Source organism: Pseudomonas sp. WS 5503 (assembly GCF_012985385.1).
Taxonomy (GTDB): domain Bacteria; phylum Pseudomonadota; class Gammaproteobacteria; order Pseudomonadales; family Pseudomonadaceae; genus Aquipseudomonas; species Aquipseudomonas paracarnis.
Genome location: NZ_JAAQWI010000012.1, coordinates 169165 through 222927 on the forward strand (window position 1 = coordinate 169165; position 53763 = coordinate 222927).

At 61.6% G+C, this 53763-nt stretch carries 43 protein-coding genes (1 of these 43 only partly in view); 19 read left to right on the top strand and 24 right to left on the bottom strand.

Going from position 1 to position 53763, the window contains the following annotated elements:
* From HBO10_RS26910 to HBO10_RS26950, 9 genes are all read right to left on the bottom strand, one after another.
* Positions 1 to 2159 carry the 5' portion of a molybdopterin cofactor-binding domain-containing protein gene (locus HBO10_RS26910; RefSeq protein WP_034127113.1) on the bottom strand. It extends 79 nt beyond the left edge of the window, so 2159 of the gene's 2238 nt are visible here — the first part of the coding sequence; the start codon lies at positions 2157 to 2159; the stop codon falls past the left edge of the window.
* A complete protein-coding gene (locus HBO10_RS26915) occupies positions 2159 to 2617 on the bottom strand; it encodes a (2Fe-2S)-binding protein (protein ID WP_014718046.1) in 459 nt (152 codons plus the stop codon). Before HBO10_RS26915 ends, HBO10_RS26910 begins: the two co-directional genes overlap by 1 nt.
* An 822-nt stretch (positions 2618 to 3439) precedes the next feature.
* Entirely contained in the window at positions 3440 to 4195 is a 756-nt protein-coding gene (locus HBO10_RS26920; protein ID WP_034127114.1) for an ABC transporter ATP-binding protein, read from the bottom strand.
* Entirely contained in the window at positions 4189 to 5223 is a 1035-nt protein-coding gene (locus HBO10_RS26925) for an iron ABC transporter permease (protein WP_034127115.1), read from the bottom strand. Before HBO10_RS26925 ends, HBO10_RS26920 begins: the two co-directional genes overlap by 7 nt.
* Positions 5220 to 6359 carry an ABC transporter substrate-binding protein gene (locus HBO10_RS26930; protein ID WP_034127116.1) on the bottom strand — a complete coding sequence of 380 codons (1140 nt, stop codon included), beginning with the start codon at positions 6357 to 6359 and terminating at the stop codon, positions 5220 to 5222. The genes HBO10_RS26925 and HBO10_RS26930 overlap by 4 nt, the downstream gene beginning before the upstream one ends.
* A gap of 20 nt (positions 6360 to 6379) precedes the next feature.
* Positions 6380 to 8743 carry a TonB-dependent receptor gene (locus HBO10_RS26935; protein WP_034127117.1) on the bottom strand — a complete coding sequence of 788 codons (2364 nt, stop codon included), beginning with the start codon at positions 8741 to 8743 and terminating at the stop codon, positions 6380 to 6382.
* A 100-nt stretch (positions 8744 to 8843) separates the two neighbouring features.
* The gene (locus HBO10_RS26940) at positions 8844 to 9812 is read right to left on the bottom strand and encodes a FecR domain-containing protein (protein WP_034127118.1); all 969 of its coding nucleotides are present in this window, start codon (positions 9810 to 9812) and stop codon (positions 8844 to 8846) included.
* Between the two features lies 1 nt (position 9813).
* Positions 9814 to 10329: a sigma-70 family RNA polymerase sigma factor gene (locus tag HBO10_RS26945; RefSeq protein WP_034127119.1), complete on the bottom strand. Its 516-nt coding sequence runs from the start codon at positions 10327 to 10329 to the stop codon at positions 9814 to 9816.
* A gap of 36 nt (positions 10330 to 10365) precedes the next feature.
* Positions 10366 to 11538 carry an MFS transporter gene (locus tag HBO10_RS26950; protein ID WP_034127120.1) on the bottom strand — a complete coding sequence of 391 codons (1173 nt, stop codon included), beginning with the start codon at positions 11536 to 11538 and terminating at the stop codon, positions 10366 to 10368.
* Between the two features lie 109 nt (positions 11539 to 11647).
* Here HBO10_RS26950 and HBO10_RS26955 point away from each other — a divergent pair, with 109 nt between their 5' ends.
* Positions 11648 to 13813, top strand: a complete 2166-nt coding sequence (locus tag HBO10_RS26955) for a TonB-dependent siderophore receptor (RefSeq protein ID WP_169922166.1) — start codon at positions 11648 to 11650, stop codon at positions 13811 to 13813.
* 9 nt (positions 13814 to 13822) lie between these two features.
* Here HBO10_RS26955 and HBO10_RS26960 read toward each other — a convergent pair whose 3' ends face one another.
* Entirely contained in the window at positions 13823 to 14743 is a 921-nt protein-coding gene (locus HBO10_RS26960; RefSeq protein WP_034127122.1) for a LysR family transcriptional regulator, read from the bottom strand.
* Positions 14744 to 14851: 108 nt separating this feature from the next.
* Here HBO10_RS26960 and HBO10_RS26965 point away from each other — a divergent pair, with 108 nt between their 5' ends.
* Positions 14852 to 16351, top strand: coding sequence for a CoA-acylating methylmalonate-semialdehyde dehydrogenase (locus HBO10_RS26965; RefSeq protein ID WP_034127123.1), 1500 nt, complete (start codon positions 14852 to 14854; stop codon positions 16349 to 16351).
* Positions 16352 to 16525: 174 nt separating this feature from the next.
* Entirely contained in the window at positions 16526 to 17302 is a 777-nt protein-coding gene (locus tag HBO10_RS26970) for an ABC transporter substrate-binding protein (protein WP_034127124.1), read from the top strand.
* Between the two features lie 124 nt (positions 17303 to 17426).
* On the opposite strand, the gene HBO10_RS26975 is transcribed toward HBO10_RS26970, so the two are convergent.
* The 7 genes from HBO10_RS26975 to xylA all read right to left on the bottom strand — a co-directional run bounded on the left by HBO10_RS26975 (position 17427) and on the right by xylA (position 25557).
* On the bottom strand, positions 17427 to 18053 hold the full coding sequence (locus tag HBO10_RS26975; protein WP_034127125.1) for a PAS domain-containing protein: 627 nt from the start codon (positions 18051 to 18053) through the stop codon (positions 17427 to 17429).
* Entirely contained in the window at positions 18053 to 19186 is a 1134-nt protein-coding gene (locus HBO10_RS26980) for an FAD-binding oxidoreductase (protein WP_034127126.1), read from the bottom strand. Before HBO10_RS26980 ends, HBO10_RS26975 begins: the two co-directional genes overlap by 1 nt.
* Before the next feature lie 117 nt (positions 19187 to 19303).
* A complete protein-coding gene (locus tag HBO10_RS26985) occupies positions 19304 to 20245 on the bottom strand; it encodes an ornithine cyclodeaminase family protein (protein ID WP_034127127.1) in 942 nt (313 codons plus the stop codon).
* 162 nt (positions 20246 to 20407) lie between these two features.
* On the bottom strand, positions 20408 to 21544 hold the full coding sequence (locus tag HBO10_RS26990) for a sugar ABC transporter permease (RefSeq protein ID WP_034127128.1): 1137 nt from the start codon (positions 21542 to 21544) through the stop codon (positions 20408 to 20410).
* Positions 21545 to 23098, bottom strand: coding sequence for a D-xylose ABC transporter ATP-binding protein (xylG, locus tag HBO10_RS26995; RefSeq protein WP_034127129.1), 1554 nt, complete (start codon positions 23096 to 23098; stop codon positions 21545 to 21547).
* Positions 23095 to 24096, bottom strand: coding sequence for a D-xylose ABC transporter substrate-binding protein (xylF, locus tag HBO10_RS27000; protein WP_034127130.1), 1002 nt, complete (start codon positions 24094 to 24096; stop codon positions 23095 to 23097). The genes xylG and xylF overlap by 4 nt, the downstream gene beginning before the upstream one ends.
* Positions 24097 to 24240: 144 nt before the next feature.
* Positions 24241 to 25557 (bottom strand): xylose isomerase, encoded by a 1317-nt coding sequence (gene xylA, locus HBO10_RS27005; protein WP_034127131.1) that lies wholly within the window; start codon positions 25555 to 25557, stop codon positions 24241 to 24243.
* 249 nt (positions 25558 to 25806) lie between these two features.
* Here xylA and HBO10_RS27010 point away from each other — a divergent pair, with 249 nt between their 5' ends.
* The 5 genes from HBO10_RS27010 to HBO10_RS27030 all read left to right on the top strand — a co-directional run bounded on the left by HBO10_RS27010 (position 25807) and on the right by HBO10_RS27030 (position 30112).
* Positions 25807 to 26277: a hypothetical protein gene (locus tag HBO10_RS27010; protein ID WP_169922167.1), complete on the top strand. Its 471-nt coding sequence runs from the start codon at positions 25807 to 25809 to the stop codon at positions 26275 to 26277.
* A gap of 86 nt (positions 26278 to 26363) precedes the next feature.
* Complete coding sequence (locus HBO10_RS27015) at positions 26364 to 27779, top strand: PAAR domain-containing protein (RefSeq protein WP_034127133.1); 1416 nt, start codon at positions 26364 to 26366, stop codon at positions 27777 to 27779.
* Positions 27776 to 28168 carry a hypothetical protein gene (locus HBO10_RS27020; protein ID WP_034127134.1) on the top strand — a complete coding sequence of 131 codons (393 nt, stop codon included), beginning with the start codon at positions 27776 to 27778 and terminating at the stop codon, positions 28166 to 28168. The genes HBO10_RS27015 and HBO10_RS27020 overlap by 4 nt, the downstream gene beginning before the upstream one ends.
* A 288-nt stretch (positions 28169 to 28456) precedes the next feature.
* A complete protein-coding gene (locus HBO10_RS27025) occupies positions 28457 to 28846 on the top strand; it encodes a hypothetical protein (protein WP_034127135.1) in 390 nt (129 codons plus the stop codon).
* Positions 28847 to 28936: 90 nt separating this feature from the next.
* The gene (locus HBO10_RS27030) at positions 28937 to 30112 is read left to right on the top strand and encodes a XylR family transcriptional regulator (protein ID WP_034127136.1); all 1176 of its coding nucleotides are present in this window, start codon (positions 28937 to 28939) and stop codon (positions 30110 to 30112) included.
* Here HBO10_RS27030 and HBO10_RS27035 read toward each other — a convergent pair.
* The 4 genes from HBO10_RS27035 to HBO10_RS27050 form a co-directional block, all read right to left on the bottom strand.
* Positions 30109 to 31371, bottom strand: a complete 1263-nt coding sequence (locus HBO10_RS27035; protein WP_034127137.1) for a carbohydrate porin — start codon at positions 31369 to 31371, stop codon at positions 30109 to 30111. The genes HBO10_RS27030 and HBO10_RS27035 overlap by 4 nt on opposite strands.
* A gap of 57 nt (positions 31372 to 31428) precedes the next feature.
* A complete protein-coding gene (locus HBO10_RS27040; RefSeq protein ID WP_060763643.1) occupies positions 31429 to 33837 on the bottom strand; it encodes a glucose/quinate/shikimate family membrane-bound PQQ-dependent dehydrogenase in 2409 nt (802 codons plus the stop codon).
* Between the two features lie 290 nt (positions 33838 to 34127).
* The gene (locus HBO10_RS27045; protein ID WP_034127139.1) at positions 34128 to 36071 is read right to left on the bottom strand and encodes a methyl-accepting chemotaxis protein; all 1944 of its coding nucleotides are present in this window, start codon (positions 36069 to 36071) and stop codon (positions 34128 to 34130) included.
* A gap of 138 nt (positions 36072 to 36209) precedes the next feature.
* A complete protein-coding gene (locus HBO10_RS27050) occupies positions 36210 to 37100 on the bottom strand; it encodes a bestrophin family ion channel (protein WP_003190542.1) in 891 nt (296 codons plus the stop codon).
* A 329-nt stretch (positions 37101 to 37429) separates the two neighbouring features.
* Here HBO10_RS27050 and HBO10_RS27055 point away from each other — a divergent pair, with 329 nt between their 5' ends.
* On the top strand, positions 37430 to 38281 hold the full coding sequence (locus HBO10_RS27055; protein WP_169922168.1) for a hypothetical protein: 852 nt from the start codon (positions 37430 to 37432) through the stop codon (positions 38279 to 38281).
* Positions 38282 to 38283: 2 nt separating this feature from the next.
* Positions 38284 to 39312 (top strand): GGDEF domain-containing protein, encoded by a 1029-nt coding sequence (locus HBO10_RS27060; protein WP_034127141.1) that lies wholly within the window; start codon positions 38284 to 38286, stop codon positions 39310 to 39312.
* 456 nt (positions 39313 to 39768) lie between these two features.
* On the opposite strand, the gene HBO10_RS27065 is transcribed toward HBO10_RS27060, so the two are convergent.
* The gene (locus HBO10_RS27065) at positions 39769 to 40068 is read right to left on the bottom strand and encodes a helix-turn-helix domain-containing protein (RefSeq protein ID WP_003190545.1); all 300 of its coding nucleotides are present in this window, start codon (positions 40066 to 40068) and stop codon (positions 39769 to 39771) included.
* Between the two features lie 90 nt (positions 40069 to 40158).
* Between HBO10_RS27065 and HBO10_RS27070 the strand changes: the two genes are divergently transcribed.
* The 3 genes from HBO10_RS27070 to HBO10_RS27080 all read left to right on the top strand — a co-directional run bounded on the left by HBO10_RS27070 (position 40159) and on the right by HBO10_RS27080 (position 44546).
* Positions 40159 to 41250 carry an NADH:flavin oxidoreductase/NADH oxidase gene (locus tag HBO10_RS27070; protein ID WP_014718067.1) on the top strand — a complete coding sequence of 364 codons (1092 nt, stop codon included), beginning with the start codon at positions 40159 to 40161 and terminating at the stop codon, positions 41248 to 41250.
* Between the two features lie 205 nt (positions 41251 to 41455).
* Positions 41456 to 43585 carry a TonB-dependent siderophore receptor gene (locus HBO10_RS27075; protein WP_169922169.1) on the top strand — a complete coding sequence of 710 codons (2130 nt, stop codon included), beginning with the start codon at positions 41456 to 41458 and terminating at the stop codon, positions 43583 to 43585.
* Positions 43586 to 43946: 361 nt separating this feature from the next.
* Positions 43947 to 44546: a hypothetical protein gene (locus HBO10_RS27080; protein WP_034126738.1), complete on the top strand. Its 600-nt coding sequence runs from the start codon at positions 43947 to 43949 to the stop codon at positions 44544 to 44546.
* 7 nt (positions 44547 to 44553) lie between these two features.
* Here HBO10_RS27080 and HBO10_RS27085 read toward each other — a convergent pair whose 3' ends face one another.
* Together HBO10_RS27085 and HBO10_RS27090 are read right to left on the bottom strand one after the other, a co-directional pair.
* The gene (locus HBO10_RS27085) at positions 44554 to 45276 is read right to left on the bottom strand and encodes a FadR/GntR family transcriptional regulator (RefSeq protein ID WP_034126739.1); all 723 of its coding nucleotides are present in this window, start codon (positions 45274 to 45276) and stop codon (positions 44554 to 44556) included.
* 48 nt (positions 45277 to 45324) lie between these two features.
* Positions 45325 to 47061 (bottom strand): IlvD/Edd family dehydratase, encoded by a 1737-nt coding sequence (locus tag HBO10_RS27090; RefSeq protein ID WP_019817288.1) that lies wholly within the window; start codon positions 47059 to 47061, stop codon positions 45325 to 45327.
* Between the two features lie 191 nt (positions 47062 to 47252).
* Here HBO10_RS27090 and HBO10_RS27095 point away from each other — a divergent pair, with 191 nt between their 5' ends.
* The 6 genes from HBO10_RS27095 to HBO10_RS27120 form a co-directional block, all read left to right on the top strand.
* Positions 47253 to 48575, top strand: coding sequence for an MFS transporter (locus HBO10_RS27095; protein ID WP_003190554.1), 1323 nt, complete (start codon positions 47253 to 47255; stop codon positions 48573 to 48575).
* 16 nt (positions 48576 to 48591) lie between these two features.
* Positions 48592 to 49584, top strand: coding sequence for an AraD1 family protein (gene araD1, locus HBO10_RS27100; RefSeq protein WP_034126740.1), 993 nt, complete (start codon positions 48592 to 48594; stop codon positions 49582 to 49584).
* A 10-nt stretch (positions 49585 to 49594) separates the two neighbouring features.
* Positions 49595 to 51175 (top strand): aldehyde dehydrogenase (NADP(+)), encoded by a 1581-nt coding sequence (locus tag HBO10_RS27105; RefSeq protein ID WP_034126741.1) that lies wholly within the window; start codon positions 49595 to 49597, stop codon positions 51173 to 51175.
* A 16-nt stretch (positions 51176 to 51191) separates the two neighbouring features.
* Complete coding sequence (locus tag HBO10_RS27110; RefSeq protein WP_034126742.1) at positions 51192 to 52055, top strand: SMP-30/gluconolactonase/LRE family protein; 864 nt, start codon at positions 51192 to 51194, stop codon at positions 52053 to 52055.
* A 169-nt stretch (positions 52056 to 52224) separates the two neighbouring features.
* Entirely contained in the window at positions 52225 to 53229 is a 1005-nt protein-coding gene (locus HBO10_RS27115) for a substrate-binding domain-containing protein (RefSeq protein ID WP_169922170.1), read from the top strand.
* Positions 53226 to 53763: ATP-binding cassette domain-containing protein (locus tag HBO10_RS27120; RefSeq protein WP_169922171.1), on the top strand; the 538-nt coding region annotated here is incomplete at its 3' end. The genes HBO10_RS27115 and HBO10_RS27120, both read left to right, overlap by 4 nt.

The following is a 53763-nucleotide window of genomic DNA, read 5'->3' on the forward strand; positions in this document are numbered from 1 at the left end:
GGGGCCACAGCCGGCAACGGCGGTTCGCCGATACCGCCCATTTTTTCTCCGCTTTCGACGATCTTCACGTGTACCTGCGCCATACGCGAAGGCGGCAGCACCGGATAAAGGTCGTAGTTGCGCGCCCTTGGCTTGCCATCCACGTATACCGCCTCCTCCAACAAGGTTTGCGACAGGCCCAAGGCCACGGCACCGTTGACCTGCGCTTGCACAATCGCCGGGTTGACGATGCTGCCCGGGTCAATCGCTTCCCAGATGTGATGAACCTTGACCTGGCCGTTCTCGATCGACACCTCGGCCACCACCGCTGCATGGGAGCCAAACGGCGAGGCCATGGCTACGCCGCGTGCACGGCGGGTGCCGTCTTCGGCGGTGTAGGGCCCACGCTTCCAACCGCCAGACAGCTCGGCGGCCGCTTGCAGCAGGGTGGTCAGGCGCGGGTTGTCGCGCAGCAGGTGCAGGCGCAGTTCATAGGGATCATGGCCGCCTTTATCGGCCAGTTCGTCCAGGAAGGCTTCGTAGAAAAAGTCATTGAGCGAGTTACCCACCGAGCGCCAATAACCGAGCATGGCCGGGCCTTTGACGTAAATCTGTGCGATGCGTTTGTTGGGTATTGCGTAGCTCTTGCCCGACAACCCTTCCAGGGCAGTAGGGTCGATGGCGTCGCCCTGTTTGCCGGCGATGGCTTCGGTGGGGCCTTCGGTGGCGCTGACCGCTTCGATGGCGACGGGCAGGCCTTTGTCATCCAGCGCGGCGCGGAACTTGACCACGGCGACCGGGCGCAATACATCGCGCACGAATTCTTCTTCACGGCTCCAGATCAGCTTGATCGGCCGGCCCACCGCCTTTGCCAACGCGATGGCTTGCGGGTAAGGATTTGCCGAGTCATACAGGAAATGCCGGCCGAAAAAGCCGCCCAGCAGCGGCGAGTGCAGGGTGACTTGCTCAATGCTCAGACCGGTGCGCTTGGCAATGTCGGCACGGAACATATCCGGCGCCTGGTTAGGCAGCCACACCTCCAGCGTGCCGTCGGGGTTAAAGCGTGCCAGGGCTGAAGGCGGTTCCAACTGGGCATGGTTGAGGTACTGGTTGTGGTAGGTGGCTTCGACGCGGGTCTTGGCGCTGGCCAGTGCGCCGGCCACATCGCCTTCGTTTTCGTCATCGCGGGCCGGGCCCTGCTGGGCGGCGAGGAAGTCGCGGTACTTGTCGCTGGAGAAATCCGCTGGCATGGCCCGCACGGTGGAGTCGGCGGCGGCTTCAAGCCACTCCACCTGGACGGCTTCGACGGCCCGCTTGGCATGCCACCAACGTTCAGCTACCACAGCTACGGCGCCGGGCAGGGTGTGAACCGAATGCACGCCTTTCATGGCTTGCACCTGCGCCTGGTTGCGCAGGCTGCCCACGGTCATGCCCAGGCGTGGCGCATGCTGGACGGCGGCATGGAGCATGCCGTCGATTTTCAGGTCGATGGTGTACTGCGCCTTGCCGGTGGATTTGTCATAGGCATCCAGGCGCTTGACCGGCTTGCCGATCCAGCGGAACTGGCTCGGGTCGCGCAGGGTGATGCTGGCCGGGTCGGGCACCGGCATATCCAGGGCGGCACCTGCCAATTCGCCGTAGCCCAGGGAGCGACCGGAAGCGGCGTGCACCACGCGACCGGGCTGTGTGGTCAGCTCGCTGAGCGGTACGCGCAGTTGCTCGGCGCCGGCCTGCATCAGCATCGCGCGGGCGAGGGCGCCGAGGCGCCGCATGGTCGGGTAGCTCATGCGCACCGACATGCTGCCGCCGGTGATGCGCATGCCATTTTCCATCACCACGTAGGCTTCGCCGGGCGGGGCCGCTTCGACGATGAACGTGGCCGGGTCGGCATCCAATTCTTCACCGACGATCTGCGCCATGGCGGTGTGGGTACCTTGGCCGCCTTCCATGAAGGGGCTTAGCAGGCGCACGCTGCCGTCTGGGCGAATCTCCAGGAAGGCGGGTACCTGGGTTCCACGCTCAGCGGCCGCGCCGGTCGCGGCTTGCACGCGGGAGGTGCCCAGCGGCAAGCCGAAGCCGATCACCAGCGCGCCCACCGCGGTGCTGGCCAGGAAGCGGCGACGGGACAGGTTGATCGGTTCGCCCAGGGTAACGCCGGGAATGATCTCGGTGGTGTTCATCAGGCGGTCTCCTTCCCGGCGGCCAAGGCATCCATGGCGGCATGGATCGCGTTGTAGGTGCCGCAACGGCAGAGGTTGACCATCGCCGCGTCGATCTGCGCCTTGGTCGGCGCGGGGGTATGTTTGAGCAGCGCGGTGGCCGCCATCACCTGCCCGGACTGGCAGTAACCGCATTGCGCTACTTGATGTTCGACCCAGGCCGCCACCACACGCTTGCCCACGTCATCGGCCTCCACGGCCTCGATGGTGGTGATCTCGCGACCGACCACGCCCGCCACAGGCGTCACGCAGGCGCGCACCACATTGCCGTCCACCAGCACCGAACAGGCGCCGCACTGGGCCAGGCCGCAGCCGTATTTGGTGCCGGTCATGCCCAGGTTGTCACGGATCACCCACAATAACGGGGTGTCGGCTTCGGCATCGACCTGATAGGCCTTTTGGTTGATACGTAATTCCATGCGGGCTCACCTGCTGATCATCGGTTGGTGGTGCTTTTTCTTATCAGGGGCGTGCGCGGTGGCATGCCCTGGTGTCGCTCATGGGCGACGGGTTATGGCGGCGGGGTTGAGAACCGGTTTCATCTTGGCCACGCGCGCATGGTTGGACTCTAGACCACGGCGCAAGGGGTATCTATCCCGGTAGGCGATAAGTCGGAGGATCAGGCAAGTATTCGCGAGGATTGAGCGATAGAAGCAGTGGCTGATCCGAGATTTTGGCTGATAGACGGCGATCCTCTGTGGGAGCTGGCTTGCCTGCGATGACGCCCTGACAGCCGACGCCTATCTACCTGACACCCCAACGATCCAACTGTGGGAGCTGGCTTGCCTGCGATGACGGCCTGACAGCCGACGCTTATCTACCTGACACCCCAACAATCCAGCTGTGGGAGCTGGCTTGCCTGCGATGGCGGCCTGACAGTCGACGCTGTTATACCGAGTACATATCCATTGCTGCGGTAACGGCCACTTAGGGTTCCGCCCTGACGGCGGCTCACTTTTGAAAAGCGCAAAAGTAAGCAAAACGCTCTTGCCCCACCACTCGGCACCTCGCTTGGGCTCGGTGTGCCCGAACGCAGGCTTGAATCCGTGGGCCGCCGCCACGCGCCATCCATGGCGCGGGGCGGCTAACCCGGCGTCCTGCCGGGTTACCCACGAATTCAAGCCTGCGTTCGGCCAGCGTGGTTTAACGGGGCGCTTGAGATCAAGATCAAGAGCAGATCAAGAGCAAGATCAACAGCGGCTCGCTTCGCATCGTGGATACCCAGGCTTCGCATGGCCTATTCACACAACTCCATCAATCAAAATATGCGCCTGCCCCCGGCTGCAGCGCTCGATGCGTGCCTGTACCTGGTAAACCTCACGCAGCATCGCTTCGTTGATCACCGCATGGCTCGGCCCGCTGCCCTGGGCTGTGCCGTCGGCGATGACCAGCACCTGGTCGGCAAAGCGCAGTGCCTGGTTCAGGTCATGCAGTGCGATAAACACAATCACTTCGCGTTTGCGCGCCAGGGTGCGCATGAAGTCCAGTACTTGTACTTGGCGATGCATATCGAGGGCGCTGGTGGGTTCGTCCATCAGCAGCACGTCGGGTTCGCGTACCAGCGTCTGGGCGATGGACACCAGCTGTTGTTGGCCGCCGCTGAGTTCACCGAGGTTGCGAAAGGCCAGGCCGGTGATGCCCAGGGCACTGAGCATTTCGTCGACCAAGTTCAACTCGTCGTCTTGTACCACCCACCCCGGCGTCAGTTGTTTGCGCGCCAGCAGCACCGATTCGTACACCGTCAACCGGGCGCTGGCGTTCAGTCCTTGGGGCATGTAGCTGATGGCTTGTGCACCTTTTTGCGAGCCTTGCAGCAGCACCTCGCCTGGCCCGTCAAGCAGCCCGGCCATGCGCTTGAACAGGGTGGATTTACCGGCAGCGTTGGGCCCGACCACCGCCACCACCTGGCCGCCGACAAAAGCTGCGGTGCTCACGCCGCGGATGATGGTGCGCTGGCCGTAGCGGGCGCCGAGGTCTTTCAACTGGAGACTTACCATGAGTTTTTCTTCCCGCCCAGGATCAGGGATATAAAGAACGGCACGCCGATCAGTGACGTAACCACACCTATTGGGAAAATCGCCCCCGGAATCAGGGTTTTGCTGACCACTGAGCTGGCCGACAGAATCAACGCACCGGTCAACAGCGAGGCGGGCAGGAAGAAGCGCTGGTCCTCGCCGATCAACATGCGCGCGATGTGCGGGCCCACCAGGCCGATAAAGCCGATGCTGCCGACAAAGGCGACCGGGAATGAGGCGAGCAGGCTGACCATGATCAGCGTTTGAAAGCGCAGGCTGCGCACGTTGATGCCGAAGCTGGCGGCCTTGTCGTCACCCAGGCGCAGGGCGGTGAGGGCCCAGGCGCGCTTGGCGAAAATCGGCAGGGTGATCAGGATGATCAGGCAGATCACCCCAAGCTTGGGCCAGGTGGCTTTGGTCAGGCTGCCCATGGTCCAGAACACCACGGCTGCCACGGCTTGTTCGGTGGCAAAAAACTGCACCAGCGCCAGCAGCGCGTTGAAGGTAAAGACCAGGGCAATGCCCAGCAGCACAATGGTTTCGGCCGTCACCCCACGGCGCAGGCTCAGGAAGTGGATCAGCAGCGCCGAGAGCATCGCCATGATGAACGCGTTGACCGGCACCATGTACTGCGCCGCCAGCGGAAACAACGCCACCCCGAACGCCAGGCCCATGGCCGCACCGAAACTGGCGGCGGCAGAAATGCCCAGGGTGAAGGGGCTGGCCAGCGGGTTATTGAGGATGGTCTGCATCTGCGCCCCGGCCAGAGAGAGCGCCGCGCCGACAGCGACCGCCATCAGTGCGACGGGCAGGCGAATATCCCACATCACCACACGCACTTGCGGCGCGGCGCTGTCCGGCGAGAGCAGCGCGCCGAGCACTTCGCCCAGGCTGTAGCGCGCCGGGCCCAGCGCCAGGTCGAGCAGCACGCTGCACAGCAACAGCAACGCCAGGGCAACCAGAATCAGGCGTTTGCGCACGACAAGGCTGCGGTAGGTCGGGGCGCTCATGGCTTGAGGCTCACGAAGTAACCCGGCTCGTAAGGCACCGGCAGGAAGCGTTCGTGCAATTCACGAAACGCGGCGTCCGGGTCCAGGTCGGCAAACAGGTCGGGGTGAAACCACTTGGCCAGTTGCTGGATCGCCACGAACTGATACGGGCTGTTGTAGAACTGATGCCAGATGGCGTGGAAGGCTTGCGGGCCCTGGGCCTTGATGCCGGCATAGGCAGGGCGCTGGGTGTACCACGCCAGCTTGGCTCGGGCCTGGGCCATGTCGGCACCCGGCCCCACGCCAACCCAATGCCCGCCGGGGGCAAACGCCTCCCAGTTGGCGCTGGTGACAACGACCTGGTCGGGGTTGGCCACGATCACCTGTTCGGGGTTCAACTGGCCAAAGGTGGTGGGAATAATGCCTTTGGCGATGTTGTCGCCGCCGGCTATCTGCACGAACAGGCCGAAATTTTCATTGCCAAAACTCAGGCAGCAGTCATCGGTGTAGCCACCGATCCGCTCGATAAACACGGACGGTCGCGCCGGTTGCTGCGCCGCAATCACGTCGGTCACGCGGCGGATCTGCTGGTTGCGAAACGCAATGAAATCCTCGGCCCGCTGTTCTTTGCCGAACAACCGGCCGAACAGGCGCATGGTCGGCTCGGTGTTGGTCATCGGCTGGTTGCGAAAGTCCACGTACACCACCGGGATGCCCAAGGCATCGAGCTTCTCGATATAGCGCGCATCCTCGGTGGCATGTTGCGCCTCGATATTGAGGATGATCACGTCGGGGCGTTGCGAGATGGCCTGCTCGATATCGAAGGTGCCGTCTTCAAAGCCGCCGAAGGTGGGGATCTTGGCGATGGCGGGAAACTTGCGCAGGTAAGCGTTATAGGTGTCTGGGTCGGACTGGATCAGGTCCTTGCGCCAGCCAACGATCCGTTCAATCGGGTTTTGCGTGTCCAGCGCCGCCACCAGGTACAGCTGGCGGCCCTCGCCAAGAATCACCCGCTGCACCGGCAGGTTGACCTTGACCTGGCGCCCAAGCAGATCGGTGACGGTGGTCAGCGCCGCCATGCTCGGCAGGCTAGCCCCCAACAACCCGGTGAACAGCAGCGCCGCTAGAAGGTGGCAACGTCGAACAATGCAGATCATGAATCAAGCCCTTGCAGGTGTCAGAAATCGACCGTGGCCGAGAGGAGGAGGGTGCGTGGCGAGCCTTGGGAAAACGCGCCGTAGGAGGCGACGCCCGACCAGTACTCACGGTCGAACAGGTTCTGTACCGTGGCGCGCAGGGTGGTCGGGTGCTCGGCGATACGCGTGCTGTAGCGTGCGCCGATGTCGAAGCGGGTCCACGCATCGAGCTGTTGGGTGTTGGCCTGGTTGACGTACTGGCTGCCGGTATAGATCGCGCCTGTGGTGAGTGTCAGGCCCTCGACCCATGAGGTGTCCCATTCGGCCCACAGATTGGCTTGCACGTCGGGCACGCCCACCGGTGTGTTGCCGCTGTTGGTGGCAATCGCGGTTTTGGTCAGTTGGGCATCCAGCAGGGTCACGCCACCGAGCAGGCGCGTGCCGTGGGCGACTTCGCCCAACACATTGAACTCCAGGCCACGGTTGCGCTGTTCGCCCTGTACCGAGAAGCGCCCGGCGGCCAGTTCGCCGCTGGGCTTGTGGATCTGGAACAGCGCCAGGGTCGCCATGAAGGTGCCGTAGTCGAGCTTTACCCCGAGTTCATGCTGTTTGGACACGTAAGGCGCAAACACCTCACCGGCGTTGGTGGCGTTGGAAGGCGCCACGTCACCCTTGCTCAGGCCTTCGAGGTAGTTGTAGTAGAACGCCACATGTTCCCAGGGCTTGAGCACTGCGCCGAACAGCGGCGTGACCTTGGCATCGTCGTAGGTGCTGGTGGCCACGCCGGCGCTGTTGTAGTTGCTGGACTGGATACGCTGTTGGCGCAGGCCTAAGGTGACTTGCACGCGCTGGTCGAGCACCGACAACGTATCGGCGATGGCCGCGCCGGACAGTTCGCTGGCCGATATTGTCGGCGTGGCGGGTTTGGCGATCGCAGGCTTGGGCCGGTCCACCGGATGGTAGAGATTGGACAGCACCGGCGCCCCGGAAATAATCCCCCGCGACAGCTCATCGCGATAACGGCTGACCTGCACGGTGCTGCTGTGGCTGATGGGGCCGGTCTCAAAGCGCAACCGCGCACCGGCGTCGACCGTGTAGCGCTGCACGTTGAAACGGTAATAACCGGGGATTGACGAGGTGTCACCGCCAGCGTTGATGAGGGTCGGCGTCTGGTCGGACATGCGCGCCACTGCCGACCTGCCGCCCCCCGCATGGGCGAACAGTGTGACGGCCTCGGTGAGGTCGTATTCGCCGCTCAGCAGCGCGGATTTATCTCGCGTGCGCGACCAGCCCCAGTCCTGGCTGACGTTGGTGCGGCCGTTGGCGGCGGAGGGGACGTCGACGCCGGCAGCAATCAGGAAGGGGCGCGAGGCGGCGTCGAGTTTCTCCTGTTGGGAGATCAGGTCGAGGCTGGTGCGCAGGCGTTCGCCCTGGTAGTCCAGGGACAGCGCGCCAATGCCGACATCGCGCGACTGCTGGTCGATCACCGTGTCACCGTTCTGCAGGCTAGCGTTGAGGCGTACGCCGAAGCGGCGCTCTTCGCCAAACCGTCGGCTGATATCGAGGTGGCTGCCGACCTGCGCGTCCTGGGTGTAGCTGGCGGTGTAGCGGGTTAGGTCTTCATCCAGCGAGCGCTTGGGCACCACGTTGATCACGCCGCCTACCGCGCTGTTGGGTGACATGCCGTACAGCAGCGCACCGGGGCCTTTGACCACTTCGATACGCTCGGCGTAGTCGGTAAACACCCGGTAGTTGGAGGCCACGCCGTACACGCCGTCGAACGCCAGTTCTCCCAGGTTGCCTTCACCCACCGGAAAGCCGCGGATGAAGAACGAGTCGACAATCCCGCCCGTCTGCCCGGTGGAGCGCACCGAGGAATCACGCTCCAGCACATTGCCCACGGTGCTTGCCTGCTGGTCCTGGATCAGCGCGGCGGTGTAGGCGCTGACACTGAACGGGGCATCCATCACGTCAGTATTGCCGAGCATGCCCAGGCGCGCGCCGGTGGCTGCCTGGCCGCCGGCATACAGCGGGGGCAGGTCGCTGGTGCGTGGCTCGGGGGCGCTGACGGTGATGTCCGAAAGCGTGACTTGGCCCGGCACCAGGGTGTAACTGCCGTCGCTGCGTTGCACCATGTCCAGGCCGCTGCCGGCCAACAGCCGCGTGACCGCTTCCTGGGGCGAGTAACGGCCGGATAAGCCTGGGCTGGTCAGGCCCTCGGTGAGTGCCGGGAGAAATGACAGCGCAATACCGGCGTCCACGGCAAAGCTCGACAACGTGGCGCCGAGCGGGCCGGGGTCGATGTGGTAGGCGCGCACCGTCACCCTGTCCCATTGCGCCGGCACGTCCGCCAGGGCGGCACCGGCCAGGGCCAGGCTGAGCAGCGCGCTGCGAATCACAAGCATGGAGGGCAGCCCTATGGACGAAAGGGAAAAGGGGTTTGAGTGTTTGCCAGCCGAGCGCGAAAAAAGTATCAGCCGCACCGCGTTTTATTTTTGCGCCGCCTCAAGCTGGCGACAGGCTGACCCAATAGCCATTCAAATGGCCGTTGGCGCGCACCGGGTAGGTTTGCACCAACATGTTCAAGGTGCGCTGGGTATCGGCGATGGGAAAAGCCCCGGAAATACGCAGGTTGGCAATGGCCGGGTCGTAGCGCACGAAGCCACGCCGATAGCGGGTCAGTTCCGCGACAAAATCTGCCAGGCGCATGTTGTCGGCCATCAGCATGCCTTGGGTCCAGGCACTCACATTGTGGTCGGCGGGGGTGAGCGCGCCGAACTGTTGCGCGGAAAAGTCCGTGCGTTGCCCGGCGTTGACGATTAGTGGCGCGCTCTGGCTATTGTCGGCCAGCATCACTTTGACCGCGCCCTCAAGCACCGCCAGATGCGTGCGCGGGCCCAGTTCGCGCACGGTGAAACGCGTGCCCAGCGCCTGCAGATGGCCCTGGCGGGTGCTCACCAGAAACGGGCGGGAGGCGTCTTGTGCGGTCTGCACCAGGAGTTCGCCTTCGCGCAGGCTCACCAGGCGCTGCTGGCTGTCGAACTGCACGTCAATGGCGGTCTCGGTGTTGAGGGTCAGGCGCGAGCCGTCGGCCAGGGTCAGTTCGCGACGCTCGCCGATGCGGGTGCTGTAGTCGGCGCTCCATTGCTGGGACTGCGCCAGCTTCCAACTGCCCCAGCCCACCGGCATTACCGCCAGCAACAAGGCCAGTTTGCCCAGGGCTTCGCGGCGTTGCGGGTTGCTGGGGCGGTCCAGCGCCGACATCGCCAGGGACGGCGGCAGGCCACCGAGCTTGCTTTGCAGCAATTGCGCGCGTGCCCAGGCCCGGCCACGCTCGGGGCTGCTGACCTTCCAGCGCTCCCACTCGGCGCGTTCGCTGGCGCTCAGTTCGTTCTCGCTCAGGCGCATCAGCCACTCGGCGGCTTCTTCAAGGGCGTCGGTGGGCAGCGGCGGTTCCTTGCCCAGGCTGAGCACTTTATTCCACCCGCATCAGGCACTGGACGAGTGCCTGTTTCATGTAGCGCTTGACGGTAATCAGTGACACGCCCAACTGCTCGGCGATGTCCTGGTATTTGAGGCCATTGAGCTGCGACAGCAGGAACGCACGCTTGACCAGCGGCGGCAGCGCGTCGAGCATCGCGTCGATTTCGTGCAGGGTCTCCAGCACCAGAAAGTGCGCTTCCGGCGACGGCACTTCGTGGGCCGGCACGCTGGCCAGCGCTTCCAGGTAGGCACGTTCCAGGGCCTTGCGCTGGTACCAATTGACCAGGATGCCCTTGGCCACGCAGCTCAAGTAGGCGCGTGGCTGCTCGATCACGGTGACCTGTGAGGCCAGGATACGGGTGAAGGTGTCCTGGGCCAGGTCTGCCGCATCCATGGCATTGCCGAGTTTGCGTTTGAGCGTCGCGTACAGCCAGCCGTGATGGCCGCTGTACAGCGCCTCGATTGCGCGCAGGTGAGGGGTGTTATCGGCGGGAAGGCTTTCGCTCATGGCGCGCAACCGTGCAATTGAGAAGTATTCCCAATGCTAAGTGCAAACCCGTCGGTTGCGCAACGCGAGAATCGCAATCAGCGCCACGGCATAAGCCACACACACAAACAGGTAGGTGTACGCCAAGCCATAGACCTGGCTGAGCAGGCCGCCGGCGCAGATGCCCACAATCGAGGCAAATTGCGCCGTGCCTTGGGCGATCCCCAGCACATGGCCTTGCTGCGCGCTGTCGGCGGTTTTTGAAACCAGCGCCATCAGTACCGGTGTGGTCGCGCCCAGCAATACGCCCCAGACAAAGTAGGCGATCACAAACACCAGCGGGTTGCGGGTGAGGCCAGCGAGGGCGGTGAGCGCGATGCAGCCGGCCACCACCCAGGTGAGGCGGCGCAAGCTGTCTGCCTGGCTGCGACCTTCGAAGTGGCGCGCCCAGGCGGTGGCCGACAGGATAAAACCCAGGGCCAGCAAGCCGTAGCACAGGCCGACCAGGGCGTTGCTGACGGTGAACGTTGTACTCACATACAGCGCGAACGAGGTCTGCGGCAGCATCCGCGCCAGCAGCAGAATGCCCATCACCGTCAGCAGCGGCAGCAAGGCCGAGGCCTGCCAGGTGCCGCCCGTTGACGGGGCTGTGGTTTTCTTCACCGGTGGCACGTTCGGCAACGTCAGCGCTGCAATCACTGTGCATACCGCACAGAGCGCGGCGGCGCTGAGGTTGATCCAGAAGAACGTCGTATGGTCGAGGATCAAGCCGCCAACCACGGCGCCGAGCAACGAGCCGACGTTGGTGGAAATCTGCAGCAGTGCGAACAGCCGTGCACGCCGTGACGGCACCTCGATACTCACGCCATACGCCTGGGCCGGGGCGATGTAGCCGGCACAGGCGCCTTGCAGAAAACGCAGCACCAGGATCGCCCAGAGGTCGCTGAACAGGGCCAGCCCCAGTTGCGTCAGGGTCAGGCCTGCCAGTGCGCGAATCATCATCAGCTTGTGGCCGTAGCGATCGCCGATACGGCCCCAGAACGCGCTGGTCAACAGGATGCCGAGCATCGGCCCCACGTACACGGCGATGCTGGCGAAGCTGAACAGCGTGTCGGAGTCGGTCAGTTGGCGCAAATGCACCGGCCAGTACGGCCCGCTCATTTCCATGGCGCCCATGGACACAAGCTGGATCGTGAACAGCAGGGCAATCAGGACGCGGGTGGGTGGCATGGAGCAGTCTCGCTATACAAAAAAAGTCGCGGCAGGGGTGATACTTTTTCACGCGTCGACTGGCATCAAGCGTAATTCCCACTTCACTTGATCAAAGGGCCCTGACGTCATGCCTGTTGCCAGCCGGTTAACCCTCGCTATTCGTACCGCCCTGTTGCTGGCTGCTGCCAGTGGCAACGCCTGGGCCGCCACCGCCGAGTCAACCGGCGACAGCGCGCAGAGCCTGACCCTTGACGCGACGAACGTCAACGCCCGCTATCTGGGCCCCACCGACCTGCCCGAGGTGCTCGCTGGCGGCCAGGTGGCCCGTGGCGCGCGCTTGGGCATGCTGGGCAACAAGGACGTGATGGACACGCCGTTCAGCGTGACCAGCTACACCGCCAAGACCCTAGCCGACCTGCAGACGGTGACGGTGGCCGATGCGCTGGAGCGCGACCCTTCAGTGCGTTCTACCGGGCAGACCGGCGGTATTGTCGACTCGTTTTTCGTGCGGGGCTTTGCGATTGGCGAGGGCAACCTGGGCGAGTTGGCCTATGACGGCGTGTATGGCGTGGCGCCCAATTACCGCGCCTTCACCGAGTACGCCGAGCGCGTCGAAGTGCTCAAGGGGCCGGGGGCGTTGATGTACGGCATCTCGCCCAACAGCGGCGTGGGCGGGATGATCAACATCGTGCCCAAGCGCCCGCTGGACCAGGACCTGACGCGCTTTACCGGCAGTTACGCCTCCGATACTCAAGTTGGCGGCCACCTGGATATCAGCCGCCGTTTCGGCGAGGAAAACCAGTTTGGCGTGCGCTTCAACGGCAGCCTGCAAGGGGGCGACACCGCCGTGGACGATCAGCAGCGCGACGTGGGGGTGGGTGCCATTGCCCTGGATTATCGCGGCGAGCGCCTGCGCCTGAATCTGGACTACATCAGCCAGAAAGAAAGTTTTGAAGGCGCCTCGCGGCCGTTCACCTTGGCGCCGGGCGTGCAGGTGCCTTCGGCCCCCAATGGGCGTACCAGCCTGCCGCAGAAGTGGGGCTGGTCCGACACCAAGGAGCAATCGGCCTTGCTCGGCGGTGAATATGACCTGAACGATTCGCTCACCGTGTTCGCCCATGCCGGGGGCGGGCGGTCGGATGTCAAGCGCCTGTCAGACCAGGTGCCGCGCATCCTCAATGATGCTGGCGACACCAGTAATATTCCGGGCTACTACAAGTTCAACGTCGACCGTTCCACCGCCGATGTGGGCCTGCGTGCGCAGTTCGCCACCGGCCCGATCACCCACACCACCACGCTGATGGCGACCCGTTACCAGGACGAGCTGTCTCGCGGCATCAACAACGGCACCGAAATCCGCTCCAACATTTACCACCCGGTAGACACGCCCAAGCAAACCCTGCGTGCGCCGAAAGTGCTGCGCATCTCCGAGTCGGAGCTGTCGGGCGTGGCGCTCACCGACACCCTGGGCTTTCTGGATGAGCGCATCCAACTGACCCTCGGTGTGCGTCGCCAAGACATCGAGTCGCGTAACTACAGCGCCGCGGGTGTGGTGAGTTCCCGCTACAAAGACGCTGCGACCACACCGTTGGTGGGCGTAGTGGTCAAGCCTTGGGACGACGTGTCGCTCTACTACAACTATGTCGAGGGGCTGAGCAAAGGCGATATCGCGCCGGGCACGGCCAGCAATGCCGGTGAAACCTTCGCGCCTTATGAATCCAAACAGCACGAACTGGGCGTGAAGTATGAACACGGCACCTTCATGACCACCCTGGCGTTGTTCCAGATCGAAAAGCCCAGCGGCGAACTGGGTGCCGACGGTGTGTATTCAGTGCAGGCGGAGCAGCGCAACCGTGGCGTCGAGCTGAGCGTATACGGCGAAGTGGCGCCTGGCACGCGCTTGATGGGCGGCGTGACCTTCCTCGATGGCGAGCTGACCCAGTCGGCCACCGCCGCCAACCGAGGCAACAAGCCGGTCGGCGTGCCCGACATCCAGGCCAACCTGTGGGCCGAGTACGACACCCCGTGGCTGGAAGGTTTTACCCTCACCGGCGGGGCGATCTATACCGACAGCCAATACATCAACCAGGCCAACACTCAGGAGCTGGATGCCTGGACGCGCATTGATGCCGGCGTACGCTACGCGACGAAGATTGAAGGGCGGCCCACCACGTTGCGCGCCACCGTGCAGAACCTGTTTGACCGCGAGTACTGGTCGGGCGTGGCGTCTTACGGCGCCTTCTCGCCGGGCTATCCGCGTACCTTGCAGCTGTCGGCGACGGTGGACTTTTAACCCTGGCGCCTAGCGGAACCCACCCGAGAGCTTGTCTTTAAGGTAGTTGACCAACGCACTCACCGACTTGGGCACATGGGGCGAGTAGGGCCGTATCAGATAGATCTCATCGGCAAACGCGCCTTTGAGTGTCCAGTCCTTCAATACCTGCACCACTTTGCCCGCGTCCAGCGCCGCCTGGGCGCTGAAGTCCGGGAGGAGGGCGATGCCCAGGTGGTTGAGTGCGGCGTCGCGCAAGGCTTCGCTGTTATTGGTGGCGAAGCTGCCGGCGATGGGCACGGTGAGGCGCTGGCTGCCGCGTTCGAAGGTCCAGGCGGGTTGGTCGGTGCCGCGTGGGTAAAACAGGCAGTTGTGGGCCGACAGGTCGCCCGGCTCGCGGGGTTCACCGTGGTGTTGCAGGTAATCATGGGTGGCGACCAGTACCGAGTTGGTGTCGCACAGCTTCCATGCCACGTGGGTTTCGGGCACCTGGAAGCCGTGGCGCACCGCCAGGTCGTAACCCTCGGCGGCCAATGAGCTCAAGGCATCGGAGACATCCAGTTGAATACGCACCTGGGGGTACTGCTGCAAAAAGCCGGACAGGTGCGGCACCAGTTGTTGCCGGGCGAAGGCCACGGGGGCGGTCAGGCGCACCAGCCCGCGTATTTCCCCGACCGAGTCGCGCACCGAGGAAAAACTGCGGGCGATCTGCGCGTAGGCGCTGCGTACTTCGCGGGCCAATGACAGCCCTGCATCGGTCAGCCGCACGCTGCGGGTGGTGCGCGTCACCAGCCGGGTACCCGTGGCCTTTTCCAAGTCGGAAATGCGCTGGCTCACCGCTGACTTGCTCACCCCCAGGCGCGCGGCGGCGGCGGTGTAGGTGCCTTGTTCCTCCAGCACTGATAGCCAGTGAATGTGGGTCCACAGCCCTTCGATCTCAGCCTTTTCCATGGGAGTATTGTTCGCATATAAGGACAATAAGTTCTGGATTCTGCTCTGGTTCGGAACAAAGTGAAAGCCTATCGTGTGGACCAACGCTACCCACCTGGATCGACTGCCATGACTGCAACCATCGAGCACTACATCAACGACCAGCGCGTCAGCCGCGATGACCGTTATCAGGACGTCTACAACCCGGCCACCGGTGAAGTCACCGCCCGTGTGGCCCTGGCCAGCCGCCAGACCGTGGCCGAAGCCGTCGCCGCCGCCCAGGCCGCGTTTGCCGGCTGGGCCGACACCCCGCCGATCCGTCGCGCCCGCGTGTTGTTCGAGTACCTGCATCTGCTGCGCGAACGCAAGGACGACCTGGCGCGCATCATCGTCGCCGAGCACGGCAAGGTGTTCACCGATGCCCAGGGCGAAGTCGACCGTGGCATCGACATTCTCGAATTTGCCTGCGGCATTCCCAACCTGCTCAAGGGCGAACACTCCGACCAGGTCTCCCGTGGCATGGACAACTGGACGATGCGCCAGCCGTTGGGCGTGGTCGCCGGCGTGACGCCGTTCAACTTCCCGGTGATGGTACCGATGTGGATGTACCCCATCGCCATTGCGGCGGGTAACACCTTTATCCTCAAGCCCAGCCCGACTGACCCAAGCGCGTCGCTGTTCATGGCCGAGCTGCTGCATGAAGCCGGCCTGCCCAAAGGCGTGTTCAACGTGGTGCAGGGGGATAAAGAGTCAGTGGACGCGCTGATCGAACACCCGGACGTCAAGGCCGTGAGCTTCGTTGGTTCCACGCCGATTGCCCAATACATCTACGAGAGCGGCGCCCGCAACGGCAAGCGCGTGCAAGGCCTGGGCGGGGCGAAAAACCATATGGTGGTGATGCCCGACGCCGATATCGAACGCACCGTGGACGCGCTGATGGGCGCCGCCTACGGCAGTGCCGGCGAGCGCTGCATGGCGATCTCGGTGGCGGTGCTGGTAGGCGACGTGGGTGACAAAGTCATCGCCGCCTTGACCGAACGCGCCAAGCTGCTGCGCATCACCGATGGTCGCGATCTCAAAGCCGAGATGGGCCCGATCGTGTCGCGGGCCGCGCTGGAACGCATCAGTGGCTACATTGAGCAGGGTGTGCAAGCCGGCGCGCAGTTGCTGCTCGATGGCCGTGACTACGTGCCCACCGAACCCGGCCTGGAAAATGGCTTCTGGCTCGGCGCGACCTTGTTCGATCACGTGACCCAGGACATGAGCATCTACCGCGAAGAAATCTTCGGCCCGGTGCTGGCCTGTGTACGGGTCAACGATTTTGCCGAGGCAGTGAAGCTGGTCAACGACCACGAGTTCGGCAACGGCGTCAGCTGCTTCACCCGCGATGGCAACATTGCTCGTGAGTTTGCGCGGCGCATCGAAGTGGGCATGGTCGGTATCAACGTGCCGATCCCGGTGCCTATGGCCTGGCACGGGTTTGGTGGCTGGAAGAAGAGCCTGTTCGGCGACATGCACGCCTACGGCACCGAGGGTGTACGTTTTTACACCAAGCAGAAGTCGATCATGCAGCGCTGGTCGGAGAGTATTGAGCAGGGGGCGGAGTTTGCAATGCCGGTGTCCAAGTAAGATTTAAGCTGTGCTGCTGGATCTGATGTGGGAAGGCTCAAGCCCTCCCACATTTTTTTTGCCTGTTGACGGTGAAACACATAAAAGTCCAGTATGGAATTATAAGTACAAAATAGCTGCTGCACGTTTTTCTTCACTCTTGCCAAACCAACAACAACTTGCGAGAACCCCTCCATGAAGAAACGCCATCTCCTTCCCGCCCTGGCCCTGAGCCTGTTTGCTTCCAGCCACCTGCTGGCCGCCGAGAAAACCCTGCGTATCGGTATCGAGGCGGCTTACCCCCCGTTCGCCTCCAAGACCGGCGACGGCAAGATCGTCGGTTTCGACTACGACGTCGGCAACGCCCTGTGTGCGCAAATGAAGGTCAAGTGCGTGTGGATCGAAGGGGAGTTCGACGGGCTGATTCCGTCCCTCAAGGTCAAGAAGATCGACATGGCGTTGTCGTCCATGACCATCAACGAAGACCGCAAGAAGTCGGTGGACTTCACCCACAAGTACTACTTCACCTCGTCGCGCCTGGTGATGAAGGACGGCGCCGTGGTGGATGACCAGTACGCCAGCCTCAAGGGCAAGAACGTCGGTGTACAGCGCGCCACGACTACCGACCGGTATGCCACCGAGGTGTTCGAGCCTAAGGGCATCAACGTCAAGCGCTACAGCAATAACGAAGAAATCTACATGGACCTGGCAGCGGGGCGCCTGGATGCGATCTTTGCCGACACCATTCCCCTGAGCGACTTCCTGTCGATGCCGCGCGGGCAGGGTTATGCCTTTGTCGGCCCGGAGCTCAAAGACCCGAAATACGTGGGTGAGGGGGCCGGCATCGCAGTACGCAAGGGCAATGGCGAGTTGGTCAGCGAATTGAATGCGGCCATCGACGGCATTCGCGCCAGCGGCGAATACCAGAAGATTTCACAGCAGTACTTCAAGGCCGATATCTACGGCGACTGATTCTAGCGGATCGAACTCTTGTAGGAGCGAGCTTGCTCGCGAAGAACTCTCAGGCACCGCGTTTACCCAGAATGCACGCGTTATCGTTAAAGTTCTTCGCGAGCAAGCTCGCTCCTACAACTGATCAGGCCTTCAATTCCTTCAAATGCTTGTAGACCGTCGCCCGCCCCATGCCCAGCACATTGGCCACATAGTTGGAGGCGCTCTTGCCCTTGAAGGCTCCCTCAGCATGCAGCGCCAGCACCAGTTCGCGTTTGTGGTCGCGGGTCAACAGGTTCAGGCTCAACTGCCGCTCGCGCAGCCAGGCATGCAGGAAGGTGTTGATGCGTTCCTGCCAGTCATCGCGAAACAGCGCGTCCGGCTGTGCGATCAGCTTGCTTGACGACAGGAATAAATCCAGCGCCGCCTTGGCCGTTTCGAACATTGAAATATTCAGGTTGATGCACAATACAGCCAGCCGGTGACCTTTGTGGTCGTGCAGCACAGTGCTCAGGCTGCGGATTTTCTGGCCGTCCCAGTTGAGCTTTTCGTAAGGGCCGATATTCACCTCGCTGACGTCGCCGTCGAGCATGTCCTCCAGGGACGAGTCGTCACCCAGGCTGCGTTTGGACAGGTTATTGGCGATGTAATCCACGGTTTGCGTGCGCAGGTCATGCAGCACCACTTCTGCATGGGGAAAGAACAACGTAGCGATTGCATCGGCAATCGCGCGAAAGTTCTGCATGACCTTGTCTTGTTCAGCGGTGTTCATCAATGGGGCTCCAGGCGGACCGGGGAGAGCATACCAGCGTCCAGGCCGAACCGGGTCAGTGCCTCCGGCAGCGGTTCGCCGCGCACCAGGGCGGCGCTTGCCTGGCCCATGGCGGGTGAGGTCTGGATGCCATAGCCGCCTTGCGCTGCCACCCAGAACAGCCCCGGTACTTGCGGGTCAAAACCCGACAGCAAATCACCGTCCTGCACAAAACTGCGCAACCCTGCCCAGGTGCGCGTGGGGCGGCGGATGGTCAGGGTGGTGGCTTCCTCGATCTGGTAAATGCCCATGGCGATATCCAGTTCTTCGGGTTGCACGTCCTGGGGTTCTACCGGGTCGGCGTTGGCCGGTGAGCCGAGGAACATGCCGGCATCCGGTTTCATGTAGAACGCTTCGTCGAGGGCTACCAGCATCGGCCAGTCGTGGCTGTCCATGCCCTCGGGGCCAGCAAAGACAAAGGCCGAGCGGCGCTTGGGCTGCAAGCCGATGGACGCTGCGCCCGCCAGCCCGCCGATATGGTCGGCCCAGGCACCGGCGGCGTTGATGATGACCGACGCGGTGAAGGTCGCATCCTGGGTGCGCACCTGCCACAGGCCGTCGGCGTCGCGGCTCAAGCCCAGCACGTGGCTGTCGGTGCGCACTTCGCCCTGGTTGCGGCGGATACCGCGCAGGTAGCCTTGATGCAGGGCGTCGGTGTCGATGTCACAGGCGGTGGGGTCGTAGATTGCCCCGTGGACCTTTTCACGGCGCAGGATCGGCAAGCGTGCACAGGCTTCATCGACCGTCAGGCGCTGCACCTGCGCCACGGTGGCCTTGGCGCTCAGGTACTGGCTGTCGAGTTCGGCCGGGTCACCGTTGAAATCCACGGTCATTTCGCCCCGGGGCGTCAGCAGTGGGTGTTCGCAGAAGCCTGCGGGTGGCTGGTCGAAGAAGGCCCGGCTGGCCAAGGTCAGCGCGCGTACTTGCGGGGTGCCGTACGCGGCGGTGTAGAGCGCTGCCGAACGCCCGGTGGAGTGATAGGCCGGGTGGTTTTCACGCTCAAGCACCAACACCTTGCCGTGCTGCGACAACCAGAACCCGGTGGACGCGCCGGCAATGCCGCCGCCGATAATGATGAAGTCTGCCTGGCTCATGGAGATCTCCTGAAATAAGCATTGTAGGCGCGAGCGTGCTCGCGAAAAGCGTTAACGATAACGCGCCGATTCTGTGTGACCGCAGTGCCTGTGAGGTCTTCGCGAGCAAGCTCGCTCCTACAGTCGATACAGGGCATTGGCCAGGGCGATGTCTTCCAGGCCCAGGCCGATGGAGCGGAAAAAGACGTGACGATCGTAGTCGGGGCGTTGGGCCATGTCGCTGAACAACTCGGGCAGGTCGCCGACAATCGTGCGTTTGTCCCAGCCGTGCTGTTCGCTGGCGATCAGCATCTCACCGGCCGAATCCGGAGTGGTCTGGCGGTAGTCGCAGAACACGTGCATCTGGTTGAGGCAATGTGGCGGTACTTCATGGGCACGTGGCGCATTGGTGCTGATGGAGGTAATCAGCGCGGGTTTGCTCAGGCGCGAGGGGTCGATGACCGGCCCGGCGGACGAGGTGCACAGCAGGATCACATCCGCGTCTTCCAGGGCGGCCTCACAACTTGAGACGAGGCTCAGGCGCGGGTCCAGGCTGGCCAACTGCGCACGCGTTTCGGCGCTGGCGCTGCCCAGGCTTGGCGAGTACAGGCGGATCTGCTGCCAGTCGCGCAGGTTCTGCACATAACGCAGGTGCGCCTGGGCAACCTTGCCGCTGCCGATGATCGCCAGGCGTTGCGCCGCCGCGGGCGCCAGCGCATCCACTGCCAAAGCCGTGGCGGCGGCGGTGCGTGCGGTGGTCAATTCAGCGGCATCGCACAACAGCAACGGCTGGCCGCTGTGCATCGACATCAACAGGGTCCAGGCCGTCACCAGGGGGCCTTGTTCACGCACGATATAAGGCGAGGTCTTGACCCCGTACACCCCGTCTTCGGCCAGTACGCCCAGGTAGTTGATGAAATCCCCGGCGCCGTGGGGAAATTCCACCAGCTGTTGCGCCGGCTGCACCGCTTGCCCGGCGGCGAGGTCGCGGAACAGTTTGCGCAGGATCGCGGGTACATCGACTTGAGCCAATAAAGTACGGGCCTGGGCCTGGTCGATGACGAGGGGCGTCGTGGACATGGGGTTCTCCGGATAAACTAATTTGTCCATTATGGACTTTTAGTTTTTATCCGCAATAACCTGAGGGAAAAATGAGATCAATGTGGGGGGAGCCATGAAGATCAAATGTGGGAGCAGGCAAGCCAGCTCCCACAGGTGATCGGTAGTGTGCTGGCGGACGAGTTATCGCCTGCCCGAGCGCGTACTCACATCCACCCACACCGCCAGCACCAGAATGCTGCCCTTCACAATCATCTGCCAGTAGCTGTCCACATCGAGCATCGACATGCCGTTGTCCAAACTTGTAATCACCAACGCGCCAAGCAACGCGCCATAGACGGTGCCCGAGCCGCCGCGCATCGACGTGCCGCCGATAAAACAGGCAGCGATGGCATCGAGTTCGCCCATGTTGCCCGCCGACGGTGAGCCCGCCGCCAGGCGCGCGGTGTTGACCAGGCCGGCCAGCGCGCACATCACCCCCATGATGCCGAAGATCCACAGTTTCACCGCTTGCACGTTGATGCCGGATAGCCGTGTGGCTTCCATATTGCTGCCTACCGCATACACGCGGCGGCCGAATACGGTCTGGCTGGTGACGTAGCTGAATACGCCGAGCAGCACCAGCAACAGCAGAACCGGCACGGGGATACCGTCGTAGCTGTTGAGGGTGGTGACGAACCCGGCGAGCACCGCGCCGATCAGTACCACACGTAACACGTCGCGCACCAAAGCGTGCGCGGCCAAGCCATGCAGTGCGCGGTTGCGCCGCTGCTTCCAGGTCAGGAACAGCGTCAGTGCGAACAGCAGTACGCCAAGCCCCGCGCCCACACTGTGGGGCAAATACCCCTGGCCCACATACACCAGCGACGGCGACACCGGCGCAATGGTGGTGCCGCCGGTAATCCCCAGCAGAATCCCGCGAAACGCCAACATTCCGCCCAGGCCGACGATGAACGAGGGGATGCGCAGGTAAGCGGTCATGTAGCCGTTGGCCAGGCCGATCATCAAGCCGCACAGCGCCACCAGGCTCAGGTTGGCCAATAGCGGCACGTGATAGACCACATCCAGAATCGCCGCCAGCCCGCCCAACAGTCCGAGCAACGAGCCCACCGACAAGTCGATCTCGCCGCCGATAATCACCAGCACCATGCCGCAGGCCAATATCCCGGTGATCGACATCTGCCGCAGCAGGTTGGAGAGGTTGCGCGGGGTGAGAAAACCGCCCTCGGTCTGCCAACTGAAAAACAACCAGATGAACGCCACGGCGATCACCAGCGCGAGCATCTTGTAGCGGGTAAAAAGGTGTTTGACCTGATTCATCTACGCGGTCTTCCGATCATTAGGGTTATGGCTGAGCGCGGCGGCGAGCACCTGTTCCTGGGTGAGCCCTTCATTGATGAAATCCCCCCGCAACTGGCCCTCGCCAATCACCAGCACGCGGTTGGACACGCCGAGCACTTCGGCCAGTTCTGAGGAGACCATGATGATCGACACGCCTTCGGCGGCCAGCGCACCCATCAGTTTGTAGATCTCGTACTTGGCGCCCACGTCCACTCCGCGTGTGGGTTCGTCGAGGATCAGCACCTTGGGCTGGGTCATCAGCATTTTCGCCAGCACGGCCTTTTGCTGGTTGCCGCCTGAGAGGCTGGTGATCGGCAGCGACGGGCTGGCGGTCTTGAGGTGCATGCGGCTGATCTGCTGGTCGATGCTGCCCAGTTCGGCCTCAGCGTCGATGCGGGTCATGTGCGCGTAGGTGTCGAGCACCGCCAGGGTAATGTTCTGGCCTACCCCCAGGTCGGGAATGATGCCTTGGCGCTTGCGGTCTTCGGGCACCATGCACAGCCCGGCGCGGATCGACTTGAGCGGCGTGCGCGTGTCGATCACCTGACCCTCCAGCCACACCTCGGCGCTGTAGCGCCCGGGGTAGGCACCGAACAACGCCGACACCAACTCCGTGCGCCCGGCCCCCACCAAGCCGGCGATGCCAAGGATTTCACCGCGCCTGAGCACGAAGGAGACGTCGTCGACGCGCTTGCGCTTGGGGTTATCGACGTCGTAGCAGGTGACGTTACGCGCCTCGAAAATCACCTCGCCCACATCATGGGGTTCGGTGGGGTAGAGGTTGCTCATTTCGCGGCCGACCATCTGCGTGATGATCCGGGGGATGTCCATGTCTGCCATGGCGGTGGTTGCGATGTGCTTGCCGTCGCGAATTACCGCAATGGTGTCGCACACCGCCGCCACTTCATCAAGCTTGTGGGAGATGTACACGCAGGCCACGCCCTTGGCCTTCAGGCCCTTGATAATGTCCAGCAACACCTCGATTTCGCCACGGGTCAAGGCCGAGGAGGGCTCGTCAAGAATCAACAGGCGCGCCTGTTTGTTCAAGGCCTTGGCGATCTCCACCAGTTGCTGGTAGCCGCCGCCGTACTGCGACACCGGCAGCGCCACATTCATGTCTGGCACCTTGAGTTCACGCATCAACGCCTCGGCGCGGTGCAACATCGCCGGGTAGTTCATGCGCCCACCGGGCAGGGTCAGTTCGTGGCCCATGAAAATGTTCTCGGCCACCGACAGGTCGGGCACCAGGGTCAGTTCCTGGTGAATGATGACAATCCCGGCGGCCTCGGTTTCGCGGATGGACTGGGCCTTGAGCGGCTGCCCATCCCAGAGGATTTCCCCCTCCCAGGTGCCGTGCGGGTACACCGCCGACAGCACCTTCATCAAGGTGGATTTACCCGCCCCGTTTTCACCGCACAGGCCCACGCATTCCCCAGGCTTGACCTCGATGTCTATGCCGTTGAGAGCGTTGACACCGCCAAAGCTTTTGACGATGCCGTTCATTTGTAGCAGGTAATCGGCGGCCACGGTCATTGCCCGGCGATCTGCTCTTTGGTGTAGAAACCGTCCTTTTCCAACAGGTCGATGTTGGCTTTGGTCAACGGCGTCGGCGTAAGCAGGATGGTGTCGACCTTCTTGCTGCCATTGTCATATTGCGAGCTGTAGGTCGGCTGTTCGCTGCGTGCCAGTTGCACCGAAAGCTTGGCCGCTTCGGTGGCGATCAGCTTGAGCGGTTTGTACACGGTCATGGTCTGGGTGCCATCGATCACGCGCTTGATCGCCGCGAGGTCAGCGTCCTGGCCGGAGATGGGTACCTTGCCCGCCAGTTTCTGCGCGGCCAGGGCCTGGATCGCACCGCCGGCGGTGGCGTCGTTGGAGGCGACAATAGCGTCGATCTTGTTGTCGTTACGGGTCAGGGCGTTTTCGACAATGCTCAAGGCCTCGGTGGGGTTCCATTCCTTGACCCATTGCTGGCCGACGATCTTGATATCGCCTTTGTCGATGGCCGGTTGCAGCACCTTCATCTGACCTTCGCGCAGCACCTTGGCGTTGTTGTCCGTCGGCGCGCCGCCGAGCAGGAAGTAATTGCCCTTGGGCGCCGCTTGCAACACGCCGCTGGCCTGCATCTCGCCGACTTTTTCGTTATCGAAGGAAATATAGGCGTCGATGTCGGCATTGAGGATCAGGCGATCATAGGACACCACCTTGATCCCGGCCTTCTTGGCTTCGGCCACCGCGTTGGTCAGCACCGTGGCGTTGAACGGCACAATTACGATCACATCGACGCCCCGGGAGATGAGGTTTTCGATCTGGGCAATCTGCTTCTGTTCGTTGGCATCGGCAGACTGCACGAAGACCTTGGCGTCGAGCTTTTCCGCAGCGGCAACAAAGTAATCACGGTCGCGGGACCAGCGCTCCAGGCGCAGGTCGTCGATGGAAAAACCGATTTTCGGGTGCGCAGGGTCGGCCATCACCGGCAGGGCGAGCAGCGCCACGGCTGCGGCGAGCAGGGCAGGTTTGAATGACTTCATGGTGGTGCGTCCTTTTATTGTTGTTGGAAAGACACTAGGTGAAGATCCTCTTTGTGGCGAGTGAGCTTGCTCCCGCTGGAGTGCGTAGCACTCCCATTTTTTGGGGCCGCTTCGCGCCCCAGCGGGAGCAATCTCTGGCCACAGTCAGGTGTAGATAAACCGATTCACAACGCCTTCAAGCATCTCCTGGCGCCCACTCACCGCCTGCGGGTTCAGCGCGTTGGCAAAGGCATGTTCAGCCAATGACTCCAGGCTGAACTCACCGGCCAACACCGCCTGGCCCAATGGCTGCTGCCAGCCGGCATAGCGTTGGTCCTTGAACTGCTGCAAGCGGTCGTCCTGCACCATCGCCGCCGCACGCTCCAGGGCCAGAGCCAGCACATCCATGGCGGCGACATGCCCGTGGAACAGGTCCACCTCGTCCAGGCTCTGGCGGCGCACCTTGGAATCGAAGTTATAGCCGCCGTTCTTGAACCCGCCGGCCTTGAGGATTTCATAGGTGGCCAGGGTCATTTCTTCGACGCTGTTGGGGAACTGGTCGGTGTCCCAGCCGTTCTGCGGGTCGCCGCGGTTGGCGTCGATACTGCCGAAGATCCCCAACGACACGGCGGTGGCGATCTCATGATGAAAGCTGTGCCCAGCCAGCGTCGCGTGGTTGGCCTCGATGTTCACTTTGATCTCGTGTTCCAGGCCGTACTCATGCAGGAAGCCGAACACGGTGGCGCTGTCGTAATCGTATTGGTGTTTGGTCGGCTCCTGGGGCTTGGGCTCGATCAACAGGTCACCCGTGAAGCCGATCTTGTGCTTGTGCTCCACCACCATGCGCATAAAACGCCCGAGCTGTTCGCGCTCGCGCTTGAGGTCGGTGTTGAGCAAGGTTTCATACCCTTCACGGCCACCCCACAGCACATAGTTGGCGCCCTTGAGGCGCAGCGTGGCATTCATCGCGCTGAACACCTGGGCCGCAGCGAAGGCGAACACCTCTGGGTCTGGGTTGCTCGCGGCCCCGGCGGCAAAACGCGGGTTGCTGAAGCAATTGGCGGTGCCCCACAGCAGCTTGATGCCGGTCTGTTCCTGATGGCGCTCCAGGTGGTCGATCATCTGCGCAAAGTGGTTGCGGTACTCCTTGAGCGAGTTGCCTTCGGGCGCCACATCGGTGTCGTGAAAGCTGTAGTAGTCGATGCCCAGCTTGGAAAAAAACTCAAACGCCGCCTCGGCCTTGCCGATGGCCACCTCCATCGGATCGCCACTGCGCTGCCACGGGCGCTTGAACGTCCCCATCCCAAACATATCCGCCCCCGGCCACACAAAGGTATGCCAGTAACAGGCTGCCATGCGCAGGTGCTCCCGCATGGGCTTGCCCAGGATCAGCTTGTTGGCGTCGTAGTGACGAAACGCGAGGGCAGAGGTGCTGGCAGGGCCTTCGAAGCGCACCTTCTCGACACCGGGGAAGTACGGCATGGGGTTTTCCTTATTGTTCTGAGCGGTGTCTGGATACTAGCAATGGCACTTGGGTGGCTGATTATGAAAATCACCAAAGGGGAGTGCGATTTTGAGTGAAGGGCTGAGAACGGCTCAGGGAGTACAGGATTTAGGGAAACGTCTGACTTTACGGTGGGGTTATGCCTCTTCAAAGTTTGGGTTGTCAGCCATTGCCTTGATGTGAACAAGCGAAGGCGACTAACTAAGCTGAGAATAAGGAAAGTAAAGATGAGTGCATCACAAACCTTGCTATATACCAATGAAGTGTCGACTGAGTTTTTAATTGAGCTGGACATGCCTGCATTTTCCGAGCAACAACTGTCGGGTTTCAGCGAGCAAGCTCTGAAGATCATTAATGAACGAGATGCCCAAAACAAGGCTCATCCGGCTATTGCAATTTATCGAGTGGCGGCCGAAGGCAGCCAGACGCGTAACGGTGGGGTGATTAAAAAAACCACATCGCAAATGGCATTCAAATTGGCTGATGGTTCGCAAGTACGTGCTGCGCACAAAGGGGATTGCGCTGTATACGCCGACGGCACGACGGCGCAGATCGTGACGTGTGCGGGTGAAGCTAATAGCCATATTGCGCTTGTAGGAAGCACGCTCAGCAACGGTGACGAAATTATCAATACGCCACAAGGTTCAGTACTGCTGATTGCTCGTGAAGGCGTGCAGAAGGCAGATGATTTTTTATGAGGGATTACTAAGTGCGTTGTGTATGACTTAGTTGTTTTTCAGCGCTATGCACTTGAGTACATAAAATTTTAAAAGAGGGTGCGTGAATGAGTGAAGGGTATTTTGTGGGTTTGGGTGATAATACAACCTGTGGCGGAAAAATTATCGAGGGCGATCCTAGAGTTAATATATATGGTGTTCTCCATGCTCGCGAAGGCGACTTGGTTACTTGTGGAAAACATGAAGGGACTTACCAGATCGTAGGCGGCATTTCTCATATCGAAAGTCATGGAAAACGTGTGGCCGGCACGCTGGACAGCTTCAGCAGCTGCCCCTGTCGAGCTCGGCTTATTCCTTCGGTTTACTCCGCCACCTATGAAAATGAAAGTTCAGAGCCGCCCATTAATCAGCGAGTTGCTCAACCGAGCACATCATCTGCCAATGGCAGCCCTGTAGCGCCGCGTCAGTCTGGTTTCGCCCCGTCGGGTCGTACAGTTCCAACGGCATACAACGGCATGAATGGCCAAGAGCCAGGCTTCCATATCGTGCCCCAGAGCATGACTCGCGAGGCGCTGGAAGCCACACTTTTTCCGACGCTCGACCCGGCTGTAATGCGCAAGTTTCAATCGCTGAATCCCAACACAGGCCACGTCAAAGCTGTTTCGATGATCGTGCTCAGCGATCCGAACAACACCTCCTGCACGTATGAAGAAGCTCAGTTGATGCAGGCTGCACAACACGTCAGCGCATCACTGGATGAACTGACGCCGGACGAGGCTGACTTTCTGTATCGCCACGGTGCAGAGATCGCCGGTTTCATCGGCCATACCTCAACCTGGCTCGGCGTCAGTGCGGTGGTGATGGAAAAACATCTGAGCAATCTGCGCGAAACGCTCCAGGCCATGGAACGCCTGCATCAGGACAGCTATCGGCAGCACGGGCATCTTAGGTCAGCGCAGTTCTTTGCTGATCGCCAACGGTTGATGAACCAGTTGGATGCTCATCTGCTCAACTCCACCCGCCTGCGCGGGCAGACCACCTTGGGCGATCACCCCAAGTTGAAAGCGGCCCTGGGTATATCCAGCCGCAGCTTGGTGTATCACTGGGACAAGGCGGGTGGGCCGGGGCAGATTCCGGGGTATGCCGCGCATGTGGAGGCGGTCAGCCGTGCTACGAAGTATATGAAGGCGGGTGGTTATATCGGTATAGGCCTTGGCGGTGTGTCTTCGTTGCTGGCTATTGAGCAGGTGTGTAATGGCGAGTCCGGGGAGGCTTGCAGGAGGATCAAGTTTACGGAAGCGGGGAAGTTCGCTGGGTCCACGTTCTTTGGTGGTTTGGGTGGGTGGGCGGCGGGTACTGCCAGTGGTCCGATTTGTCTGGGGATTGGTATTGCTACAGGGGGGGTAGGTGGTGTTATCTGTGTCGCAGCCATAGTGGGCGCTGGCGCATGGGTCGGTACAACTTACGGCGGTTTGGGGGGAGAAATAGGTGGAGAAATTTTGTACGAGCAAACTTTGCCATGACAGCAGAAGAGTTTTGGAAGTCCTGGCTGGCCTTCTGGATTATTTCAGGTGGTCCGATGCTGCTTGCGGCGTCGAGTCTTGCATACAGCTTGTACCTGAGCCGCCGCCATTTGGATGCCATTAAGGATGCGTTGAAAAATAGCCGCTACATTTATCTTTGGGGGCCTAGTCTTGGGAAACGAGGCTTGATTTGGTCCCTATTGGAAATGTCGAAAATTGCTGGAATGGTGGTTTGGCCGAAGGCTTATATCATTTTGGGAGATGTAAGCCCCGCTGATCTTGAAAAGTTTCCGCCCTGCTTGAAACGTCGTCTTATGATCAATATCACGATGGCTTTCACTGCCCTTATCTGGATGGCAGTTGGAATCATTCTTTGGAAACTTAGGTAACGAACGGGCCTCCCTGAGGCCCGATATGCCCATACAGCTTCCAGGATTTGACATCGATTTGAATGTAGCTAGGCGTCCTTAGTCCACGGGCCAAATCTGCACCGACCGGCCTCAGGACAAAAACAATGAAAACCTACCGCCCGTTCACCGCCTTTGGCGGTTTGGGTGGATGGGAGGCTGCGTTATCTGTGTCGCAGCTATTGTAGGAGCTGGCGCATGGGCAGGTACCACCTACGGTGGTCAAGGTGGTGAATGCGTGGGTGAAAAGATCTACGAGGCCATACAACCATGACTAATATCGATACTTGGCCACCTTGGGTTGCGATTATCTTTGCCGGAGGCCCTATTTTGCTTGCAGCTGCTGGCCTTGCTTTTAGCCTTTACCTTACTCACTGTCATCTGGAAGCCATGAAGGAGGCTCTAAAAAACAGTCGTTATATGTACATATGGGGGACAAGTTTGGGGAGGCGCGGTTTGATTTGGTCTCTCTTGGAAATGTCGAAAATCGCTGGAATGGTGGTTTGGCCAAGGGCCTCTATCATTATGGGAGAGGTTGATCCAGTCGACATCGAGAAGTTCCCCCCGTACCTGAAGCGACTTTTAGTTATCGATTTGGCAATGATGATAGTTGCCTGTATTTGGATGGGTGTCGTGGTTGTGCTGCTTAGATTTAGGTGACCTCAAAGCGGGCCTCATCCGAGGCCCGCTATCCTGATCAGTCAAACCTCTGCGTACTCATCTGCACCGACCGGCCCCAGGACAAAAACAATGAAAACCCTACCGCCCGTTCACCGCATTGCCTTGCTGTTCAACGGCAGCAAAATCTACGACCGCGGCATCATCGCCGGTATCGGCAACTACCTGAGCAGCACCCGTGCATCCTGGGACCTGTTCCTGGAAGAGGACTTCCTCTGCCGCCTGCGCGGTATCGAGCGTTGGCAGGGCGATGGGATCATTGCTGACTTCGATGACCCGCTGATTGGCGAGGCGCTGGCCGGCAGTCGGGTTCCAGTGGTGGCGGTGGGTGGGTCTTATGAGGATGTGGGCAAGTACCCGAAGGGCATTCCCTATGTGGCCACCGATAACCATGCCCTGATGAAGCTGGCCTACGAGCATCTGGTGGAGGCGGGTTTGACGCGGTTTGCCTGTTTCAGCCTGCCCGAAGCCCAGGCCAATCGGTGGGCTCAGGAGCGTGAGAAAGCTTTTCGCCGCTTGATGCAGCGTGATGGCTTGCAGGTAGAGGTGTATCGCGGCCTGGGCACCAGTGCGCCGTTGTGGGACAGCGCGGTGGAGCAGCAGATTGCCTGGCTGCACAGCTTGCCCAAGCCTATCGGCATCATCGCGGTGACCGATGCCCGCGCCCGGCAATTGCTGCAAGCCTGCCTGACGGCGGGTATTGCGGTGCCAGAGGAGGTGGCGTTGATCGGCATCGACAACGACCCGCTGACCCGCACCCTCACGCGGGTGCCGCTCAGTTCGGTGATCCAGGGCACGGAGACCATGGGCCGTACCGCTGCGGCATTGTTGCATCAGATGCTGCATGGCAAACCCTGCACGGGCACGCAGGTGCTGGTGCCGCCAGACGCCATTAACGTGCAAGCCTCCAGCCTGCATCAACCCCTGGGCAACCCTTACGTGATGCAGGCCTTGTTGTTTATCCGCCAGTACGCCTGCCAGGGTATCAAGACCGATCAGGTCGCGGCTTATGTCGGTGTTTCCCGCTCGTCCCTGGAAGCGCATTTTCGCAAGGCGCGTGGCTGCAGCGTGCATGATGAGATTTTGCGCTTCAAACTCGCCGCTGCCGCCAAGGGCCTGGAAAACCAAAGCCTTGCTATAGCCGACATTGCCGCACGCTGCGGCTTCACCTCTGCGCAGTACCTGCATACGGTGTTTCGCCGCGAATTTGGCTGTACGCCACGTCAGTATCAGCAGGGCGCGAGCTAGAACACCGCTTTGACTTGCAAACCCAGCACCAGCGCATTGTCGATGCTCTCACCGGAAAACGCCCCCGGCTCGATGATGTATTGCACATCCGGGCGCAAGGTCAGCCAAGGCGTGGCCTGGTAGCCATAACTGAGTTCGATCAATTGTTCGGCGCTGTCGATTGAGGGGTAGGACGCCCCGGCATTGAACGCAGCCAACTCTTGCACATCACGGCTGCGCGGGTTCGGCACCGCGCGGCCATAGCCCAGGGCGACGGTATCGCGCGGGCGACCTTCGAACGGCTTGTACAGCACCACGCCTGCGCCATACCACTTGGTGAACGGCGAGGCCGCTTGGCTGGCGGCAGAGTACTGGCCGAAGGCGTGCAGGCTACGGCCTTGGGATGATTGTGAGGCCCACACAGCCTGGTCGATCAAGAGGTAGTGACCGCCACGCCCGCTGACGTCCTTGTTGCTGCCAATGCGTTTTACATCGGAACTGTCGTAGTAATAACCGAGCTTGTATTCACCGGGCAGTGCGCCCGCATGCTTGTAGATAAGCTCGATGGGCACCACGGTGCCGGTGGTGTGCTTGGGCCCCAGGTGCCAGGCACGGCTTGAGTTGCCATTGCTGGACGGGTCGACATTGAACGCCGCCATGCGCAGTTGCCAGTTGGGCGAAAAGTCGTATTTCACCCGGGCACCGAGGTGCGCATTCGGGTAGTTGGCCCAGCCACTACCGCCGGACATGTTCAGCGGATGCCCGCAGAAGCCGGCGTTCATGAAGTTACACAGGATGCCGCTGTCCAGGCCGCCGAGATCATTGCCCATGGCCATATAGCCCAGCTTGAGGTTCAGCGCCGGGGTGAACAGCGTGCGCTCGTAGCTCAGCTCGGTGAGGCGCGTGTAGAGGCCGCCGTAATTTTCCTGGATCGGCAGGCGGTTGCCCACCAAGTCCTCGGAGGCGCTGTTGCCGCGTCGGTCGTTGATGGTCAGCTGGATGCGGTCGCCGTTGTTGAAACCGTAGAGCTTGCCCAGGTCGAACTGCACGCCGAGCTTGATATTTTGCGAATAGCGCGCCGAACGGTGCTGGCCGCCGTGGGCGTTGTAGGCGGTCTCGCCGCTGTAGTCACCGGTAAAGCGCACACCTTGCGCGTCGAGTTCGCGGCGCAGGCCGCCCCAGTCGCCGGTCAGGGTGGTGTCGTCGGCTTGAACGGGCAGGGCGGCCGCAAAGGCCAGGCCCAGCGCCAGGCGCCAGGCGGTATGAGGAGTAGGGGTCATGGGGGATCTTTCCAAACACAAAGCGCGGTGCCGGAGCACCGCGCGAACAGAGGGCGGTTACGGCAGGGCGTAGGCGATCACGTAGTCGCCACGGTCGGTGGACTGGCGTGCGCCGCCGGCGGTGACGACGATGTATTGCTTGCCGGTTTTCGGCGACACGTAGGTCATCGGCCCACCCTGACTGCCGACGGGCAGGCGGGCTTTCCAGATTTCATCGCCATTGCCGCTGTTGAAGGCGCGCAGGTAGAAGTCCTGGGTGCCGGCGATAAAGATCAGGCCGCCTTGGGTGGACAGCGTACCGCCCAGGGTCGGCAGGCCTACCTTGATTGGCAGGTGCATGCGGATACCCAGGGGGCCGGTGTCTTCAACGGTGCCCACCGGTACTTGCCAGGCGACCTTTTGCGTCTTCATGTCGATGGCGGTCAAGGTGCCGAATGGCGGCGCCTGGCACGGAATGCCGGCCACCGACAGGAAGCGGTTTTTGTTCACCGCGTACGGCGTGCCCTTGAGCGGCACGGCGCCCATGCCGGTGTTCAGCGCTTCCCCACCGGAAGAGGTCTGGGCCTTGTTCTGCGACGGTACCATCTGGATCCACAGGCCCAGGCGCATGTCGTTGACGAAGATAAAACCGTGCACCGGGTCGGTGGAGATGCTGCCCCAGTTCATGCCGCCCAGGGAACCGGGGAAGCTCAGGGATTTATCGGTGCCCGGCGCGGTGTACAGGCCGTCGTAGCGCATGCCCTTGAAGTCGATGCGGCACAGCAACTGGTCATACGGCGTCGCGCCCCACATGTCCGATTCGGTGAGGGTTTGCGCGCCGATCTGCGGCATGCCCACGGATTTCGGCTGGGTCAGGGAATACGGCTCGTTGGGAATGTTCGCGGCTTTGACCGGCACTTCCTGCACGTTCGTCAGCGGCTTGCCGGTGGCGCGGTCGAGCACGTAAATCTGCCCGGCCTTGGTGCCGATGACCACGGCCGGTACAGCCTTGTCGCTGCCTGGCGGGGTGAAGTCGATCAGGCTTGGCTGCATCGGCAGGTCGAAGTCCCAGAGGTCGTTGTGAACCGTCTGGTAGACCCACTTCTCGGCACCGGTGGAGGCGTCGAGTGCCAGCACCGAAGCGCCGTATTTGTGGTTGAGCTGGGTGCGCTCCACGCCGTAGATATCGGTGGAGGAGCTGCCCATCGGCAGGAAGACCGTGTTCATCAGTGGGTCGTAAGACATCGGCGCCCAGCTGTTCGGGGTGCTGCGCACGTAGGTGGCGTCGCCCGTCGGGGCCTGCTTGTCTTCAGGGTTGCCTGGGTCGAAGGCCCAGCGCATCTGGCCAGTGATCACGTCAAAGCCACGGATCACGCCACCGGGCATATCGGTCTGCACGTTGTCTGCCACGCGACCGCCGACTACGACGGTGGTACCGGCCATCAGCGGCGCCGAGGACAGTTGGTAGTAGCTGTCCGGCACATTGCCGAGGCCGGCCTTGAGGTCCACCTGACCGTGGGTGCCGAAGTCTTCGCAGAACTTGCCGGTGTCGGCGTCTACGGCGATCAGGCGTGCATCAATGGTGTTGGTCAGCAGGCGACGCTGGCACTGCGCACCGGCGGGCACGCTGGCGGCCAGGACCGGCGAGCTGTCGGGCTGGGTCGGCTGGGCAATCGGCGCGCTGGCGTCGAAATACGCCATGCCCCGGCAACGCTGCCACACTGCCGATTTGGCGTTGACTTCGTTTTTCCACAGTTCTTTGCCGGTGTCGGCATCCAGCGCGATCAGGTTGTTGTGCGGGGTGCAGATAAACACTTTGTTGCCGATCTGCAGGGGGGTCAGTTGGTCCTCGGCACCGTTACCGTCGCTGATGGCCACGTCGCCGGTGTGGTAGGTCCAGGCGACCTTGAGCTTGTCGATGTTGTCGCGGTTGATCTGGTCCAGCGCGGCGAAACGGCTGCCACCTTCGGTATTACCGTAGTGGGCCCAATCTTTCTGCGCATCGGCCGCAGCCACCGGGGTGACGCCCGGGCCTGCACCGGTGGGCTTCACGCTTGGGTGCGCGACAAACATATTGCCCGCCGCCACCGCCACGCCCAGCGCCAATACGGCGGCGACGCCATAGGCACCCCGCGCCGGTTTGCCGGCCAGCAACGGATACACCAGTGCGACCACCACGCCAATCACCGCAAACATGAACAGTCGCGAGAACAGCGGCCAGTATTCCAGGCCCACGTCGGCCACCGCCCACACGGCGGTAGCCACTAGAAACGCGGCGAACAACCAGGCGCCGGCAGGCTTGCAGCGGGCAATCAACAGCCCGGAGATGGCCATGACCACGCCGCCCAGCAGGAAGTACCAGGAACCTCCCAGGCTGACCAGTTTGGCGCCGCCGACGGCGAGCGCAAGGCCGAGCAGGGCGATGACGACGCCCAGGCCCAGGAGTAAGAATCTAGAGACGCCAGCGGCGCGCGATGCTCGTTTCATGTCGAATGGACTCGAGTGAGAGAGGGCAAAGACGCGATTTTAGCAAGATAAGTAACTGGTTAGTACATTTAAGTCCTGCAATAGACTGTTGCAGGTACTGCGATGATGGGCAGGGCCGCCTCTGAGTCGGCCTAGATGGACCCTGCGACACGTACCCTGTGGCGAGAGAGCTTGCTCCCGCTGGGGCGCGAAGCGGCCCCGCTCTTAATTTAAAAGACTGGGACTGCTACGCAGTCCAGCGGGAGCAAGCTCCCTCGCCACGGTACAGCGCTGCCTTTATTGGGCGGGCATCAGAACTTGAAGCGCCCCACCAGCCCATTGAGCTGGCCGGAAATATCAGTCAGCCGCCCTGAACCGGTCTGCGCCGAATGCGCAAAGCCTTCCACCAACTGCGCGTCGGCGTGGATCTGCGCGATATGCCGGTTGATCTCTTCGGCCACCTGGTGCTGCTCTTCGGCGGCGGTGGCGATCTGGGTGTTCTGGTCGCGAATCGAATCCACCGAGCCGCGGATCTTGTCAAAGCTGTCGCGGGCCTGCTGGATGCGCTCCACGCTGGTGTTGGACACCAGCAAGCTGCCTTGCATCTGCTGGGTGACTTCCTGGGTGCGGCGGGCGAGGTTGCCCAGCAGGCTGTCGATTTCGCCGGTGGAGTCGGCGGTGCGACGCGCCAGTGCACGCACTTCATCGGCGACCACCGCAAAGCCGCGGCCCTGGTCGCCAGCGCGGGCGGCTTCGATCGCGGCGTTGAGCGCCAGCAGGTTGGTCTGTTCGGCAATCGAACGAATGGTGTCGAGGATGGTGTTGATGTTCTGGCTGTCTTGCTCGAGCAACTGCATGGTCTGTGTGGATTTTTGCAGGTCTTCGCTGAGCTTGAGCACGCTGCCGGTGGCTTCGCCGATGTGCTGCTGGCCGGTGTGCACGTCGCGATAGCCCTCATCGGCACTCGTGGCGGCGGCGCTGCATGAGCGCGCGACTTCGTTGGCGGTGGCGACCATCTCGTTGAACGCGGTGCTCACCAGTTCCACGGCTTCGCGCTGGCGGCCGGCGGCCTGGTTCATATTGTTGGCCACGGCGCTGGTGTCGGCGGCGGCGGTTTGCAGGTCTGAGGAGGCGTTGCCGATGCGCTGCACCAGTTGCGCGATCATGCTCAGGAACTGGTTGAACCAGCCGGCCAGGCTGGCGGTTTCGTCCTTGCCTTGCACTTTGAGCTGGCGCGTGAGGTCGCCTTCACCTTCGGCGATTTCCTGCAGGCCGTCGGCCACACCGCGAATCGGACGTACGATCACACGGGCGAAACTGGCACCGACGATTGCGAACACCACGGCCAGTACGGCGGCGATCGCAGCGATCAACCACGTCAGGCGGGTGGCGCCGGCCATCACTTCGTCACGCTTGATCAGGCCGATAAAGCGCCAGCCCAAGTCTTTGGAACTGACCACGTTAGCCATGTAGGCCACGCCATCGATGCTCACCTCGGTCACGCCATCGCCGTGCTTGGCCAGTTCGGCGTAGTTCGCGCCCAGGCCCGCCAGGGGCTTGAAGTTGTGCGTGGCATCGCTGGGGTCCACCAGCACGTTGCCGTCGGCTTCCACCAGCATCAGGTAGCCGCTGTCGCCCAGCTTGATGGTGCGCACCAGCTCGGTGAGTTGCTTGAGCGACACGTCAAGGCCAACCACCCCAAGGACGTTACCCGTGGCATCCGCGACGGTGCGCACGGTGCCGATCAGCACCACATCGTCCGGGGCCCAGTAGTAGGCGCCTGTGCGCACGGTCTTGCCTGGCGCTGCAATGGCGGCCTGGTACCAGGGGCGGGTGCGCGGGTCGTATTGCGTCAGCTTGGCGTCGTCCGGCCAACTGGCGTAGCCGCCATCGCTCAGTCCCAGGGACAGGTAGGCGGTACTGGGGTGGCTTTTGGCGAACTGATCAAAAATCGCCAGCAGTTCGGTGTTGGTCGGCGTCAGCGGAATTTGCGCTGCATCGGCGCCGGCGTAGTTCTTTAGGTTCTTGGCCGCGATCACACGCGGGTCTTTGGCGACGAAGTCGACATTCTGGCTGATGCCGTCGAAAAACTGCTGCATGCCATTGTCGATCTGGCGGATCTCGCGGCCGCTGCTGTCGAGGAAGTTGGCCAGCGCACCCTCGCGCAGGTTCAGCACCACGATAATGGCGACCAGGATGACCGGCACGCACGCGATGGCCGCAAACGCCCATGTCAGCTTCTGCTTGATATTCATGACTTCACCCGCGGGTATTTATAGTTTTGGCAAGGGGAGAAAAATGGCTACTGCGTGTCGCAGGCGTTTTTGTGAGAGGCGAGGCCATGCGTACCCTCGGTATATCGGCCGAGGGAGTTGGCACTTGAGGAGGGGGAATCAGGCGATCGGGTCACCGACCAGGGCATCGCGGCGCATCGACTGCAGGTTCTTCTCGATGGTTTCGCAGATGCTTTCCATCTGGATCTGGTGTTCGCTGGAATTGAACGGGCTTTGCAGGTCGGTGCCGATGCGTTCGATGGCCAGCAGCATGAAACCCACCACCGTGGAGGCCAACGGCGTGAACCAACCGAGGGATTCCACCAGGCCCACCGGTACGATCAGGCAGAACAGCGAAATGAATAGCCGCGGGAAGTACACGTAAGGGTAGGGCAGTGGCGTGTTGGCAATCCGCTCCATGCCGCCCTGGGCGTTGGAGAGGTCCACCAGGGTCGACTCCAACCGCGCCAGGCGGATGCTGTCCAGGCGCCCGGCCTGGTATTCGCGCGCCAGCAACGAGGCCGAGCCGGTGAGGATGTCATTGGCGAAGTTATTGGTGGCGCCGTTGCGCGCAAATTCTTCTGCGGGGATAAAGGCTCGCACTTCCTCCGGGCACGGCTGGCCCTTGAGGTGCGCAGCCAGGCAATTGACGTAAGCCACGTGACGGCGCAACAGCGTCGACTTCACCGGGTTCACCTCACCAGGGGCGTCATCGAGCAGGGTCAACACTTGCCGAGCAAAACTGCGCGAGTTGTTGACCATCGCACCCCACAGCGTGCGTGCTTCCCACCAGCGGTTGTAGGCGCTGCTGTTGCGAAAACTGATCAGCACCACCAGTGCCGAGCCGAGCAAGGTCAGGGGCATCAGCGGCAAATTGATCTTGGCGGTGAGAAACAGCATGAAATCCACCGTCACCGCCACATCCCACAACAACAGCCAGAACAACGCCCAGCCCACATAGCCCATGGTCTTGATGATCAGGCGGTATTTCTTCAGAAGGGCAGCTTTCAAACGAGAACCTCGCGGCGGGCGGTTGGCAACAATCCCCTGTTACGACGCCGTCGAGGAAGGAAGGTTCGCAGTGTGCTGAATCGATTAGTCCTCTAACCGCCAGGCGGAGAGAATGTAACCAAAGGTTGCGCGTAAGTGTGTGCCATAGGGCATTTGACTGTGGAACAACTTTGGTACTGATGACGTCTTGTCCGGCAATCGCTGTACATTGCGTTCGAGGCAAAAAGCCATTAATGGCAGGATTTTTGAAGTGATTTGTTTTGGGGCCGGGCTGCAGGGATTTCGTAGCTGAGATCAGTGGCATCAAGTTGGATGATCAGGGCTCTTTCATGCGTGTCAGTTCGTTGAAGTTGGCTATGTGTAATACCGCGCAAGCGCTCGAACGTCATAAGGATTTTGAATCGTGCATGAGAGCGCATTACCACGTGCTGCTCGTGCCCTATTCGAGACGACCGTTTTTCTACAAGAGTGCCCTTAAATACAGCCGCTTGATGGTGTCGTTTGCATTATTGAGCCAATACTTTTCCACACCGCTGCCGTTGTTGGCAGAAGTTAAAGCCTTGTGCGTAACGCGCAAATATTGTTCGAAAAACAGCCTGGAATCGATTTTTTTGCTATTCCGGGCCTTGGGTTTCATGGAGGTTGCGCCGCACCCCGAAGACAGTCGCTTCAGGGTGTATGCACCTTCGGATGAAGCCTGCCGCGAAGCGCGGTTGATGCTCACCGCCCTCACGGAGTCGTTGGCGCTGCTCTATCCCGAAAGGGAAGTGTTCCGGCAGATGCGCGACTTGGATGACCGCGAGTTCCTTGCGCTCTATTTCAAGGGTTTTGCCATGATTCTCGCGGCCGAGTTGACGGTGGATGTCTTGCTGCCCGAATGTTACTGGCTGGTGAAGCGCGACGCCGGCCATCTGTTGATGCTGGCGATCTACAACGACGCCTTTGCCCCAGAGAACGACCGCGCCACCTTCCGGTCGTCTTCCTACCTGGCCTTGGCCAAGCAACTTTCCGTGTCCAAGACCCACATTATCCGTATGGTGCAGGAGGGGGTTGAAAAGGGTTATTTCAAAGCCCACTCCAAAACCCGGCTGGAAGTTCTGCCACCCTTTGCCAGCCTGGTAAAGCGGTTCATGGCCTTTTCATTTGCGATGGGCCTGCATGCTATTGAGATGGGAGCGTAAGGATGCCTGCTAACTTGAAGTTGCGGCCCAGAATGCGCAGTTTGTTGTCACCTGCGGTGACCCAAGCCGAAGGGGTAGGGATTATTGCCTGGGTCGGCATGCTCCTGATTCCTGCGGCCCTGAAGTTGAATTTTTATATGTTGGGCGTCACGGTGGGCCTGCTGATTGTTTGCCGGGTACATGCCACCACCACGAACTTTCTGCTCTGGCGAGTGCTGGGGGTCACCTATATGGTGTTGTTGTCCGTCGGCTTCGCTTATCTGATTCATATGAACAAAGAGTTGCGTATCTATGGCCTGCCGTTGGCCGTGACCCTGGTGGTGGGCAGTGCGATCTTGTTTATCAGTGTCCAGGATTACCTGGCCGATGCGCTATTGATCTGGCTGATCCTGTGGCCACCCATGCAGGCGGATATATATGTTGGCACCGAGGTGTATTTGCTGCTGTTCTGCGCGGCGTCGGTGTCCATCGGGTTTATCTTGAGTTACTCCTACTTGAAGAACCTGCGTTCGGTATTGCTGGTGGAAAGCGAGTTTCGCGCCTTGGCCGAGACCGACTACCTGACCTCCATTCTCAATCGGCGCGCTTTTATGCAGAGCTTCGAGAAGTTGCTCGGTGGGGAGCAGGGCGGCTACTTCATCATGTTGGATATCGACAGTTTCAAAGAAAAAAACGATCTGTATGGCCACGACGTGGGGGACAAGATTCTGCGCGCCATGGCCCTGTGCCTGAAAAACGCCAAGGGCAGCCACAGCTTTGGACGGATCGGCGGGGAAGAGTTCGGCGTGTTATTGCAGGGCGACGATGTGGAGGTGGCCTGTGATTATGCCCTGGACTTGTTGCAAGCGATCCGCAGCAGTGTGTCTGCGCCCCACCATTACACCTGCAGTGCGGGAATGGCGCGTTTTTCGCCGGGCGACGAGTTGTCGGCCGTACTCAAGATGGCGGACAAGAACCTGTACGGCGCCAAGCGCAATGGCAAGGACTGTGTGCACCTGGACGGCGCGCTGTTAAAGGCGGTCTTGTCCTGAGGCTTGGCGTCTAGTGCATAGGTATCTGCACAACTTTCCAAGTTGCAGCAGCCAACGCTAACCACGATGCGAAGCGAGCCGCTCTTGATCTTGGTCTTGATCTGCTTTTGATCTTAAGCGCCCCGTTAAACCACGCTGGCGGATTACGGGCACACCGAGCCTGGGCGAGGTGCCGAGTGGTGGGGCAAGAGAACCCTAAGTAGCTGTTACCGCAGGAATGGATATGTACTCGGTATGACTGTGCCGGCTGTCAGGCCGCCTTCGCGAGCAAGCCCGCTCCCACAGTTGGATAGAGGGGTGTCAGGTAGATATGGGGCGGCTGTCAGGTCGCCATCGCAGGCAAGCCAGCTCCCACATTTGGATTGTGGGGTGTCAGGTAGGCAAGCGCCGGGTGGCAGGCCGTCACGGGAGCAAGCTCCCTCGCCACAGGCCCGGCGTCGCGCCGAAGTTATGCGTCTAGTGCTGTGACAACACGCTCGCCAGCAACCCAGGGAAGCGGCTTTCCAGCTCGTCACGGCGCAACGAGTTCATATGGGTGGTGCCCACATTGCGGGTGTGCACCAGGCCGGCATCGCGCAATACCCGGAAGTGATGGGACATGCTGGACTTGGGCCGCCCCCCGTCGAGTTCGCCACAGGTGGCCTCTGGCACGTTGGCCAGGTAGCGCACGATGTCCAGGCGCACGGGGTCGCTCAAGGCGTACAGCACACGCTCAAGCGTCAATTCTTGCGGGGTAGGGTGTTTGAAGGCTCGCATGGGGCGGATCATAACAGGGGGGTAGCGTTCAATACCATAGTTCGATTACCATCGAACTATCGAATCACTCATCCCTTCCTGGAGTTCTCAATGTCGGCTTTGTTCGAACCGTTCAAACTCAAAGATGTGACCTTGCGCAATCGCATTGCTATCCCACCGATGTGCCAATACATGGCCGAAGACGGCATGGTCAACGACTGGCACCACGTCCACCTGGCTGGCATGGCCCGTGGCGGTGCCGGCCTGCTGGTGGTCGAGGCCACCGCGGTCGCCCCTGAAGGACGCATCACCCCAGGCTGCGCCGGGATCTGGAGCGATGCCCATGCCCAGGCATTCGTGCCCATGGTCAAGGCCATCAAGGCCGCAGGTTCGGTGCCGGGCATTCAGATCGCCCACGCCGGTCGCAAAGCCAGTGCCAATCGCCCCTGGGAAGGTGATGACCACATCCCGGCCTCTGATGCCCGTAGCTGGGAAACCATCGCCCCCTCTGCCATCGCGTTTGGTGCCAACTTGCCCAACGTACCGCGTGCCATGACCCTGGAAGACATTGCCCGCGTGCAGCAGGACTTCGTCGACGCGGCCCGCCGCGCTCGCGATGCCGGCTTTGAATGGATCGAGCTGCACTTTGCCCACGGCTACCTGGGCCAGAGCTTTTTCTCCGAGCACTCCAACCAGCGTACCGATGCCTACGGTGGCAGCTTCGACAACCGCAGCCGCTTCCTCCTCGAAACCCTGGCTGCGGTGCGTGAAGTCTGGCCGGAAAACCTGCCGCTCACCGCCCGGTTCGGTGTGATCGAATACGACGGCCGTGATGAGCAGACCCTCACCGAGTCCATCGAACTGGCCCGCCGTTTCAAGGACGGTGGCCTGGACCTGCTGAGCGTCAGCGTCGGCTTTACCATTCCTGACACCAACATCCCATGGGGCCCGGCCTTCATGGGCCCGATTGCTGAGCGTGTACGCCGTGAAGCCGGTATTCCGGTGACCTCGGCCTGGGGCTTCGGCACGCCGCAACTGGCGCAAGGCGCGCTGCAGGCCGGGCACCTGGACCTGGTTTCGGTGGGGCGCGCACATTTGGCTGACCCGCACTGGGCCTACTTTGCCGCCAAGGAACTGGGCGTGGACAAGTCCTCCTGGACCTTGCCGGCGCCTTACGCGCACTGGCTGGAACGCTATCGCTGAGGTATGCCTGCGCGTTGCATGAGCCACTCGATTGAGTGGCTTTTTTTCGCCTGTGGTTTTTGCGTTACCCACTGGAGACACAGCAGATACGTGAAAAATAACAAATGAGAACCGATATCAAACGAGAATGCCTTGATATATGATGCGCGGCGAATTCTTGGCAGGTTTGCCGTCCCATCTGGCTCATTCACTAGGTTTTACACCCATGCGTCGTACCCTGATTTCCATCTGTGTGCTCCAGGCGTTTTCCCCCTTCGCGTGGGCAGAGCAGGTGCCTGCCGAGAACACCAGTATCGAGCTGCAAGCGACCAATGTCACCGCCACCGCGGACCTTGAGTCGGCCCAAGGCCCCGTGCAGGGCTACCACGCCACACGCTCAGCCAGTGCGACGCGCACCGACACCGCCATTCATGAAACCCCGCAGTCCATCAGCGTAGTGTCCAAGGACGTGGTCGAAGACCTCGGTGCAACGCGCTTGCAGGATGCCCTCGATTACGCCGGCGGCGTCGGCCGTGCCAACAATTTTGGCGGCCAGGGCCTGACCACCTTTACCGTGCGCGGCTTCACCACCGGTGAGTTCTACCGCAACGGTTTCCCGATCAACCGCGGTTACCCGAACATGCCGGACGCCAACACCATCGAGCGTCTGGAAGTGCTGCGCGGCCCCGCGACCATGCTCTACGGCCGTGGCGACCCAGGCGGCACCTTCAACGTGGTGTCCAAGCAGCCGCTGGCTGAACGCACCGTCACCCTGGGCAGCCAGCTCAATGACCAGGGCATGAAGCGCGGCACCCTGGATGCCTCCGGCCCGCTGGACGAGGAAGGCCGCTTGGCCTATCGCCTGAACGTGGTGGGCGAGGGCGGCGACACCTTCCGCGATCATGTCGAGACGGAACGCTACGGTGTGACGCCGGTAATCACCTGGCAGGCCACCGATGACACCAAGGTGACCTTCGAAGGCGACTTCATGCGCAACAACCACCCGCTGGACCGCGGCCTGACGCGCTTCCCCAACCAGCGCGGCACGCCCTCGCGTGATACGTTCTGGGGCGACAAGGACGCCGGCAAGCTGCACAACGACAACAACATGGCGCAGTTGCGTTTCGAGCATGCACTGAGCGACAACTGGACCCTGGGCGGCGGTTTCCATTGGTTGGACGGCAGTTTGAAAGGCAATGCCATCGAAGCCAACGGGCCGGGCAGCCTGGGCGCTGATGGCCGCACCCTGCAACGCAACTTCAACTACCGCAAGCTGGAATGGACCGACAAGGACTATCAGCTCAACCTGACCGGGCACTTCTCCACCGGCGGGTTTGATCACACCTTGCTCACCGGTATCGAGTACGAGGACTACGACTACAAGTCGATTATCCAGCGTTCCAGCGCCGCGGCGGGTACCTATCCCATTGACATCTTTGACCCGGTGTACGGTCAACCCCGTCCGGCACTGACCCGTACGCCGACCCACGACAAAGAAAACCTCAAGACCTACGCCGCTTTTGTACAGGACCAGGTTGCTCTCACTGAACGTCTGAAAGTACTGGCCGGTGCCCGCTTCGAGCGTTTCGAGCATGACTACCAGAACTATGTTGGTAAAAGCTGGCAGGCCGCCGACAACGCCGTCACCCCACGCGTGGGTGTAATCTACGACCTCACCGACACCGTCGCGGTCTATGCCGATGCTGCGCGTTCGTTCAAGCCCAACACTGGCGCCAGCCGCGAAGGCGGTGGTTTTGCGCCGGAGAAAGGCAAGTCCTACGAGATGGGCATCAAGTGGGAGGCGCTGGACCGGCAGTTGAGCGTGGATGCGGCGATCTATCAGATTGAGAAGAAGAACGTGCTGACCACCGATCCCGTGGACAATACCTTCAGTGTCGCGGCCGGCCAGGTGCGCAGTCGGGGCTTCGACCTCAATGTGGCAGGCAACCTCACGCCCGAATGGCGCGTGATCGGCGGCTACGCTTACGTAGATGCGGAAGTTACCCGTGATAACACGTTGCGCTCCGGCACGCGCTTGATGAACATCCCGCGCAACAGTTTCAGCCTGCTCAACGTCTACGAGTTCCAGGACGGCGCGCTCAAAGGCCTGGGCCTGGGCGCCGGCGGCAAGTACGTCGACCAACGCGCCGGCCAGACCGCCAATACGGCATTCTCCATGGACGCCTATACCGTGGTCGACCTGCTCGGTTACTACAAGGTCAATGAGCGTGTGCGCTTGAACCTGGATGTGAAGAACCTGTTCAACCGTGAATATGAAGAAGGCGCGTTCGGCAATATCTACGCCTACCCCGGCGCACCGCGTACCGTGCAGGTGGGCATCGCCTACACCCTGTGATGAACAGCTGCGGTACCACGCAGGGCCGGTGGCGAGAGAGATTGCTCCCGCAACGGCCCGTATCTACCTGACGCTACGCGTTCCAACTGTGGGAGCTGGCTTGCCTGCGATGACGGCCTGACAGCCGACACTTCTCTACCTGACACCCCACATTTGGAATGCGGCGCGTCAGGTGGATATGCGTCGGCTGGCAGGCCGTCGCGGGAGCAAGCTCCCTGGCCACTGGGGCCTGCATCAGCTTCACCTGTCAGGTTTGACAGTAGACACTGGCGGGCGATCGAGGGATGTTTGCTCGTAACGTGCCAGCGCAGCGGTCGGCGCTCATTGCTTTTCGAAGCCACGCTTAATAGGGATATTAAAAATGGAACGGGAACTGATCGAGAAAGCTGAAGACCTGATCAAAAAGACCAACGATGCCGAGCGTCTGTTCACCCGATACGCCACCAAGTGCTACACGTCAGCCTTGCAAAAATATGCCAAGGAGATCAGCGAAACCTCCTATACCTATCTGCTGGCCGAGCTGGCCGAAAGTTCGCTGAGTTCGGAAATTCTAGGCCGTCCAGGCGCCAATATCAGCCTGGTCAGGATCGAGATAGAGGAGGTCATGCTCGAAGCCGATGTGATCAAGAAATTGAAGCGGGCCGAAACCCATTACCTGGAAACCCTGGAATCGGTGCGCAAGTTCGAAGACCTTAAACGCTTCGAGAAAATGCAGGACACGTCCGATATCGTCCGCTCGATAAAACTCGGCGTGTCACGTTTCAATATCCTGTTTGTCATCTTGCTGATCGGTGGGTTGACCTGGGCGGCGATCAATCTGCCTAAAGAAGCCTTGGCGTTGATTTCCGCTGCGATCGGCGGCGCCATCACTCACTTGCTGTCCGAGCGCCAGGCCGTGCTGGCGCTGAAAAAAGAGGGCGATAACACCTGCCCCAGGGCCAACAATAACAGTCAGGAATGACGCGGGCTCACAACGGCGTCAACACGTTCATCACCGTATCCAGCGCCACCCGCGTGTCATCCAGTTGCACCAGCGACGCATGCCGCGCACCCAGGGCGTCGCGGTTCTGGATCGCAGTGAGGATCGCTTTGTGCCGAGGCAGACTCAGGCCCTGGATATCCGGACGGCGGTTGGTGATGTTGATCGACTCGCGCAACGGCAGCGAGAGCATGTTGCACATATAGGCGAGCAGGTCGTTGCGGGTGGCGTCGGCAATCGCGCGGTGGAAGTCCAGGTCGGCCTGTAACAGGTCCTCGTGGGTCTTGGCGGTTTCCATGCCTTGGTAGGCTTGTTCGATGGTGGCGATGTCTTCGTCTGTGGCGGTGGTCGCGGCCATGGCGGCGATTTCCGGTTCGAGAATGCGGCGCACCCCGGCCAGGGTGTTGAAAAACTCGCTGTGGGGCGTGGACTGCATCAACCAGGACAGCACGTCCGGGTCGAGCAGGTGCCATTTCAAGCGTGGCCGTACCACCGCGCCCACCCGTGGCTTGGAGTACACCAGGCCCTTGGCGCTGAGCACCCGCGTGGCTTCGCGCAATACCGAGCGGCTGACCTGGTATTCCTCGCACAGCGTGGCTTCCATGGGCAAGCGTTCTTCAGGCTTGAAGCGACCGGAAACGATGTGCATGCCCAAGTCCTGAACGATCTGGGCATGCTGGCTCTTGCGCGGCTTGGGCGGCTGGTGATCCATAACGACGGGGAGGCTCTGGCTTAGATTCGCCGCATCATAGCATCCCAATTAGTGGGAATGCCGTGGGACTTCTGCCCCGCGACAGCCCACCAGGAAGTCAAAGTCACAGCCTTGGTCGGCCTGCAACACATGGTCGATGTACAGCTGGCGATAGCCGCCGACAATGAGGTTCTGCGCGGGGGGCAGGTCGGCCATGCGCGCTGCCAGCTCGGCATCTGGAATGTCCAGGTGCAGGCGGCCATTGGCGCAATCGAGTTCGATCCAGTCACCTTCCTTCACTGTCGCCAACGGCCCGCCGGCGGCGGCTTCCGGTGCCACGTGCAACACCACGGTGCCGTAGGCGGTGCCGCTCATGCGCGCATCGGAAATGCGCACCATGTCCGTCACGCCCTGGGCCAGCAGCTTGGCAGGCAGGCCCATGTTGCCGACTTCGGCCATGCCGGGGTAACCCTTGGGGCCGCAGTTCTTCATGACCAGGATCGAGTTGGCATCCACGTCCAGCTCCGGGTCGTTGATGCGTGCCTTGTACATGTCGAAGTTCTCGAACACCACGGCGCGGCCACGGTGTTGCATCAGTTCGGGGCTCGCTGCCGAAGGCTTGAGCACCGCGCCCAGGGGCGCGAGGTTGCCACGCAGCACGCAGATGCCGCCGTCGGCGCGGATCGGGTTGTCCAGGGTGCGGATCACTTCGTCCTGGCCGTAGATCGGCGAATCCTGGGTGTTCTCGCCCAGGGACTTGCCGTTGACCGTCAAGGCGTTCGGGTGGGGGATCAGGTTGGCCTCACCCAGGCGACGCAGCACCGCGGGCAGGCCGCCGGCGTAGTAGAACTCTTCCATCAGAAAGCGTCCGGAGGGCTGCAGGTCGACGATGGTCGGCATGCCGCGGCCGATGCGGGTCCAGTCATCCAGGTCGAGTTCGACGCCGATGCGCCCAGCGATGGCTTTCAAGTGGATCACGGCGTTGGTCGAGCCGCCGATGGCCGCGTTCACGCGGATAGCGTTTTCGAACGCCTCCTTGGTGAGGATCTTCGACAGCTTCAAGTCTTCACGCACCATCTCCACGGCGCGCATGCCCGACATGTGCGCCAATACATAGCGGCGTGCATCCACCGCCGGAATCGCCGCGTTGTGGGGCAGGGAAGTGCCCAGCGCCTCGGCCATGCAGGCCATGGTCGAGGCCGTGCCCATGGTGTTGCAGGTGCCCGCCGAACGCGACATGCCGCCCTCGGCCGCGAGGAAGTCATCCAGGGTGATGGTGCCGGCCTTGACCTGTTCGCTGAGCTGCCACACCACCGTCCCCGAGCCGATGTCCTGGCCCTTGTGCTTGCCGTTGAGCATCGGTCCGCCGGTGACGACGATGGCCGGCACATCACAACTGGCCGCGCCCATCAGCAGCGCCGGGGTGGTCTTGTCGCAGCCGGTCAGCAGCACCACACCGTCAATCGGATTGCCGCGAATCGCTTCTTCCACATCCATGCTCGCCAGGTTGCGCGTGAGCATGGCGGTAGGGCGCAGGTTGGATTCGCCATTGGAAAACACCGGGAACTCCACCGGGAAGCCACCGGCCTCGATCACGCCACGCTTGACGTGCTCGGCGATCTGGCGGAAGTGCGCATTGCACGGGGTCAGCTCCGACCAAGTGTTACAGATGCCGATGATCGGCTTGCCATGGAACTGATGGTCGGCAATGCCTTGGTTCTTCATCCAACTGCGGTACATGAAACCGTTCTTGTCGGCGGTACCGAACCACTGGGCAGAGCGTAGGCCGGGCTTTTTGTCAGGCATGATCGATTCTCTTATTGTATGACTATATGTTCTATGCGTGCTTAAACATAAGCGCAAAATCGCCGCTTTGGAAGTGTTGTTTTGCAAATAGTCATACTATATAGTCGGTCTTAACTGAGGTATGGCCCTGGCGGATTTCGTCAGAGGCGTCCCCCGAGCTTCTATAAAAACAACAATCGGAGATCGACCCCATGAGCCAGGAACTGCGGCTTATTCGGCGCATCACGCTGAAACTGATTCCCTTCCTGATCCTGCTGTACCTGATCGCCTACGTGGACCGTTCCGCCGTAGGGTTCGCCAAGCTGCACATGGGCGCTGACGTGGGCATCGGTGACGCCGCCTATGGCCTCGGTGCCGGGTTGTTCTTCATTGGCTATTTCCTGTTTGAAATTCCCAGCAACCTGATGCTCGACCGCTTCGGCGCGCGGCGCTGGTTTGCGCGCATCATGATCACCTGGGGCGCCATCACCATCGGCATGGCCTTCGTGCAGGGGCCGCACAGCTTCTATGTGATGCGTTTTCTGCTGGGCGCGGCGGAGGCGGGCTTCTTTCCCGGCGTGCTGTACTACATCACCCAGTGGTTCCCGGTGCGCCATCGCGGCAAGATCCTCGGGCTGTTCATCCTCTCCCAACCTATTGCAATGATGATCACCGGCCCGGTGTCCGGCGGTTTGCTCGGCATGGACGGCATCCTTGGCCTGCATGGCTGGCAGTGGCTGTTCATCGTGATCGGCACCCCGGCGATCCTGCTGACCTGGCCGGTGCTGCGTTACCTGCCGGACGGCCCCCAGAAGGTCAACTGGATGAGCGAGGAAGAAAAAGCCTGGCTCACCGGCGAGCTGCACAAAGACCTGCAAGCCTACGGCCAGACGCGCCATGGCAACCCCTTGCATGCGCTCAAGGACAAGCGCGTGTTGCTGCTGGCGCTGTTCTACCTGCCGGTGACCCTGAGCATCTACGGCCTCGGCTTGTGGCTGCCGACCCTGATCAAGCAGTTTGGCGGCAGCGACCTCACCACCGGCTTCATCTCCGCCGTGCCCTATATCTTCGGCATCATCGGCCTGTTGATCATCCCGCGCAGTTCCGACCGCTTGAACGACCGTTACGGCCATCTCGCCGTGCTCTATGTACTGGGCGCCATCGGCCTGTTCTGCAGTGCCTGGCTCACGGTGCCAGTGCTGCAAATGGCCGCACTGTGCCTGGCGGCGTTTGCCATGTTTTCCTGCACCGCCGTGTTCTGGACCCTGCCGGGGCGCTTCTTTGCCGGCGCCAGTGCGGCGGCCGGTATTGCCTTGATCAACTCGGTGGGCAACCTCGGCGGCTATATCGGCCCGTTCGTGATCGGTGCGCTCAAGGAGTACACCGGCAACCTGGCCTCAGGCTTGTATTTCTTATCCGGTGTGATGGTGTTCGGCTTGCTGCTGACCCTCGTGGTCTACCGCTTGTTGGAACGCAAGCACGTGCTGCCCGTCGACCAATTCGCCGCCAGCGCCCGTGGCGCCACACGTACTTAAATCCAGGAGAACCTGCATGCGTTTAGTTCAGTTCGAGTTGAGCAACGGTGAGCGCCGCGTCGGCGTGGTAGAAGGCAACCAGGTACGCGAAGTGCGCGGCGCCCACAGCGTGCGTGAACTCGCGCTGGCCGCCATCGATGCCGGCGGCAAGTTGCAGCAACAGGTAGAAGCCCTCGGCCTGGGCGCCAGCCATGACTACGCCGCCTTGTTGGCGGAACACAAAATCCTGCCGCCGCTGGACCATCCGGACCCGGCCCATATGCTGATCAGCGGCACTGGCCTCACCCACCTGGGCAGTGCCTCGGCCCGCGACAAGATGCACCAGCAGGCCGGCGACGACAGCGCGATGACCGACACCATGCGCATCTTCAAATGGGGCGTGGAGGGCGGCAAACCAGGTGCTGGCCAGGCCGGTGTGCAACCGGAGTGGTTTTACAAAGGCGATGGCAGCATCGTCGTGCGCCCGGGCCAGGCCTTCCCGGTGCCGCCGTTCGCCGAAGACGCCGGCGAAGAGCCGGAAATAGGCGGCCTCTATGTGATCGGCCATGACCGTAAACCCTATCGCCTGGGCTTTGCGGTGGGCAACGAGTTCTCCGACCATGTGATGGAGCGCAAGAACTACCTGTACCTGGCCCATTCCAAGCTGCGCAGTTGCAGCTATGGCCCGGAGTTGCGCGTGGGCGAACTGCCCGAGCATCTGGCGGGCACCAGCCGCATCCTGCGCAACGGCGAGGTGATCTGGCAGAACGAATTCCTCAGTGGCGAGGCCAATATGTGCCACAGCCTGGAAAACCTCGAATACCACCACTTCAAATACAGCCAGTTCCTCAAGCCGGGCGATGTGCACATTCACTTCTTCGGCACCGCCACCTTGTCATTCGCCGACGGTATACGTACCCAGCCGGGCGATGTGTTCGAGATCAGCCAGGCTGAATTCGGCGCGCCGTTGATCAACGGTATCGGCAGCAGCGATGCGGCATTTGAACCCGGCCAAGTCACCCCCCTTTAAGGAGATCAACATGACCCCGTTCCTCGGCCACAACTACATCGGCGGCCAGCGCAGCGCCAACGGCAGCATCAAGCTGCAAAGCATCGACGCCACCACCGGCGAAGCCTTGCCCCAGGATTTCTACCAGGCCACCGCCCAGGAAGTGGACGCCGCCGCCCAGGCCGCGGCCCAGGCGTACCCGGCCTATCGCGCCTTGAGCGCCGCACGACGTGCGCAGTTTCTGGATGCGGTGGCCGATGAGCTGGACGCCTTGGGCGATGACTTCGTCGAACTGGTCTGCCGCGAAACCGCCTTGCCGGCCGCACGCATCAAAGGCGAACGCGGGCGCACCAGCGGCCAGATGCGTTTGTTCGCCACCGTGCTGCGCCGCGGTGACTTTTACGGCGCGCGTATCGACAAGGCCCTGCCAGAGCGCCAGCCGTTGCCGCGCCCGGACCTGCGCCAATACCGCATCGGCCTCGGCCCGGTGGCGGTCTTTGGTGCCAGTAACTTCCCCCTGGCATTCTCCACCGCCGGCGGTGACACGGCGGCTGCATTGGCCGCCGGTTGCCCGGTGGTGTTCAAGGCCCACAGCGGCCACATGGCGACCGCCGAGCGCGTGGCCGATGCGATCATTCGCGCCGCCGAGGCCACCGAGATGCCGGCCGGCGTGTTCAATATGATCTTTGGCGGCGGCGTCGGTGAGGCGCTGGTCAAGCATCCGGCGATCCAGGCGGTAGGCTTTACCGGCTCGCTCAAAGGCGGCCGCGCCCTCTGCGACATGGCCGCGGCGCGCCCGCAACCGATCCCGGTATTTGCCGAGATGTCGAGCATCAACCCCGTGATCGTGCTGCCCCAGGCGCTGCAAGCCCGCGCTGAAAGCATTGCCCGTGACCTGACCGCGTCGGTGGTACAAGGCTGCGGCCAGTTCTGCACCAACCCAGGCCTGGTGATCGGTATCGCTTCGCCTGCGTTCACCGCGTTCACTCAGCAGGTCGCGCAATTGATCGGCGAGCAACCGGCGCAAACCATGCTGAATGCCGGCACCCTGGGCAGCTACGGCAAGGGCCTGGGAAAACTCCGGTCTCACCCGGGCATCCAGCATCTGGCGGGCAGTGCGCAATCGGGCAACCAGGCGCAACCGCAACTGTTCAAGGCGGATGTACGTCTGTTGATTGACGGCGACGAAGTGCTGCAAGAGGAAGTGTTCGGCCCCACCACGGTGTTCGTCGAAGTGGCCGATCAGGCCCAACTCAGCGCCGCCCTGCAGGGGCTGCACGGGCAATTGACCGCCACGCTAATCGGCGAACCGACCGACCTGCACCAGTTCGCCGAACTCACGCCGCTGCTGGAACAGAAAGTCGGGCGCATCCTGCTCAACGGTTACCCCACTGGCGTGGAGGTGTGCGATTCCATGGTTCACGGCGGGCCGTACCCGGCGACTTCCGACGCCCGTGGCACCTCGGTCGGCACGCTGGCCATCGACCGTTTCCTGCGCCCGGTGTGCTTCCAGAACTACCCTGATAGCCTGCTGCCCGACGCGTTGAAAAACGCTAACCCCTTGCGTATTCAGCGCCTGGTAAATGGCACGCCATCGCGCGAATCGCTGTAACTGATCAGGAGGCTTCATGTCGTTGAGCGCAGTCACCCCGCACCGTGCCCGGTTGGGCGAAGGGCCGTTCTGGGATGTACCGACCCAGGCCCTGTATTGGGTGGATATCGCCGCCCGCCAGGCGCTGCGTCTGATGGGGGGGCAGTTGCAGGTGTGGCAATTGCCTGAGCACGTCTCGGCGTTCATCCCCTGTCAAAGCGGTGATGCGCTGGTGACCTTGAGCAGCGGTGTGTATCGCCTGGACCTGGCCACCGAAGCCTTGACCCTGCTGTGCGTAGCCGACCCGCAAACGGGCAACCGCGGCAATGAAGCACGCTGCGATGCCCAGGGCCGGCTGTGGTTGGGCACCATGCAGAACAACATAGGCGAGCAGGGCGAAGACCTGCCGATTACCCGACGCTCCGGTGGCTTGTTTCGCATCGATGCCGATGCGCGGGTCACGCCGTTGTTGGCGGGCCTGGGCATTCCCAACACCTTGCTTTGGAACGAGGCGGGCAGCCAGGTGCATTTCGGCGACAGCATGGACGGTACGCTCTATCAGCATTCGATCCAGGCTGACGGCCAACTCGGCGCCGCCCAGGCCTGGTTCGGGCCGCACACACGCGGCGGCCCGGATGGCTCGGCCATGGACGCCGACGGCTACATCTGGAACGCGCGCTGGGACGGCAGTTGCCTGCTGCGGCTAACGCCTTCAGGTGAGGTGGATCGCATCATCGAACTACCGGTCAGCCGTCCCACCAGTTGCGTGTTCGGTGGGCCCGAGCTCACCACGCTGTACATCACCAGCGCGGCGAGTCCCTTGGATCACCCCCTTGATGGTGCGGTATTGGCCATTGAGGTCGATGTGCCAGGCAAGCCCTGTCACCGCTTCGCCGGATAAACCAAACGCGCTGTTGTGGCGAGGGAGCTTGCTCCCGTTCGACAGCGCAGCTGGAGCCGGCTTTTTTTGGGGGGCGCTGCGCACCCCAGCGGGAGCAAGCTCCCTCGCCACAACAGTACCCGTACACAAAACGAACATTGAAAAACAACAACAACAAGGAGTCACCCCTATGAATCGTCGTCGTGGTTTGCGTTCCCTGTGCTGCGCCGCTGTGGCGGTCTCGGCCGTGAGCTTGAGCGGCCTGTTGCTGGCCGCTGAAGAAGTGAAAATCGGTTTCTTGGTCAAGCAGGCCGAAGAGCCCTGGTTCCAGACGGAGTGGGCGTTTGCGGAAAAAGCCGCCCAGGACAAAGGCTTCAAACTCATCAAGATCGCGGTGCCGGACGGCGAGAAAACCCTCTCGGCCATCGACAGCCTGGCCGCCAACGGCGCCAAAGGTTTCGTGATCTGCCCGCCGGACGTGTCCCTGGGCCCGGCCATCGTTGCCAAGGCCAAGGTCAACGGTTTGAAAGTGATGGCCGTGGATGATCGCTTTGTCGATGCCAAGGGCAACTTCATGGAAGACGTGCCGTACCTGGGCATGGCCGCGTTTGAGGTAGGCCAGAAGCAGGGCGCCGCCATGGCCGCCGAAGCGAAAAAACGTGGTTGGGACTGGAAGGACACCTACGCGGTGATCAACACCTTCAACGAGCTCGACACCGGCAAGAAGCGCACCGACGGCTCGATCAAGTCGCTGGAAGAGGCTGGCATTCCTAAAGATCACATCCTCACCGCCCCGCTGAAAACCCTCGACGTGCCAGGCAGCATGGACGCCACCAACTCGGCACTGGTCAAGCTGCCGGGTAGCGCGAAGAACCTGATCATCGGCGGCATGAACGACAACACCGTGCTCGGCGGCGTGCGCGCCACCGAAAGTGCCGGTTTCGCCGCAGCCAATGTGATTGGTATCGGCATCAATGGCACCGACGCCATCGGCGAATTGAAGAAAGCCAACAGCGGCTTCTTCGGCTCGATGCTGCCCAGCCCGCACATTGAAGGCTACAAAACCGCTGAGATGATGTACGAGTGGGTTACCCAGGGCACCGAGCCGCCGAAATACACGGCTATGGACGAAGTGACGCTGATTACCCGTGAAAACTTCCAGGCGGAACTGACCAAGATCGGGCTGTGGAAATGACCGCTTCGGCCCTGCGGTTTGAAGGCATCGGCAAGACCTTTCCCGGGGTCAAGGCGCTGGATGGCATTTGCTTCACCGCCCACCCGGGGCAGGTGCACGCGCTGATGGGTGAGAACGGCGCCGGCAAGTCGACCCTGCTGAAAATCCTCGGCGGCGCCTACATTCCGTCCAGCGGTACGGTGCAGATCGGCGCGCAGACCATGGCCTTCAAATGCGCCGCCGACAGCATCGCCAGCGGTGTGGCGGTGATTCACCAGGAGCTGCATCTGGTGCCGGAAATGAGCGTGGCCGAGAACCTGTTCCTCGGGCATTTGCCCACGCGCTTTGGCGTGGTCAACCGGAGCCTGCTGCGCAAGCAGGCCCTGGCCTGCCTCAAGGGCCTGGCCGATGAAATCGACCCCGACGAAAAACTCGGGCGCCTGTCCCTGGGCCAGCGCCAATTGGTGGAAATCGCCAAGGCGCTGTCCCGTGGCGCCCATGTGATCGCCTTTGACGAGCCGACCAGTAGCCTCTCGGCGCGGGAAATCGACCGCT

Excerpts from the sequence above, each read along its gene's own strand:
- HBO10_RS26945 (WP_034127119.1), bottom strand. The coding sequence starts at position 10,329 with ATGAGCGAAAGCCTTCCCGCCGATAACACCCCTCACCTGCGCGCAATC.
- HBO10_RS26975 (WP_034127125.1), bottom strand. The coding sequence starts at position 18,053 with ATGAACACCGCTGAACAAGACAAGGTCATGCAGAACTTTCGCGCGATT.
- HBO10_RS26985 (WP_034127127.1), bottom strand. The coding sequence starts at position 20,245 with ATGTCCACGACGCCCCTCGTCATCGACCAGGCCCAGGCCCGTACTTTA.
- HBO10_RS27095 (WP_003190554.1), top strand. The coding sequence starts at position 47,253 with ATGAGCCAGGAACTGCGGCTTATTCGGCGCATCACGCTGAAACTGATT.
- HBO10_RS27075 (WP_169922169.1), top strand. The coding sequence starts at position 41,456 with ATGCGTCGTACCCTGATTTCCATCTGTGTGCTCCAGGCGTTTTCCCCC.
- HBO10_RS26950 (WP_034127120.1), bottom strand. The coding sequence starts at position 11,538 with ATGCCACCCACCCGCGTCCTGATTGCCCTGCTGTTCACGATCCAGCTT.
- HBO10_RS26930 (WP_034127116.1), bottom strand. The coding sequence starts at position 6,359 with ATGATCTGCATTGTTCGACGTTGCCACCTTCTAGCGGCGCTGCTGTTC.
- xylF (WP_034127130.1), bottom strand. The coding sequence starts at position 24,096 with ATGAAGTCATTCAAACCTGCCCTGCTCGCCGCAGCCGTGGCGCTGCTC.
- HBO10_RS26915 (WP_014718046.1), bottom strand. The coding sequence starts at position 2,617 with ATGGAATTACGTATCAACCAAAAGGCCTATCAGGTCGATGCCGAAGCC.
- HBO10_RS26970 (WP_034127124.1), top strand. The coding sequence starts at position 16,526 with ATGAAGAAACGCCATCTCCTTCCCGCCCTGGCCCTGAGCCTGTTTGCT.
- HBO10_RS26920 (WP_034127114.1), bottom strand. The coding sequence starts at position 4,195 with ATGGTAAGTCTCCAGTTGAAAGACCTCGGCGCCCGCTACGGCCAGCGC.
- araD1 (WP_034126740.1), top strand. The coding sequence starts at position 48,592 with ATGCGTTTAGTTCAGTTCGAGTTGAGCAACGGTGAGCGCCGCGTCGGC.
- HBO10_RS26990 (WP_034127128.1), bottom strand. The coding sequence starts at position 21,544 with ATGAATCAGGTCAAACACCTTTTTACCCGCTACAAGATGCTCGCGCTG.
- HBO10_RS27055 (WP_169922168.1), top strand. The coding sequence starts at position 37,430 with ATGCGTGTCAGTTCGTTGAAGTTGGCTATGTGTAATACCGCGCAAGCG.
- HBO10_RS27110 (WP_034126742.1), top strand. The coding sequence starts at position 51,192 with ATGTCGTTGAGCGCAGTCACCCCGCACCGTGCCCGGTTGGGCGAAGGG.
- HBO10_RS27115 (WP_169922170.1), top strand. The coding sequence starts at position 52,225 with ATGAATCGTCGTCGTGGTTTGCGTTCCCTGTGCTGCGCCGCTGTGGCG.
- HBO10_RS27070 (WP_014718067.1), top strand. The coding sequence starts at position 40,159 with ATGTCGGCTTTGTTCGAACCGTTCAAACTCAAAGATGTGACCTTGCGC.
- HBO10_RS27035 (WP_034127137.1), bottom strand. The coding sequence starts at position 31,371 with ATGACCCCTACTCCTCATACCGCCTGGCGCCTGGCGCTGGGCCTGGCC.
- xylA (WP_034127131.1), bottom strand. The coding sequence starts at position 25,557 with ATGCCGTACTTCCCCGGTGTCGAGAAGGTGCGCTTCGAAGGCCCTGCC.
- HBO10_RS26925 (WP_034127115.1), bottom strand. The coding sequence starts at position 5,223 with ATGAGCGCCCCGACCTACCGCAGCCTTGTCGTGCGCAAACGCCTGATT.
- HBO10_RS26965 (WP_034127123.1), top strand. The coding sequence starts at position 14,852 with ATGACTGCAACCATCGAGCACTACATCAACGACCAGCGCGTCAGCCGC.
- HBO10_RS27045 (WP_034127139.1), bottom strand. The coding sequence starts at position 36,071 with ATGAATATCAAGCAGAAGCTGACATGGGCGTTTGCGGCCATCGCGTGC.
- HBO10_RS27015 (WP_034127133.1), top strand. The coding sequence starts at position 26,364 with ATGAGTGAAGGGTATTTTGTGGGTTTGGGTGATAATACAACCTGTGGC.
- HBO10_RS27025 (WP_034127135.1), top strand. The coding sequence starts at position 28,457 with ATGACTAATATCGATACTTGGCCACCTTGGGTTGCGATTATCTTTGCC.
- HBO10_RS27080 (WP_034126738.1), top strand. The coding sequence starts at position 43,947 with ATGGAACGGGAACTGATCGAGAAAGCTGAAGACCTGATCAAAAAGACC.
- xylG (WP_034127129.1), bottom strand. The coding sequence starts at position 23,098 with ATGACCGTGGCCGCCGATTACCTGCTACAAATGAACGGCATCGTCAAA.
- HBO10_RS26955 (WP_169922166.1), top strand. The coding sequence starts at position 11,648 with ATGCCTGTTGCCAGCCGGTTAACCCTCGCTATTCGTACCGCCCTGTTG.
- HBO10_RS26935 (WP_034127117.1), bottom strand. The coding sequence starts at position 8,743 with ATGCTTGTGATTCGCAGCGCGCTGCTCAGCCTGGCCCTGGCCGGTGCC.
- HBO10_RS26980 (WP_034127126.1), bottom strand. The coding sequence starts at position 19,186 with ATGAGCCAGGCAGACTTCATCATTATCGGCGGCGGCATTGCCGGCGCG.
- HBO10_RS27060 (WP_034127141.1), top strand. The coding sequence starts at position 38,284 with ATGCCTGCTAACTTGAAGTTGCGGCCCAGAATGCGCAGTTTGTTGTCA.
- HBO10_RS27040 (WP_060763643.1), bottom strand. The coding sequence starts at position 33,837 with ATGAAACGAGCATCGCGCGCCGCTGGCGTCTCTAGATTCTTACTCCTG.
- HBO10_RS26960 (WP_034127122.1), bottom strand. The coding sequence starts at position 14,743 with ATGGAAAAGGCTGAGATCGAAGGGCTGTGGACCCACATTCACTGGCTA.
- HBO10_RS27065 (WP_003190545.1), bottom strand. The coding sequence starts at position 40,068 with ATGCGAGCCTTCAAACACCCTACCCCGCAAGAATTGACGCTTGAGCGT.
- HBO10_RS27020 (WP_034127134.1), top strand. The coding sequence starts at position 27,776 with ATGACAGCAGAAGAGTTTTGGAAGTCCTGGCTGGCCTTCTGGATTATT.
- HBO10_RS27030 (WP_034127136.1), top strand. The coding sequence starts at position 28,937 with ATGAAAACCCTACCGCCCGTTCACCGCATTGCCTTGCTGTTCAACGGC.
- HBO10_RS27105 (WP_034126741.1), top strand. The coding sequence starts at position 49,595 with ATGACCCCGTTCCTCGGCCACAACTACATCGGCGGCCAGCGCAGCGCC.
- HBO10_RS27090 (WP_019817288.1), bottom strand. The coding sequence starts at position 47,061 with ATGCCTGACAAAAAGCCCGGCCTACGCTCTGCCCAGTGGTTCGGTACC.
- HBO10_RS27010 (WP_169922167.1), top strand. The coding sequence starts at position 25,807 with ATGAGTGCATCACAAACCTTGCTATATACCAATGAAGTGTCGACTGAG.
- HBO10_RS27085 (WP_034126739.1), bottom strand. The coding sequence starts at position 45,276 with ATGGATCACCAGCCGCCCAAGCCGCGCAAGAGCCAGCATGCCCAGATC.